Annotated in this window: 45 protein-coding genes (1 of these 45 running past the window's edge); 25 read left to right on the forward strand and 20 right to left on the reverse strand. The window is 72.7% G+C overall.

Annotated features, from left to right (window positions below; genetic code table 11):
• Positions 1-72: 72 nt before the first annotated feature.
• From Q8791_RS19645 to Q8791_RS19655, 3 genes are all read right to left on the reverse strand, one after another.
• Positions 73-5,106 (reverse strand): DNA repair ATPase, encoded by a 5,034-nt coding sequence (locus Q8791_RS19645; protein ID WP_330093212.1) that lies wholly within the window; start codon positions 5,104-5,106, stop codon positions 73-75.
• Positions 5,107-5,117: 11 nt separating this feature from the next.
• Positions 5,118-7,163, reverse strand: a complete 2,046-nt coding sequence (locus tag Q8791_RS19650) for a flotillin family protein (RefSeq protein ID WP_330093213.1) — start codon at positions 7,161-7,163, stop codon at positions 5,118-5,120.
• 364 nt (positions 7,164-7,527) lie between these two features.
• A complete protein-coding gene (locus Q8791_RS19655) occupies positions 7,528-8,169 on the reverse strand; it encodes a DUF1449 domain-containing protein (RefSeq protein ID WP_330093214.1) in 642 nt (213 codons plus the stop codon).
• A gap of 418 nt (positions 8,170-8,587) precedes the next feature.
• Between Q8791_RS19655 and Q8791_RS19660 the strand changes: the two genes are divergently transcribed.
• The 3 genes from Q8791_RS19660 (at position 8,588) to Q8791_RS19670 (ending at position 11,519) form a co-directional block, all read left to right on the forward strand.
• Positions 8,588-9,022 carry a YciI family protein gene (locus Q8791_RS19660; RefSeq protein ID WP_330093215.1) on the forward strand — a complete coding sequence of 145 codons (435 nt, stop codon included), beginning with the start codon at positions 8,588-8,590 and terminating at the stop codon, positions 9,020-9,022.
• Between the two features lie 55 nt (positions 9,023-9,077).
• Entirely contained in the window at positions 9,078-10,340 is a 1,263-nt protein-coding gene (locus Q8791_RS19665) for an RNA polymerase sigma factor (protein ID WP_330093216.1), read from the forward strand.
• A 192-nt stretch (positions 10,341-10,532) separates the two neighbouring features.
• A complete protein-coding gene (locus Q8791_RS19670) occupies positions 10,533-11,519 on the forward strand; it encodes an NAD-dependent epimerase/dehydratase family protein (RefSeq protein WP_330093217.1) in 987 nt (328 codons plus the stop codon).
• Between the two features lie 88 nt (positions 11,520-11,607).
• Here the strand turns inward: Q8791_RS19670 and Q8791_RS19675 are convergent, their stop codons facing one another.
• The 7 genes from Q8791_RS19675 to dnaK form a co-directional block, all read right to left on the reverse strand.
• Positions 11,608-13,056, reverse strand: a complete 1,449-nt coding sequence (locus Q8791_RS19675; RefSeq protein WP_330093218.1) for an AfsR/SARP family transcriptional regulator — start codon at positions 13,054-13,056, stop codon at positions 11,608-11,610.
• 243 nt (positions 13,057-13,299) lie between these two features.
• Entirely contained in the window at positions 13,300-13,716 is a 417-nt protein-coding gene (locus tag Q8791_RS19680) for a spore-associated protein A (RefSeq protein ID WP_330093219.1), read from the reverse strand.
• Positions 13,717-14,035: 319 nt separating this feature from the next.
• Complete coding sequence (gene clpB, locus Q8791_RS19685; protein ID WP_330093220.1) at positions 14,036-16,648, reverse strand: ATP-dependent chaperone ClpB; 2,613 nt, start codon at positions 16,646-16,648, stop codon at positions 14,036-14,038.
• An 84-nt stretch (positions 16,649-16,732) separates the two neighbouring features.
• Positions 16,733-17,365, reverse strand: coding sequence for a heat shock protein transcriptional repressor HspR (locus Q8791_RS19690; RefSeq protein WP_330093221.1), 633 nt, complete (start codon positions 17,363-17,365; stop codon positions 16,733-16,735).
• On the reverse strand, positions 17,362-18,534 hold the full coding sequence (gene dnaJ, locus Q8791_RS19695) for a molecular chaperone DnaJ (protein ID WP_330093222.1): 1,173 nt from the start codon (positions 18,532-18,534) through the stop codon (positions 17,362-17,364). Before dnaJ ends, Q8791_RS19690 begins: the two co-directional genes overlap by 4 nt.
• A 140-nt stretch (positions 18,535-18,674) precedes the next feature.
• Positions 18,675-19,454: a nucleotide exchange factor GrpE gene (gene grpE, locus Q8791_RS19700; RefSeq protein WP_330093223.1), complete on the reverse strand. Its 780-nt coding sequence runs from the start codon at positions 19,452-19,454 to the stop codon at positions 18,675-18,677.
• Positions 19,455-19,491: 37 nt separating this feature from the next.
• A complete protein-coding gene (dnaK, locus tag Q8791_RS19705; protein WP_330093224.1) occupies positions 19,492-21,342 on the reverse strand; it encodes a molecular chaperone DnaK in 1,851 nt (616 codons plus the stop codon).
• Positions 21,343-21,992: 650 nt separating this feature from the next.
• Here dnaK and Q8791_RS19710 point away from each other — a divergent pair.
• The 3 genes from Q8791_RS19710 to Q8791_RS19720 all read left to right on the forward strand — a co-directional run bounded on the left by Q8791_RS19710 (position 21,993) and on the right by Q8791_RS19720 (position 26,219).
• Positions 21,993-24,200, forward strand: a complete 2,208-nt coding sequence (locus tag Q8791_RS19710) for a (Fe-S)-binding protein (protein WP_330093225.1) — start codon at positions 21,993-21,995, stop codon at positions 24,198-24,200.
• A 211-nt stretch (positions 24,201-24,411) separates the two neighbouring features.
• On the forward strand, positions 24,412-25,311 hold the full coding sequence (locus Q8791_RS19715) for a LysR family transcriptional regulator (protein ID WP_330093226.1): 900 nt from the start codon (positions 24,412-24,414) through the stop codon (positions 25,309-25,311).
• Positions 25,308-26,219, forward strand: coding sequence for a serine hydrolase (locus Q8791_RS19720; protein WP_330093227.1), 912 nt, complete (start codon positions 25,308-25,310; stop codon positions 26,217-26,219). The genes Q8791_RS19715 and Q8791_RS19720 overlap by 4 nt, the downstream gene beginning before the upstream one ends.
• Positions 26,220-26,228: 9 nt before the next feature.
• On the opposite strand, the gene Q8791_RS19725 is transcribed toward Q8791_RS19720, so the two are convergent.
• Positions 26,229-26,858 carry a TetR/AcrR family transcriptional regulator gene (locus Q8791_RS19725; protein ID WP_330093228.1) on the reverse strand — a complete coding sequence of 210 codons (630 nt, stop codon included), beginning with the start codon at positions 26,856-26,858 and terminating at the stop codon, positions 26,229-26,231.
• 70 nt (positions 26,859-26,928) lie between these two features.
• On the opposite strand from Q8791_RS19725, the gene Q8791_RS19730 reads away from it, so the two are divergent.
• From Q8791_RS19730 to Q8791_RS19750, 5 genes are all read left to right on the forward strand, one after another.
• A complete protein-coding gene (locus tag Q8791_RS19730; RefSeq protein WP_330093229.1) occupies positions 26,929-27,801 on the forward strand; it encodes a ketopantoate reductase family protein in 873 nt (290 codons plus the stop codon).
• 1,067 nt (positions 27,802-28,868) lie between these two features.
• Complete coding sequence (locus Q8791_RS19735; protein WP_330093230.1) at positions 28,869-29,867, forward strand: ABC transporter ATP-binding protein; 999 nt, start codon at positions 28,869-28,871, stop codon at positions 29,865-29,867.
• A gap of 93 nt (positions 29,868-29,960) precedes the next feature.
• A complete protein-coding gene (locus Q8791_RS19740; protein WP_330093231.1) occupies positions 29,961-30,818 on the forward strand; it encodes an ABC transporter permease in 858 nt (285 codons plus the stop codon).
• 292 nt (positions 30,819-31,110) lie between these two features.
• Positions 31,111-32,379 (forward strand): sensor histidine kinase, encoded by a 1,269-nt coding sequence (locus tag Q8791_RS19745; RefSeq protein WP_330093232.1) that lies wholly within the window; start codon positions 31,111-31,113, stop codon positions 32,377-32,379.
• The gene (locus tag Q8791_RS19750) at positions 32,376-33,566 is read left to right on the forward strand and encodes a sensor histidine kinase (protein ID WP_330093233.1); all 1,191 of its coding nucleotides are present in this window, start codon (positions 32,376-32,378) and stop codon (positions 33,564-33,566) included. The genes Q8791_RS19745 and Q8791_RS19750 overlap by 4 nt, the downstream gene beginning before the upstream one ends.
• A gap of 142 nt (positions 33,567-33,708) precedes the next feature.
• On the opposite strand, the gene Q8791_RS19755 is transcribed toward Q8791_RS19750, so the two are convergent.
• The 3 genes from Q8791_RS19755 to Q8791_RS19765 all read right to left on the reverse strand — a co-directional run bounded on the left by Q8791_RS19755 (position 33,709) and on the right by Q8791_RS19765 (position 35,980).
• Positions 33,709-34,449 carry a hypothetical protein gene (locus Q8791_RS19755; RefSeq protein ID WP_330093234.1) on the reverse strand — a complete coding sequence of 247 codons (741 nt, stop codon included), beginning with the start codon at positions 34,447-34,449 and terminating at the stop codon, positions 33,709-33,711.
• A gap of 152 nt (positions 34,450-34,601) precedes the next feature.
• On the reverse strand, positions 34,602-35,141 hold the full coding sequence (locus Q8791_RS19760) for a hypothetical protein (protein WP_330093235.1): 540 nt from the start codon (positions 35,139-35,141) through the stop codon (positions 34,602-34,604).
• A 275-nt stretch (positions 35,142-35,416) separates the two neighbouring features.
• Positions 35,417-35,980, reverse strand: a complete 564-nt coding sequence (locus Q8791_RS19765) for a gamma carbonic anhydrase family protein (RefSeq protein WP_330093236.1) — start codon at positions 35,978-35,980, stop codon at positions 35,417-35,419.
• A 395-nt stretch (positions 35,981-36,375) separates the two neighbouring features.
• Between Q8791_RS19765 and Q8791_RS19770 the strand changes: the two genes are divergently transcribed.
• Together Q8791_RS19770 and Q8791_RS19775 are read left to right on the forward strand one after the other, a co-directional pair.
• Positions 36,376-37,644: an ATP synthase F0 subunit B gene (locus tag Q8791_RS19770; RefSeq protein ID WP_330093323.1), complete on the forward strand. Its 1,269-nt coding sequence runs from the start codon at positions 36,376-36,378 to the stop codon at positions 37,642-37,644.
• Between the two features lie 147 nt (positions 37,645-37,791).
• Positions 37,792-38,241, forward strand: coding sequence for a GNAT family N-acetyltransferase (locus Q8791_RS19775; RefSeq protein ID WP_330093237.1), 450 nt, complete (start codon positions 37,792-37,794; stop codon positions 38,239-38,241).
• A gap of 39 nt (positions 38,242-38,280) precedes the next feature.
• Here the strand turns inward: Q8791_RS19775 and Q8791_RS19780 are convergent, their stop codons facing one another.
• Positions 38,281-39,852 (reverse strand): MDR family MFS transporter, encoded by a 1,572-nt coding sequence (locus Q8791_RS19780; protein WP_330093324.1) that lies wholly within the window; start codon positions 39,850-39,852, stop codon positions 38,281-38,283.
• 404 nt (positions 39,853-40,256) lie between these two features.
• Here Q8791_RS19780 and Q8791_RS19785 point away from each other — a divergent pair, with 404 nt between their 5' ends.
• Together Q8791_RS19785 and Q8791_RS19790 are read left to right on the forward strand one after the other, a co-directional pair.
• Positions 40,257-40,856 carry a TetR/AcrR family transcriptional regulator gene (locus Q8791_RS19785; RefSeq protein ID WP_330093238.1) on the forward strand — a complete coding sequence of 200 codons (600 nt, stop codon included), beginning with the start codon at positions 40,257-40,259 and terminating at the stop codon, positions 40,854-40,856.
• A 310-nt stretch (positions 40,857-41,166) separates the two neighbouring features.
• Positions 41,167-41,844, forward strand: coding sequence for a class I SAM-dependent methyltransferase (locus Q8791_RS19790; RefSeq protein ID WP_330093239.1), 678 nt, complete (start codon positions 41,167-41,169; stop codon positions 41,842-41,844).
• Positions 41,845-41,902: 58 nt separating this feature from the next.
• On the opposite strand, the gene Q8791_RS19795 is transcribed toward Q8791_RS19790, so the two are convergent.
• Entirely contained in the window at positions 41,903-42,283 is a 381-nt protein-coding gene (locus tag Q8791_RS19795) for a RidA family protein (RefSeq protein WP_330093240.1), read from the reverse strand.
• A gap of 193 nt (positions 42,284-42,476) precedes the next feature.
• Here Q8791_RS19795 and Q8791_RS19800 point away from each other — a divergent pair, with 193 nt between their 5' ends.
• From Q8791_RS19800 to Q8791_RS19815, 4 genes are all read left to right on the forward strand, one after another.
• Entirely contained in the window at positions 42,477-44,075 is a 1,599-nt protein-coding gene (locus Q8791_RS19800; RefSeq protein ID WP_330093241.1) for an N-acyl-D-amino-acid deacylase family protein, read from the forward strand.
• Between the two features lie 85 nt (positions 44,076-44,160).
• Positions 44,161-45,105 carry a sugar kinase gene (locus tag Q8791_RS19805; protein WP_330093242.1) on the forward strand — a complete coding sequence of 315 codons (945 nt, stop codon included), beginning with the start codon at positions 44,161-44,163 and terminating at the stop codon, positions 45,103-45,105.
• Between the two features lie 311 nt (positions 45,106-45,416).
• Positions 45,417-45,914, forward strand: a complete 498-nt coding sequence (locus Q8791_RS19810; protein ID WP_330093243.1) for a DUF2975 domain-containing protein — start codon at positions 45,417-45,419, stop codon at positions 45,912-45,914.
• On the forward strand, positions 45,914-46,162 hold the full coding sequence (locus Q8791_RS19815) for a helix-turn-helix domain-containing protein (RefSeq protein WP_330093244.1): 249 nt from the start codon (positions 45,914-45,916) through the stop codon (positions 46,160-46,162). The genes Q8791_RS19810 and Q8791_RS19815 overlap by 1 nt, the downstream gene beginning before the upstream one ends.
• Positions 46,163-46,280: 118 nt before the next feature.
• Here the strand turns inward: Q8791_RS19815 and Q8791_RS19820 are convergent, their stop codons facing one another.
• A complete protein-coding gene (locus Q8791_RS19820) occupies positions 46,281-46,598 on the reverse strand; it encodes a hypothetical protein (RefSeq protein ID WP_330093245.1) in 318 nt (105 codons plus the stop codon).
• Between the two features lie 224 nt (positions 46,599-46,822).
• Here Q8791_RS19820 and Q8791_RS19825 point away from each other — a divergent pair, with 224 nt between their 5' ends.
• Positions 46,823-47,113, forward strand: a complete 291-nt coding sequence (locus tag Q8791_RS19825) for a DUF6412 domain-containing protein (protein WP_330093246.1) — start codon at positions 46,823-46,825, stop codon at positions 47,111-47,113.
• Positions 47,114-47,229: 116 nt separating this feature from the next.
• Positions 47,230-47,949 (forward strand): YidC/Oxa1 family membrane protein insertase, encoded by a 720-nt coding sequence (locus tag Q8791_RS19830; protein WP_330093247.1) that lies wholly within the window; start codon positions 47,230-47,232, stop codon positions 47,947-47,949.
• Between the two features lie 46 nt (positions 47,950-47,995).
• On the opposite strand, the gene Q8791_RS19835 is transcribed toward Q8791_RS19830, so the two are convergent.
• Complete coding sequence (locus tag Q8791_RS19835) at positions 47,996-48,613, reverse strand: superoxide dismutase family protein (RefSeq protein WP_330093248.1); 618 nt, start codon at positions 48,611-48,613, stop codon at positions 47,996-47,998.
• A 516-nt stretch (positions 48,614-49,129) separates the two neighbouring features.
• On the opposite strand from Q8791_RS19835, the gene Q8791_RS19840 reads away from it, so the two are divergent.
• From Q8791_RS19840 to Q8791_RS19855, 4 genes are all read left to right on the forward strand, one after another.
• Entirely contained in the window at positions 49,130-49,750 is a 621-nt protein-coding gene (locus Q8791_RS19840; RefSeq protein ID WP_330093249.1) for a YigZ family protein, read from the forward strand.
• A 116-nt stretch (positions 49,751-49,866) separates the two neighbouring features.
• Positions 49,867-51,405: a PQQ-binding-like beta-propeller repeat protein gene (locus Q8791_RS19845; RefSeq protein WP_330093250.1), complete on the forward strand. Its 1,539-nt coding sequence runs from the start codon at positions 49,867-49,869 to the stop codon at positions 51,403-51,405.
• A gap of 361 nt (positions 51,406-51,766) precedes the next feature.
• On the forward strand, positions 51,767-53,995 hold the full coding sequence (locus Q8791_RS19850) for a fibronectin type III domain-containing protein (protein WP_330093251.1): 2,229 nt from the start codon (positions 51,767-51,769) through the stop codon (positions 53,993-53,995).
• On the forward strand, positions 53,992-54,429 hold the full coding sequence (locus Q8791_RS19855) for a spore-associated protein (protein WP_330093252.1): 438 nt from the start codon (positions 53,992-53,994) through the stop codon (positions 54,427-54,429). The genes Q8791_RS19850 and Q8791_RS19855 overlap by 4 nt, the downstream gene beginning before the upstream one ends.
• 51 nt (positions 54,430-54,480) lie before the next feature.
• On the opposite strand, the gene Q8791_RS19860 is transcribed toward Q8791_RS19855, so the two are convergent.
• Together Q8791_RS19860 and Q8791_RS19865 are read right to left on the reverse strand one after the other, a co-directional pair.
• Positions 54,481-56,331, reverse strand: a complete 1,851-nt coding sequence (locus tag Q8791_RS19860; protein WP_330093253.1) for a protein kinase domain-containing protein — start codon at positions 56,329-56,331, stop codon at positions 54,481-54,483.
• A 48-nt stretch (positions 56,332-56,379) separates the two neighbouring features.
• On the reverse strand, positions 56,380-57,671 hold the 3' portion of the coding sequence (locus Q8791_RS19865) for a transglutaminase-like domain-containing protein (protein ID WP_330093254.1). It continues 973 nt past the right edge of the window; the window shows 1,292 of its 2,265 coding nt (coding positions 974-2,265); its start codon lies beyond the right edge, outside the window; it ends in the stop codon at positions 56,380-56,382.

The following is a 57,671-nucleotide window of genomic DNA, read 5'->3' on the forward strand; positions in this document are numbered from 1 at the left end:
GTCCCCGGGGGTCTCCCGGGAGCGGTGGCCCGTCCGCGCCGTGGGGCCGGTCGCCGGACCGGCCCCGCCGGCCTACCCCTCGCGGGTCCGGCCGATGGCGTCGCCGATCTCGCCGACCCGGTCGGCGAGCAGCCCCATCGCGCCGATCGCCCTGGTCAGCGGGTCGTCGTCCGCCCCGCCCAGAGCACGGCCCCGGCGGAACCCCTCCTTGACCTCGGCCCACCGCGCCTCCTGCTCGGGTGTCATCACCCCGCGCAGTTCCGCCAGCTTGAGCAGGTTGGCCTCCGCGCCCGACGTGAGCGTCTGCGCCTCGCCCAGGTAGTGGTCGTCGATGACGGCCTCCACCTCCGCGTCGTTCATGACGGGCACGATCTTCTCCGCCAGACGGTTCATGTTGCGGTACGACCCCTGCAACTGGAACGGCGGCTCGGTGCGCGCGTCCTCCGACTGCGCCGCGGACGCGATGTAGGCCCGGTTGTTGGCCATCACCACCTCCTGCACCCGCAGCAGCTTGCGCAGCACCGACACGATCCTGTCCACCTCGACGGCCGAGTAGGGGTGCGCGAGCTGGTCCGTGCCCACCGAGTCGTCCCCCTGCGCCATCCGCACGAACCGGTACACGTCCTCCCGTTCACGGGTGGACAGCGGAGCCAGGGTCGGGTTGGAGGTGAGCGCGTTCTCGATGTAGCTCAGCGAGAACAGCTCCTCCTTGCCCGACAGCACGTCGCCCAGGTTGTACACGTCGGCGCGGTTGGCCAGCATGTCCGGGATCCTGAACCGCTTGCCCTGCTCGGTGTACGGGTTTCCGGCCATGCAGACCGCGAACCGCTTCCCGCGCAGGTCGTAGGTCCGGGTCCGCCCGTTCCACACACCCTCCATGCGCCTCTGGCCGTCGCACAGCGAGATGAACTTCTGGAGCAGCTCCGGGTTGGTGTGCTGGATGTCGTCCAGGTAGAGCATGGTGTTGCCGCCCATCTCCAGGGCGAACGAGATCTTCTCGACCTCCTGCCGCGACGTGGCGTCCGGTGCCTCCTCGGGGTCGAGGGACGTCACCGCGTGCCCCAGGGCGGGCCCGTTGACCTTCACGAACACCAGTCCCAGACGGCTCGCCACGTACTCCATCAGCGTGGTCTTGCCGTAGCCGGGCGGGGAGATGAGCAGCAGCAGGCCGCTCTGGTCGGTGCGCTTGTCGTCACCGGCGGCACCCAGCTGTTTGGCCAGGTTGTCGCCGATGAGCGGCAGGTACGACTCGTCCAGCAGGCGGTTGCGGACGAACCCGCTCATGACCTTCGGGCGGTACTCCTCCAGGCGCAGGCGCTCCCGCTCCGCCGCCACCAGCTCGTTGCGGCGCCGCTGGAAGTCCCGGTACGCGGGCACCTCCTCCAGTCGGAACCGGCGGGTGCGCGGCAGGATCTCGTCCAACCGCACCTCCAGCGACCGGTCGCGCACGCGCGGATGGGACCCCAGCATCCCGCCGACCGTCTCCGCCACGGCTGCCGACGACTCGTACCGCTCCGCGGCGGCCCCGGTCATCTCGATCGCCGCCGCCTCCGGGAGGTCGCCCGGGTCCACCCCGTCCAGGGTGGCCGCGAACGCCTCCAGCCACGCCGACACCAGCTGGTGCCGGGCTGCCAGGTCCCCGTCGAGCTTGCGCAGGTCCTCGTCGAACGCCGCACGCGTGGTCTCCCGGGTACTGCCCAGAGCCCGGTGGAACCGGTCCAGCAGCGTCCGCGCGCCCGCACCCGACACGAACCCGCGCTCGGTGGGGGAGTCCGCCGCGAGCTCCTCGAACAGGTACTCGCCCACCAGTTCCAGATCGGCGTCCTGGTGCAGCCCGCTGTCGGTCAGGAAGGCGTCGACGGCCGCGGCCAGCTCCGTCCGCAGCCCGTCGATCGCCGCCGACCGCCGCGCCCCGAACACCGCGCGGGCGCGTGCCAGCGACGCGGCCCGGACCGCCCACGCCGACCGCTGGTCCTCCCCGGCGCCGAACGCCCAGAACAGCTGCGCCGCCGCACGCGTCCCGCCGGGGTAGCGGAGCAGCCCGGCGCCGGAGCGGAGCCGCAGCAGGGCAGCCAGCACCTTCGCGGCGTCGTGGTCGTGCACACCCCGCTCGTACCCCTCGTCGTACCGGGCCTCGGCGGCCTCGCGCACGACCCCGACCAGCGACGTCCCGCCGTCCGGGTCGAGCTCCGCCTCGTGCAGCCGCTCCGGTGTCAGCCCGTCCGCGCCCTCCTCGGCGGCGGCGAGGATCGACGTCGCCAGGAACTCGGCCCGGTACACGTCCGGGCTCTCGGACACCAGCAGCCGCTCCCACAGGTGCCGGGTCCGTCCGAACGCCTCGTCGGTGACCGGCGCACGGAAGTCCGTGCCCGTGATCGCCACCGACATCTCACCGCCGTGCGGGGTCAGCGTCAGGTCGATCGGCTGGGTGTTCACCGCGAAGCGGTGCCTGCCCAGACGGATCGTCTCCCCGCCCGCACCTCCCTCGAACAGGTCGGTGCGGTCCCGGAGGGCCCTCCCCGCCTCCTGCCGCGCGGCCGTGATCCGGCCGTCCAGCTCCTCCGCGCGCACGGTGTCGCCGAGCGCGCGCATCTCCTCGGAGGTGCGGCGCAGCCGCGCCACCATCGCGTCCGACGCGAAGTAGGTGTTGATGTCCTCCAGGGTGGTGAGCGCCGCGACCCGCCGGTGCACCCCCTCCAGCACGCGGGCGGCCGACGACGCCAGGCGGTCGGCCCGCCGGGACCGCTCGTCCACCAGCGACTGCTTGCGGGTGGAGAACGCCTCGTACACGTCCTCGCGCTTGTCCGACAGCTCCCCCAGGAAGTCGTCGAACTCGGAGAACCGCGACTCCAGGTTCTCCAGCTGGAGCATGATCCGCCCCAGCTGCTCGTCGCACCGCTCCGGGCTGTCGGCCGCCGCCAGCGCGCCCGTGATGGCCTGTCCCAGCAGGGCGAACTCGGCCGCGAACTCCGCCCGCCCCTCCAGGGCCAGCAGCTCCCTGCGCCGGGTCTCCAGGGTGGCGCGCGCCCGGTTGATCCCGGCCAGCACCTCGCTCACCCGCTCCAGGATGCGTGTGCGCACCTTGGCGTCGCCGATGTCCAGCGACCCGACGACCTCGGTGACGACCTGGAGGCCCTCGGTCTGCTCGGCGATGCGCTCGCCGACGGCCGTGGCCGCGCTGACCGCGTCGATGGTCTCGGCGTCCGCGACCAGCCGCTCCACCTCGGAGTGGTACCCGGCGAACGCGTCGTCCTGCTCCAGGAACGCCACCGTCCGGCGGCCGACCGCCGTGATCTCCTCGCCGAGCCTCCCGTCCAGGGCGTCCAGGCGGTCGGCGTCCACGTAGCGCGTCTCGCGCAGCGTGGCGGCCTGCCCCTGGGCGCGGCGCAGTTCGGTCAGTCGCGACACCCACCCCTCCGCCGACCTCGGGGCCTCGCCCCGGGCCGTGCGGATGAGGGAGGAGGCCCTGTCCTCGGCCTCCGCCAGGGAGTCGGCGGCCTGCCGGGTGAGCGCCTGGACGGTCTCGAACTCCTCCAGCACCCTCCCGGCGGTGGTCCGCACCTCCGACAGCGGCGACGCCAGGTCGCCCAGCTCCTCCTCGCCCAGCCAGTGGAACTGGTCGAGCGCCCGGCGGCACGCGGCGATGAGCGCCTCGAACACCTCCGTCGAGGGCCGCATGTCGGTGGTCATCCGCGCCACCGACAGGGCCTCGGACACGCCCCTCACCAGCTCGGCGTTGCCGATCCGCTCCAGCGGCCCGGTCCCCACCGGCTGAGCCGCGGCGAACACGTCGGACACGTACGGGGTCTGCCACACCTGCATCGGGTGCACCCGGGTCGGCTCGCCCGAGTCGCTGCGGAACACCGTCATGGTGCCGTCGTCGAACAGCGAGTACCCGTGGCAGACGAGGGGGTTGGCGACCTCCTTGCGGATCGTGTTGTACGGCAGCAGCAGGCTGCGGCCGTCCGCGCGGGAGTGGAAGACGTACAGCACGTCCTCGCCGTTGGGCGCGCGCACCACGCGCTCGAACTCCAGGTCGGTGACGTCGGTGTCGAACGTCCGCGCCACGCCGGTGCTCAGGTAGTAGCCGCCGGGGAAGATGAGCCCCTGGTCGTCGGGCAGCCGCTGGCAGGACTGGCCGATGCCGTCGAGGCGCTCGACCTCCTTGGTGCGGGTGTTGAAGACCAGGTGCCGCCACTCGGTCTCGTTGTACGGCAGCACGCGCAGGAGGATCAGCGCGCCGGCCCTGGCGTACGACACCGAGGCGTCGGCCAGGCTCTGGAGGGATTCGTCCACGGGTTCGCTGTAGACGCCCTCGCCGACCTCGGTGTTGTTCTCGACCTTGATGGTGAGGTCGCCGCCCACGGTCTCCACGAACAGCTCGTCGAGGATCGAGATGTGGGGGTGGCGGCCCTGCACGTGGTCCTCGCGGGTGGTCTCCACCCACGTGAAGTCGTGCGAGGGCGGGAACACGTGGTCCCGTTCGCCCCGGTCGTCGAGGTAGGCGATCTCGCCGGTCGGCTGCACCGACCACCGCAGCACGCGCACGTCCTCGGTGCGCGGGCCGGTCTGGAACACGGCCAGCAGCCGGTCCTCGATCCGGCGCAGCTGGAGCAGGTGGGCGTCACGGTAGTAGCGGTACAGCTTCGCGAAGTCCTGCTGGAACGCCTCGTCGGAGATCAGACCGGGCACGGCGTCCCCGCCGGCGTCGGCGAACGTGAACCCGTCACCGCCGTGCTCGTACCGGTGCAGCGAGAACACGTCGGGGACGTGCGTCTCCCGCTGCATGCCGATGAAGACGTTGTAGCCGAACAGGATCATGTCGTCGGCGCCCGAGCCGACGGAGCTGCCCACGCTGACGATGTCCCGGGGCACGCAGTTGTGCTCGGTGCGGATGCGCTCGGTGCCGAGCAGCGTCATCTCGGTGCCGCCGAACACCTCCAGCCGGCGGGCGTTGAGCTCCTCGGTCCGCCGGGCCAGCTCGCCGGACTGCTCGCGCAGCCGGGCGCGGAGCACCTCGTAGGTGCCCGCGTCCAGCGACTGCGCGTCAGCGGCGTCCGGCCCGGTGCCTGCGTTCTCCTGGGACTGGGACTGGGCCTCGGTCACGGAGGACTACCTCACTGCTTGGAGTTGGCGAGAGCGGCCGCGGGCAGGTGGTCCACTCCGAGGGAGCGGGCGGTGCCGAGCAGGCCGTTGAGCTTGTCGGCCTGCGGTCCCCCGGTGCCGATCAGCTTGAGCAGCAGGGCCGACACGGTGAGGTTCTTGACGTCCTCGGAGTCGACCGACGACAGCACCTTGCGGAGGTCCCCGCCGAAGTCGCCGTCGCCGTTCAACCACCCCGAGCCCAGCGCCTGGACGGTGCTGGAGTTGTTGACGAACCCGTCGACCGACTTGCCCAGGCCGATGGCCCCGACCATGCGGTCGAAGAACGCCCCGTCGCCGCCGACGATGTTGATGTCGGCGTTCTCCAGACCGGTGGCCAGGACGGTGGCCTGCGCCTCGGCGACCTCGCGCTGGACGTTGATCCCCGCCAGGCGCACCTCCTTCTCGGCCTCCAGGCGCAGACGGTACTCCTCGTGCTCGCGGCTGACCTGGTCCAGGGCGGCCATCGCCTCGGCCTTGTCGGTGAGGCCGGCGGCCTCGGCGCGCAGCTTCTGCTCGACGGCCTCGGCCTCGACCCTGGCCTTCTCGCGGGCCACGACGGCCTCGGCGCGGCCGACCTTCTCGATGGCCTCGGCGTCCTGGTGGCGGACCTGCACCTCGGCCAGGCCCGCGGCGGCGGGCTCGGCCTGCACGCCCTCGGCCAGACGGATCTTGGCGCGGGTGTCCAGCTCGGCGGCCTGCTGGCGGGCCTCGGCCAGGGTGAGCTCCTCGGCGGCGCGGTGCTTGGACGCGGCCTCCGCGGCCTCGGCGGCCTTGATGTCCTTGACCAGGTTCTCCTGGGCCTCGGCCTCGGCGTGGATGATGATGGCCTGGCGCTGGCGCTCCGCCTCCTCGACGGCGCGCAGGCGCTTGATGGCCTCCTCCTGCTCGGCCACGGTGCGGTCCACGGCGACCCGCTCGCGGACGACCTCGGCGACCTCGCGGCGCTCGGCCTCAACCTCCTTGTCCTTGGAGATGCGGCTCAGCTCGGTCTCGCGCTCGCGCCCGATGACCTCCAGCATGCGGTCCTTCTCGATGCGCTCGCTCTCGATGGCGATGACGCGCTCGCGGTTCTTCTCGGCGACCGCGATCTCACGCTGCTGGTTCTGGGTCTGGACGCCCAGCGCCTCGTAGGTGCGGATGTTCGCCGTCTCGGCCTTCAGGCGCTCCTCGGCCTGCACACGGGCGGTCTCGGCCTCCTCGCGGGCGCGGATGATCTCGATCTCGCGCTTGGCCTTGGCGGCGGCCTCCTCGCGACGCTTCTCCAGCTCGGCGAGGGTCTCGGCGGTCTCCGTGTTCTGCCGGTCGAGTTCCTTCTTGCGGTCGTTCTCGAACTCGTTGGTGCGCTTGTGCTCCTTGGCGGTGCGCTCCGTGATCTTCGAGATGCCCTGTGCGTCGAGGATGTTGTTGCTGTCGTGCTGGTGCAGCGGCGTCTGCTCCAGCTCGTCGATGGCGACGTCCTCCAGGCTGTAGCCGTTGAGGTCGGTGCCGATCAGGGAGACGATCGCGTGGCGGAACTGCTCGCGGTGGGTGAACAGCTCCTCGAAGTCGAACTGCTTGCCGACGGTCTTGAGGGCCTCGGAGAACTTGGAGTTGAACAGCTCCTGGAGCGTGTCCTGGTCGCTGGCGCGGGCGGTGCCGATCGACTTGGCGACCTTCTTGACGTCCTCGGCGGTCTCGTTGACGCGGACGTAGAAGTACACCTTGATGTCCGCGCGGATGTTGTCCTTGCAGGTGAGGCCTTCACGACCGCGCCTGTCGAGCGTCAGCGTCTTGAGGGAGATGTCCATGATCTCGGCCTTGTGCAGGACCGGGAGGACGATCGCTCCGGTGAAGGTGACGTGGACGTCGCGCACCTTGGAGATGATCAGGGCCTTGCCCTGTTCGACCTTGCGGAAGAGGCGCGTGACCATCAGCAGCAGGGCGAGGAGGACGACGAGGCCGACGGCCACGGCGACACCGACGGTGAGGAAGGCCGCGTTCGCCGCCTCCTGGCCGTTCGTGGTAGCACTCAGCAACACGTGGGGGTCTCTTTCCGCGAGTGGCGTACGGGGGAAGCGAGCGCTTCGGGGGGACGGTGCGGCTGCGGGTGGCCGACCCGGGAGAGGTGCTCGTCATGGTGGGACGCAGACCCACACCAAACGGTTCCCCCGTGCCCCAGGTCGATCAGGTGACGGCTCCGCTCCCACCGCCGTGTTCCGGCCTTCCCGGCCAGGTCGGGCGGCCCAGGGCCCACCGTCGCGGGGCACGGCGGGGACGGCCGGTGCGAGGGTCCCGGGGGCGTGCTGAGGCGGGCAGCGGATCGGGGCGTGGCCGTGCGCGGACGCGCGGTGTGCCGAGGACGGCGCTCGGCCCGGCGGAGCGGTTCCGGTCCCGGGACGGGGCTCAGGGCTGGCCGGGGTCCAGCGCCGCGTCGAAGTGGGTGACGAGGAAGACGTCGTTCTCGGAGCTGTGGTCGAAGATCAGGGCGGTGCTGCCCAGCGGCAGGACCTCGCCGCCGGTGGTGCGCACCGGGATGGAGATCGACGCGCCGCCCGCCGTGGTGATCTCGGCCCGGCCGAAGGACTCGCCCGCCTCACCGATGCGGATCACGCAGGTGCGTCCGACCAGCTCGTGCTTGGAGTCGCTGGTGCGCCGGGGGACGAACCGCTGGACCGACATCACCAGTCCGCTGGTGACCGCCCACGCGGCGACGAGCGCGATCATCAGGACCACGGCGCCGAGCGCCAGCAGGAGGGGGGTGGAGGTGGTGTTCAGGAGGTTGCTCATGATGCCTCCCATCATGCTCACGAACCAGGCGACGCAGACGAGCATGGTGAGCGCGACCGTGACCGGAACGCCCCCCAGGCCGGCCCTGCCCATGACGGCGCTGAGGCCCACGGCGTCGCCGTCGGCGTCCACGCCGTCGAGGAGGTCCAGGTCGGCGGCGCCGACCACGACGAACAGCCAGTAGCCCGCGACGACGATCAGCACCGGGGTGAGCAGCACCGTCGGAAACCCGAAGGCGGTGTCCAAGAACATGCCCACCGCACTACCTCCTCGATCCGCAGCCGCCGCTGCCCGGCGCGCCGACCGGCGCGACCGTGCCGGAACTCTACCGAACCGCCCAGCTCAGGCCGGAGGCGGCCACCGGGATGACCGCATGTGGCCATCCGCGGGAGGACGGCCGCCCCCGGGCGCGAGGCGACCGCCCACCCGCGGGGCCGGGGAGCCGCAGCGTGCGCACCGCGCACGCAGAGCCCCTGCCGTGACGCGATCGTCCCCGCCGTTCCGGGTAGTAAGCCCTGGTGAGGCGGATCGACGAGGCCGGGGTGGCGGCCCGGGCGGACCTCCCCGAAAAAGTCGGGAGGAAGTTCGGCCGCCGTGTCGATCCTCCGCCGTTCCGTTCGACGTGTAGACGAGAGCGGGGGAGAGCAGCTCCCCCGTCAGGCGGAAGGCGAACACCATGCGCTACATGATGTCGATCATGTCCGACCCGCAGGCCGAGGCGGACACCGAGATGACGCCGGAGATCTTCGAGGCGATGGCCGCCTACAACGAGGAGCTGGTCAAGGCCGGCGTCCTGCTCGCCGGAGACGGACTGGCCCCCTCCACGGAGGCGACCCGGGTCACGTTCTCCAACGGTCGCTCGACCGTCACGGACGGCCCCTTCGCCGAGGCCAAGGAGTTCATCGCCGGTTACTGGATCATCCAGGTGTCCTCGCCCGAGGAGGCCGTCGAGTGGGCCAAGCGCTGCCCGCACCCGTCGGAGGGCGACACCGGGGAGATGAGCCTGGTGCTGCGGCGCATCATGGGGACCGACGACTTCGGCGACGAGATGCCCGAGGAGCTCAAGGAGCGCGAGCGCGAGATGCGCGCGCACAACGAGCACGAGGCCTGAACGCCCGGCTCGTCCGAACTTGCGGTGGTGTGGCTCGCGGTGCTGTCATTGTCCCGTGAGCCACACCGATGCAACCCGCGCGGTGGAGGCGGTCTGGCGCATCGAGTCGGCCCGCCTCGTCGCCGCGCTCACCCGCATGGTCGGCGACGTCGGCCTCGCCGAGGAGTTCGCCCAGGACGCCCTGGTCACCGCACTCGAGAAGTGGCCGGACGAGGGGGTGCCCGACAACCCCGGCGCCTGGTTGACCACCGTGGCCAAACGGCGGATGCTCGACCGCTGGCGGCGGGACGAGCGCTTCCAGAAGCGGATGGCCGACCTGGGCCGCGACATCGCCGAGCGTGACGGGCAGGCCGAGTTCGCCGCCGTCCTGGAGGAGGACTACGGCGACGACCTGCTCAAACTGATGTTCGTGTGCTGCCACCCGGTGCTGTCCACCGAGGCGCGCGTCGCGCTCACCCTCCGGTTGCTCGGCGGGCTCACCACGGAGGAGGTCGCCCGCGCCTTCCTGGTGTCGGAGTCCACCGTGGCCCAGCGCGTCGTGCGCGCCAAGCGCACCCTCGCCGACAGGCAGGTGCCCTTCGAAGTGCCGGTCGGCGAGGACCGCGACGCCCGCCTCGCCTCCGTCCTGGAGGTCGTCTACCTGGTGTTCAACGAGGGCTACGCCGCCACCTCCGGGGGCGACTGGATACGCCCCGAGCTGTGCGACGAGGCCATGCGCCTGGGAAGGGTGCTCGCCGCGCTGCTGCCCCGGGAACGCGAGGTGCACGGCCTGGTCGCGCTGATGGAGCTGCACGCCTCCCGGTTCCGGGCGCGGGTCGGCCCGGACGGCGAGCCCGTCCCCCTGGCCGAGCAGGACCGCACCCGCTGGGACCGAAGGCTCGTGACCCGGGGGTTCCGGGCACTGCGGCACGCCCTGCCGTCCGACCCGTCGGAGCCGCGCGGCCCCTACGCGCTCCAGGCGGCCATCGCCGCCAAGCACGCCCAGGCCGCGAAGGCGGAGGACACCGACTGGGCGGGGATCGCGGGGCTGTACCTGGCGCTCGCCCTGGCCACCCGGTCACCGGTCGTCGAGCTCAACCGGGCCGTGGCGGTGTCGATGGCCGACGGGCCGGAACCGGCGCTGGACATCGTGGACTCCCTGCGCGACGCCGGGGTCCTGGACGGGTACCACCTGCTGCCCGCCGTGCGCGGTGACCTGCTGCTGCGCCTGGACCGCCCGGACGAGGCGCGCGAGGAGTTCGAGCGCGCCGCCGGCCTCACCCTCAACGAGCGCGAACGCGACCACCTGCGGGTGCGCGCCGGTTCCTGCGGGGCCTGACCACCGCGGCGGCACCCGCGCGCCGCGCCCCCCGGGCCCCGGCCGACGGGGCCGGGCGCCGGAGCGACCGCGCGGCCCCGCCGGCGAGGGCCGATCCGCGCCGCGGGCACCGGGGGAGCCTGCCACAGGGGCGGTTCTGCCCAGAGCAGTCCGCTCTGGCGCCCCCGGGCGCGAGGCGCGAGACTCCTCCCCATGAGACTTCTCGTGCTGGGCGGTACCGAGTTCGTGGGACGGGCCGTCGTGGAGGACGCGCTGGTGCGCGGGTGGGACACCACCGTGTTCCACCGGGGGACCCGGCCCGCGCCGGAGGGCGCGACCGTGCTGCACGGCGACCGGCTGGCCGAGGGCGGGCTCGCCGCCCTGGAGGCGGGTGAGTGGGACGCCGTCGTCGACACCTGGTCGGCGGCCCCGCGCGCGGTCGCCGCCGCCGCGAACCTCCTCGCCGGCCGGGCCGGCCACTACGCCTACGTCTCCAGCTGCTCCGTCTACGCCTACCCCTCCCCCGCGGGCTCCGACGAGGACTGGCCGGTGGTGGAGGGGGACCCGGACGCCGACGCCACCGAGTACGCGAACGACAAGCGGGGCGGCGAACTGGCGGCCGAGCGGGTTTTCGGCGCCCGGGCCCTGTCCGTGCGGGCGGGGCTCATCCTCGGCCCGTACGAGAACATCGGCCGTCTGCCCTGGTGGCTGAACCGGATCGCCCGGGGCGGCCCGGTCCTGGCACCCGGCCCGCGCGACCTGCCTTTGCAGTACGTGGACGCGCGCGACCTCGCCGCGTGGACCCTGGACGCGGTCGCCGAGGGTCTCGGCGGCCCCTACAACCTGGTGAGCCCCGCGGGCCACACGACGATGGAGGGACTCCTGGACGCCTGTGCCGCCGCCACCGGCTCCGACGCGGAGTTCCGGTGGACCGACCCCGGGACGGTCGCGGACGCGGGCATCCGGCCGTGGACGGACCTGCCGGTCTGGCTGCCGCCGGGCGAGATGCACGAGTCGTTGCACGGCGCCGGCGTCGCCAGGGCGGTCGCGCACGGTCTGCGCTGCCGCCCGGTGGGCGAGACCGTCGCCGACACCTGGGAGTGGCTGCTGTCCGTCGGAGGGGAGGCGCCCCGGCGCCCGGACCGCCCGAGGGTGGGGCTGGACCCCGAGGTGGAGGCACGGGTGCTCGCCGCCGGGTGACCCCCGGCGGCCCTGAGCCCGGGGCGGGGCCGCCGGGAGCCGCCCCGCCCGGCGCCGTCCGCCCCCGCCGGCTCCGCGGACACACAGGTCAGCCGGACTGCGCCGGACTGGGAAGGCCCATCGTGGCGGCGGCCATCCGCAGCGCCAGGGGCAGCCCGCCGCAGTCGTCCGCGAGCGCCGGCTCCGCGGAGGGCCCGGCGTCCGGCGCACCGTCACCGGCCACGAACCGGAACAGCTCCGCCGAGGACTCCTCCGACAGCACGTCGAGGCGGACCCGGACCGCGCCGAACAGCGCCACCAGTTCGGGCAGGTCGCGGCGGCCGGTCACCAGGACCGTGCTGTCCGGTCCGCCGGGGAGGAGCGGGGCGACCTGCTCCGCCGAGGCCGCGTCGTCCAGCAGGATCAGCAGCCGCCGGTCGGCGGTCATCGAACGGAACAGCTTGGCGAGACCGGGGGAGTCGCCCGGCAGGTCGCGGGTGTCGGCCCCGAGACTGCGCAGCAACTGGCGGAGGGCGTCGTCGGGTTCCGTCGGGGCCTCGCTCCCGCAGGATCCCCGCAGGTCCAGGTACAGCTGTCCGTCGGGGAACCCCCCACGCGCCATGTGGCCCCAGTGCAGGGCCAGCGCGGTCTTGCCGACGCCGGGCACCCCGGTGAGGAGGAAGAGGGACGCCCGCCCGTCCCGCCCCGCGTCGAGCACGGCCAGCTCCCGGTCCCGTGCCACGAACCCGCGTACGGCGTGGGGGAGCTCCGCCGGGCGCACCGGCGGTTGTCGGCGGGGCCGCTCCTCCTCCTGCCCCTGGGACAGGAGCCGCAGGTGGAGCCGCTGGAGCGGTGCGCTGGGATCGATGCCCAGCTCCCGCGCGAACAGGTCGCGCAGCGCCGCGTACGCCTCCACGGCCTCGCCCGTGCGCCCGCACGAGTCCAGGGCCGACATGAGGAGGGCGACGAAGCTCTCCCGGGTGGGGTGTTCGGAGCAGAGCGTGCGCAGCTCGGAGACGGCGGAGGAGCCCCGACCGCGTTCGACCTCCACCCCGTACAGCTCCTCCAGGGCGCACAGCCGCGACTCCTCCAGGGCGGGACGCGCCTTCTCCTCCAGGGACGCGGTGACCCCTCCGAGGGCGGGGCCGGTCCACAGCGCCATCGCCGAGCGCAGGGTCCCGGCGGCCTCGTCGCGGCGCCTCGCGGCACGATCGGTCCGGGCCCGGACGACGAGCCGGCGGAACTGTTCGGCGTCGGTCTCCCCGGGGTCCGCGACGAGCTCGTAGCCGTAGCTGTGGCGGACGATCGTGCCGGTGCCCAGACGCTTGCGCAGCTCGTGGATGTGCACCTGGAGTTGGGGCCGTGCGCTGCGCGGCGGGTCGTCCCCCCAGACGAGGTCGATGAGCCGGTCGTCGGCGACCACGGTGTTGGGCCGTAGGAGGAGGGCGGCGAGGACGGTTCTGCGCTTGGGGCCGCCGAGCGGGACGCGCCGGCCCCCTCGGTGAACCTCGACAGATCCGAGCAGCCGGTACCGAATCGCTGACAGTATGCTCTGCACCCCGCGCCCCTTCGCTCCACGGCGACACCTGCGCCGCTCGGCCGTGGCGGAGCCTATGACACGCGGCGCGGTCCAGTCCACAGGTCGGCGCGTCCACGCGGAGCGGGACGGAACACGCCAGATGTTGACCTGCACGGTTGTGTTTCGGCTGGAAGAGGGCAGTGTTCCCCACCGGAGTGAAACCGGTACTGGGGTGGCCTGCGGGACTCGGGCGGCCCGGTTCCCCGGACCGCCCGCACCGGGTCAGCCGCAGTTGGTGCCGCGCTTGCCGCCCTCGGCCCCGCTGATACGACCCATCCAGTCCACGCACCGTCCGGCCGCGTTCAGGTAGATCGGACCCGCGTAGCTGGTGAAGTAGTCGCCCTCGTACACGTCCCAGTGGTTGCCCGCCGGGCTGACCGACAGCCCCGCCTCGATGAGGACGGCCGACCCCACGCTGTTGCGCTTGGTGACCACGCAGTTGCGGCCGTTGGAGTTGTTGTAGGTCAGGAACACGGTGCCCGTGCTCCCGACGGAGTCCGAGTTGACCACGGAGTAGCCGCTGCCGCACTCGCCCCCGTAGGTGGCCGCGGCGGCGGGCGCGGCGGTGGCGAGCAGGCCGGTCGCCACGAGGCTCGCGGCGGCGGCGACGGAGGCGGTCCTGCGGAGGAGCTTCCTCATGTTCGTGTCCAATCGTGGGTCCGGGCGCGGAACGCTGGACGGCCCCGGCCGGTCCCGCCACCGGGGCGCCCCGCGTGAGGCGGATGCGGGAAGAGGCTGGCAGAGGCCGCTTCACGTCGGCTTCGCCCCGGCTTGCGTCCCTCGCCGGAGGGAGGGGCGCGCCGCCCGCCCCCGCCGCCCGCCCCGCCCTCCGGCGCCGCCCGCCCGCGCCGGACGGCACACCCCGGACACACGGGCGGGGGCCGCCCCGGGTACGGCCCCCACCGTCGTCACGCCGCGCACGCCCGAGCCGCCGCGGCGGCTCCGGGTACGCCCCCGGTCAGGCCGCGGGCACGCCGGCCCGCCTCACGGTCACCCGCAGCTTGTCGGACTCGTCGTCCACGTCCACGACCGCCGTGTCACCCTCCGCCAGCGCGCCCGACAACAGCTGCCGCGCCAACGGGTCGCCGATGGTGGACTGCACCAGGCGGCGCAGCGGACGCGCGCCGTAGTTCGGGTCGTAGCCCGTCAGCGCGAGCCACTCCCGCGCCCCCGGCGTGACGTCCAGGCCGAACCGGCGGTCGGCCAGGCGTCCGGCCAGCTTGTCCACCTGGAGGTCCACGATCCGCGTCAGGTCCGCGGTGGACAGGGCGTCGAACATGATCACGTCGTCCAACCGGTTCAGGAACTCCGGCTTGAACGTCGACCGCACCACGTCCATGACGCGGTCACGGCGCACCGACTCCTCCAGCGACTGGTCCACCAGGAACGGCGACCCCAGGTTGGAGGTGAGGATCAGGATCGTGTTGCGGAAGTCGACCTGGCGGCCCTGCCCGTCCGTCAGACGGCCGTCGTCCAGCACCTGGAGCAGGGTGTCGAACACCTCCGGGTGCCCCTTCTCCACCTCGTCCAGCAGCACCACCGTGTACGGGCGCCGGCGCACCGCCTCGGTCAGCTGGCCGCCCTCCTCGTACCCGACGTACCCGGGGGGCGCACCCACCAGGCGCGACACGGAGTGCTTCTCGGAGTACTCGCTCATGTCGATGCGCACGATCGCGCGCTCGTCGTCGAACAGGAACTCCGCCAGCGCCTTGGCCAGCTCGGTCTTGCCGACACCGGTCGGGCCGAGGAACAGGAACGAACCCGTCGGCCGGTCCGGGTCGGAGATCCCCGCCCGCGCCCGGCGCACCGCGTCCGACACCGCCACGACGGCGTCCCTCTGGCCGATGATCCGCGAACCCAGCTCCTCCTCCATGCGCAGCAGCTTGGAGGTCTCGCCCTCCATCAGCCGCCCCACCGGGATGCCGGTCCACGCGGACACCACGTCCGCGACCTCGTCGGCCCCGACCTCGTCCTTGACCATGGTGTCGCCGCTCTGCGGGGCTGCGCTCTCCTCGGCCTTGGACGCCTCCTCGACCTGCTTCTCCAGCTCGGGGATGTCCCCGTACATGAGCCGGGACGCCTCGCCGAAGTCGCCCTCGCGCTGCGCCAGCTCGGCCCGTGTGCGCAGGTCGTCCAGCTGGCCCTTGAGCTCGCCGACCCGGTTCAGGCCGGCCTTCTCCTGCTCCCACCGGGCCACGAGTCCGGTGAGCTGCTCCTGGGCGTCGGCCAGGTCGGCGCGGAGCCGTTCCAGCCGCTGGACGCTGGCCGGGTCGGACTCCTTCTGCAGCGCCATCTCCTCCATCTTGAGGCGGTCGACGGTGCGCTTGAGCTCGTCGATCTCCACAGGACTGGAGTCGATCTCCATGCGCAGCCGGGACGCCGCCTCGTCGATGAGGTCGATGGCCTTGTCGGGCAGGAACCGGGCGGTGATGTAGCGGTCGGACAGGGTCGCGGCGGCCACCAGCGCCGCGTCGGCGATCTGGACCTTGTGGTGCGCCTCGTAGCGGCCCTTGAGCCCGCGCAGGATGGCGATCGTGTCCGCCGCCGAGGGCTCACCCACCATGACCTGCTGGAACCGCCGTTCGAGGGCGGGGTCCTTCTCGATCTTCTCCCGGTACTCGTCCAGGGTGGTCGCACCGACCATGCGCAGCTCGCCGCGCGCCAGCATGGGCTTGAGCATGTTGCCCGCGTCCATGGCGCCCTCGGCGGCGCCCGCGCCCACCATGGTGTGCAGCTCGTCGATGAAGGTGATGACCTGGCCCTCGGACGACTTGATCTCGGAGAGCACCGACTTGAGCCGCTCCTCGAACTCGCCCCGGTACTTGGCGCCCGCCACCATCGCGGACAGGTCCAGGCTGACCAGGCGCTTGCCGACCAGCGACTGCGGCACGTCACCCGCCACGATGCGCTGGGCGAGCCCCTCGACGACGGCGGTCTTTCCCACGCCGGGCTCGCCGATGAGCACGGGGTTGTTCTTGGTCCGGCGGCTGAGCACCTGGATGACCCGGCGGATCTCCCCGTCGCGGCCGATGACCGGGTCGACCTTGCCCTCACGAGCGCGCTCGGTGAGGTCGACGCCGAACTTCTCCAGGGCCTTGTAGGTGTCCTCGGGGTTCTCGGTGGTGATCTTCCCCGTCCCGCGCACCCGCTCGAACGCCTCCAGGAGGGCGTCGGGTGTCGCCCCGGCCTCGGTGAGCAGGCGGGCGGCCTCGCCGCCGTCGGTGGCCAGACCCACCAGCAGGTGCTCGGTCGAGACGTACTCGTCCTCCATCTGCTGGGCGCGCTGCGCCGCGGTGTTGATGGAGACGATCAGCTGCCGCGACGAGCTGGGCGAGCTGACCGTGGACCCCGCTGCCTTGGGCAGGGCGCCGACGGCCGCCTCGACCTTGTCCTTGAGGGTGTCGGGGTTGGCGCCGACCTCCTTGAGCAGCGGCCGGGTGATCCCCTCGGGCTGGTCCAGCAGGGCCGCCAGCAGGTGTGTGGGCTCCGTCTGCGGGCTGCCGTCCGTGGTGGCACGGCGGATGGCCACCGACAGAGCCTCCTGGCTCTTCTGGGTGAGCTTGTAGTTCATGTTTGGTGACTCCTAGCAAAACTAATGTCACACAGTGTGATGTTCTCTGGCCGACCTCTGCCCGTGACACCGGAGTGGAGGTCCTCAGCGCTGCCCGTCCTCCGGACGGCCCCTCTCCGGACCGTCGGCCCCCGTCCCGCGCTGCGGGCCCTCCTGGCCGGAGCCGCCCTGCCCCGGCGGGCCGCCCTGCCCGGGAATCCCCGGGCCGGACCCGCCCTGGCCCGGCTTCCCCTGCTGGCCGGGAGAGTTGGGACCGGTGTCCCGGGGCTCCTCGTCGCTTCCCGCGGGGCCGAAGGGCTCGGCGGTGTTGAAGATGGTCACACGTGTACGGCGCACCAGCTCGCCGCGGACCGCGGGCCCCGCCTCGGGGCGGGCCGGCCTGCCCCGCCTGGACACCGCCCGCCGGGCCGCCTCCAGCTCGTTCGCCACGTGGAAGATCTGCTCCCGCAGCTGCTCGACCTCGTGCTGCAACTCCAGGATCCGCTTGATCCCGGCGAGGTTGATGCCCTCCTCCTGGGACAGCCGCTGCACCTCGCGCAGCGTCTGCACGTCGCGCATGGAGTAGCGGCGCCCCCGGCCCGACGCCCGACCGGGGGAGACGATCCCCAGCCGGTCGTACTGCCTCAGGGTCTGCGGGTGCATCCCCGCGAGTTCGGCGGCCACCGAGATCACGTAGACCGGGGCGTCAGCGCCGAAGGAGTCGTTCACGTCGTTCACGCACCCTTCGCCCGCGCCTCGAGTCCGTCACGCGGGTCGTAGTCGGACGTCGCCGCGCGGAACTTCTCCAGGGCCTCCCGCGCGTCACCGCTGAGCGTCTTGGGCACCATGACCTCGACCGTGACGAGCATGTCGCCGGCGGTGCCGTCCTTGCGCGTCGCGCCCTTGCCGCGCACCCGCAGCTTGTGACCGTTCTGCGTGCCCGGCGGAATCTTCACGGTCACCGGGAAGCCGTTGAGCGTCGGGATGCGGACCTCCGCGCCGAGCACCGCCTCGGGGAAGCTCACCGGCACGGTGATCGTCACGTTGTCGCCGCTCCTGCCGAACACCGGGTGCTCCTTCACGTGGACGACGACGTAGAGGTCACCCGCCGGACCGCCGTTCTCACCCGGCGCGCCCTTGCCCTTGATCCTGATCCGCTGGCCGTCGGACACCCCGCCGGGGATGCGGGTCTGGATGGTGCGTGTGCTCTTGCCGCGCCCGCTGCCGTGGCAGGTGGTGCAGGGGTCGTCCACGACCAGGCCGCGGCCCTTGCACTCGCTGCACGGCTCGGACAGCGAGAAGCCGCCCAGGTTGGTGTTCTCGTGCCCGGTGCCGGAGCACTTCGGGCACATCCGCGGGGCCGTGCCGAGCTTGGCGCCCGTGCCCTTGCAGGTGGGGCACGGCTCCTCGCTGGTCAGCTGGAAGGAGCGCGTGACGCCGTCGGCGGCCTCGCGGAAGCTCAGGTTGGTCTCGGTCTCGACGTCGGCGCCGCGCCGGCTGCGGGTCCCCCCGCCGCCCCGGCCGCGGTTGCCGAACAGCCCGCCGAAGAGGTCGCTCAGGCGCTCGCCGCCCGCGCCGCCCCCGCCCCCGCCCCCGGGGGTGCCCTGGCCGAACAGGTCGCCCATGTCGAACCCGCCGGGCCCGGTGCCGCCGCCCGGGCGGTATGACCCGCCGAACAGCGAACGCGCCTCGTCGTACTCCTTGCGGCGCTTGTCGTCCGACAGGACGTTGTACGCCTCGGAGACCTCCTTGAAGCGGTCCTCGGCCTTGGGGTCGTCGGTGTTCGCGTCGGGGTGGCTCTCACGGGCCAGCTTGCGGTAGGACTGCTTGATCTCGTCCTTCGAGGCGGTCTTTGAGACTCCCAGGACCTTGTAGTAGTCCTTCTCCAGGTAGTCCTTGGTGCTCATCGACTGGTGCCTTCTCCCCGCTGGTGCCGGTTGCGTCCGATGGTTCCACGTGACCCCGGCCCGCCACGGGCCGGGGTCCGACTCCGGCCGTGACCGCCGCTCACGCGGAGGTCACGGCCGGAGCGTCACGGGCGTGCCCGCTACTTGCCGTTCTCCTCGCCACCGGGCTCGGTCGCGGCGTCGGCCCCGTCCGTTCCGGCGGCCCCGTTGCTCTCGGCGGACTCGGCGGACTCGGCCGGAGCCTCGCCACCGCCGTCGACCGGGTCCCCGACGACCACGCGGGCCGGACGGAGGATCCTCTCACCGATGCGGTACCCGGGCTGGAACACCTCGATCACCGACTGTACGGAGATGTTGGGGACCGGCACCAGGGTGAGCGCCTCGTGGATGTTCGGGTCGAACTCGTCGCCCTGGTCCGCGTAGCGCTCCAGGCCCAGCTTGGTGACGGAGGCCTCCAGGGCCTCGCCCACCGCCTTGAACCCGCCGTTGAGCTCGTCGTGGTCCCGGGCGCGGCCGATGTCGTCCAGGATCGGCAGGAGTTCACCGAGGACCTGGGCGGTGGCCACCTCGCGGACCGCCACGCGGTCGCGCTCGACGCGCTTGCGGTAGTTGGCGTACTCCGCCTGCACGCGCTTGATGTCGTTGGTCAGCTCGATGACCCGCTCGTCCGCGTTGATCGCGTCCGTGACCACGGATTCCGGCGTGTCCGGAATCTCGGGGAAGTCCTCCAGCTCGGCCTCGACGACCTCCTCCTCGGAGTCGTCCGGCTCGGCGGCCGCCTCCTCGGAGGCGGTGGCCCCCCGGGGCTCCCGGACCTCACCGGTCTCGGGATCGATCCGGCGGTTGTCGCGGATCACCGGCCCCTGCTTCTCTTCACCGTCACCGGTGTCGTGATTGTTCGTGTTGTCCGACGGCGCCATCTCCGACGTGCCCTCCTTCCTCGACTCGACCTGGGACTCAGGACTGCTGGGTGCCCTTGCCGTTGTCCTCGTCGACGATCTCGGCGTCCACGACGTCGGTGTCGTCGGGGGTGTCCGAGGCGGTCGGGCCGGCCTCGCCGTCGCCGCCCTGCTGGCCCTGGCTGTAGATCGCGGAACCGATCTTCTGGCTGGCCAGCGCGACCTTCTCGCTCGCGGAGCGGATGGTCTCGACGTCGGAGCCCTCAAGGGCGGTCTTGAGCTCGGCCACCGCGGCCTCGGTCTCGGACCGCACGTCCGCCGGGATCTTGTCCTCGTTGTCCTTGATGACCTTCTCGGTCTGGTAGACGAGGGACTCGGCGTTGTTGCGGACCTCGGCCTCCTCGCGGCGCTTGCGGTCCTCCTCGGCGTACTGCTCGGCGTCGCGGACCATCTTGTCGATGTCGTCCTTGGACATCGCGGAGCCGCCGGAGATGGTGACGGACTGCTCGCGGCCGGTGCCGAGGTCCTTCGCGGTGACGCTGACGATGCCGTTGGCGTCGATGTCGAAGGCGACCTCGATCTGCGGGACGCCGCGCGGCGCCGGGGGCAGACCGGTCAGGTCGAAGACGCCCAGCTTCTTGTTGTACTGGGCGATGTCGCGCTCGCCCTGGTACACCTGGATCTGCACGGACGGCTGGTTGTCGTCGGCCGTCGTGAAGATCTCGGAGCGCTTGGTCGGGATGGTCGTGTTCCGCTCGATGAGCTTGGTGAACACGCCGCCCTTGGTCTCGATGCCCAGCGACAGCGGGGTGACGTCCAGGAGCAGGACGTCCTTGACCTCGCCCTTGAGCACACCGGCCTGGAGCGCGGCGCCGATGGCCACGACCTCGTCCGGGTTGACGCCCTTGTTGGGCTCCTTGCCGCCGGTCATCTCCTTGACCAGGCCGGCGATGGCGGGCATACGGGTCGAGCCGCCGACCAGGACCACGTGGTCGATCTGGTCGACGCTGATGCCGGCGTCCTTGATGACCTGCTGGAACGGGGTCTTGGTCCGCTCGACCAGGTCGGAGGTCAGGCGCTGGAACTCGGCGCGGGAGAGCTTCTCGTCCAGGTGCAGCGGGCCCTCGGCCGAGGCCGTGATGTAGGGCAGGTTGATGCCCGACTCGCTGGAGCTGGACAGCTCGATCTTGGCCTTCTCCGCGGCCTCGCGCAGGCGCTGGAGCGCCATCTTGTCCTTGGACAGGTCCACGCCGTTGGAGTTCTTGAAGCGCTCGACCAGCCAGTTGACGATCGCCTGGTCCCAGTCGTCGCCGCCGAGGTGGTTGTCGCCGTTGGTCGCCTTGACCTCCACGACGCCGTCACCGACCTCCAGGAGGGAGACGTCGAAGGTGCCGCCGCCGAGGTCGTACACCAGGATGGTCGCCTCCTCCTCCTTCTCCAGGTGGTAGGCGAGGGCGGCCGAGGTCGGCTCGTTGATGATGCGCAGGACGTTGAGGCCCGCGATCGTGCCGGCCTCCTTGGTGGCCTGGCGCTGGGAGTCGCTGAAGTAGGCGGGGACGGTGATGACCGCGTCGGTCACGTCCTCGCCCAGGTAGGCCTCGGCGTCGCGCTTGAGCTTCTGGAGCACGAAGGCGCTGATCTGCTGGGGGTTGAAGGTCTTGTCGTCGATCTTCACCGTCCAGTCGGTGCCGATGTGGCGCTTCACCGAGCGGATGGTGCGGTCGACGTTGGTGACGGCCTGGCGCTTGGCCACCTCACCGACGAGAACCTCACCGTTCTTCGCGAAGGCGACGACGGACGGGGTGGTGCGGGAGCCCTCGGCGTTGGCGATGACCGTCGGCTCGCCGCCCTCCAGGACCGCGACACACGAGTTCGTCGTACCGAGGTCGATTCCGACCGCACGAGCCATGGTTGCTTCCTCCGTCAAAGTTGAGTCGTTCAGGCGTAAGTTTGCTTCGTCGAGTGGGGGCTGTCAAGTCAGTTGAGTCGACTCGACTCAAGTTACTTCCTACGCCCTGACAACGGCCGACCAGGCCGGGATGTTCCCGACCTGGGCACTCTTCACGAGGGAAATGGGCGAACCCCGGGACAACTCGGGGACTTCCTTGACCCGAAGACCAGGGGAGGTCAGGGTTCTCCGAGGGGGCCCCGGGGGTGGCCCGCGCCGGTTTTCCACAGCCCCCGGGTCCCGGTTGCCCCCGCCTCCCCATTGCCCCAACCTGGGATCGGGGTCGATCTCTGGTGGTCCCACCGATGCCCCGAGGCGCCTTCCGGTGCTCGCGGTCCGCTACATATAGGGGGACGTGCGGTGTGTCCGGGGTCGATCCGGGTGTGCTCGCGTGGTTCTGTTGCGCTGACGCCCGCCGGCGTCGGCGCGCGTGCGGAGGCCGGGTCCCGCGGCCCGCTCCGCCCGCGGCGGGGGCGGGGCGCCCGCCGGGGCCCCGCCCGGTGGTGGGGTGATCCGGTGGCGGCTGCGCGATTACCCGCTAGTAACATAAGTTCCGACCGCCGGTGTGTGGCGCACCGGCCGACGAGAAGCAGGATGGGAGGCCACGGACGATGCATCCTCTGTACTTGACGCTGGGCATCATCACCTCGGTCTTCGCCGTGGTCGCGTTCACCTTGTTCGGTCTGGCCATCCGCCAGATCGTGCGAACCGTGGGTGTGGGCCGTGCGGTGGAGCCGGAGCGCAAGGGGCCGTTCGGACAACGGTTCACCATGGCGGTCATCGAGATCCTCGGACACGGGCGCATGCTCAAGCGGCCGTGGATCGGTGTCGCGCACTGGTTCGTGATGGTCTCGTTCCCGCTGCTCGCCTTCACGGTCGTGGAGGCGCAGGGCGAGGTCTTCGACCCGCACTTCACGCTGCCGATCATCTCCGACTGGACGATCTACGGCCTGGCGATCGAGTTCATCGCCGGAACCAGCCTCGTCGGCATCCTGGGCCTGACCGCCTACCGGTTCGTCAACCGACCCTCGCGGATCGGCCGCGAGTCCCGCTTCATGTACTCCAAGCAGTGGACCGGCTACTACGTCGAGGCGTACATCATCGGTCTGCTCTTCGCGATCTTCGTGATCCGCGGGTTCAAGGTCGCCTCCGACACGTTCCCCTTCCCGGTCTGGGCCACCCCGATCTCCCACGCCGTCGGCGCGATCCTGCCCGGCGACCTCGCGGTCGCCGACCCGGGCATCGCCCTGGTCGCCGCGTTCAAGCTGGTCATCAGCTACGCGTTCTTCGTCGTGCTGGCCCTCAAGCTCACCATGGGCGTGGGCTGGCACCGCTTCATCGCCCCCGTCAACATCTACTTCAAGCGCAACGCCGACGGATCCCCGACCCTCGGCGCGGCCAAGCAGATGATGGACAAGTCCGGCACCAAGCCCCTCGACTTCGAGGAGGCCGACCCGGACGAGGACCCGTTCGGCGCGGGCAAGATCGAGGACTTCACCTGGAAGGGCCTCCTCGACTTCACCAGCTGCACCGAGTGCGGCCGCTGCCAGTCGCAGTGCCCCGCGTGGAACACCGGCAAGCCCCTCTCGCCCAAGAAGGTCATCCTCGACCTCCAGCGGCACGCCTACGAGAAGGCCCCGTACCTCCTCCAGGGCATCACCGAGGAGACCCTCGCCGAGAAGCCCGACGAGAGCCACGCCGGCGTGGACGTCCTCGCACTCCTCAACAAGCCGCTCGTCGGCACCGAGGAGGAGGGCGGCGTCATCCACCCCGACGAGCTGTGGGCCTGCACCAACTGCGGCGCCTGCGTCGAGCAGTGCCCGGTCGACATCGAGCACATCGACCACATCCTCGACATGCGCCGCTACCAGGTCATGGTCGAGTCCAACTTCCCGTCCGAGGCCAACACGCTCCTCAAGAACCTGGAGAACAAGGGCAACCCCTGGGGCATGGCCGAGGACCGGCGCATGGACTGGATCGCCGAGCTGGCCTCCCAGGAGAACCCGGTCGAGGTCCAGGTCGTCGACGACAAGCTGCCCGAGGACACCGAGTACCTGTTCTGGGTCGGCTGCGCCGGAGCGCTGGAGGACCGGGCGAAGAAGACCACCAAGGCCATCGCCGAACTGCTGGACATCGCGGGCGTCAAGTTCGCCGTCCTGGGCGGCATGGAGGCCTGCACCGGTGACCCCGCCCGCCGCCTGGGCATGGAGTACGTCTTCCAGATGCTCGCGCAGCAGAACGTGGAGACGCTCAACGAGGCCGGCGTCACCAAGATCGTGGCCAGCTGCCCGCACTGCTTCAACACCCTCGCCAACGAGTACCCGCAGCTCGGCGGGGCCTACGAGGTCATCCACCACAGCCAGCTCCTGGCCAAGCTGGTGGAGGAGGGGCAGCTCACCCCGGTCAACTCCGTGGACGAGAACATCACCTACCACGACCCCTGCTTCCTGGGACGCCACAACAAGGTGTACACGCCGCCGCGCGACATCATGGCGCAGGTTCCCGGGGTCAAGACCCAGGAGATGCACCGCCACAAGGAGCGCGGCTTCTGCTGCGGCGCCGGCGGCGCCCGCATGTGGATGGAGGAGCGGATCGGCAAGCGCATCAACACCGAGCGGGTGGACGAGGCGCTGACCACCAACCCCGACACCGTCTCCACCGCCTGCCCGTTCTGCCAGGTCATGCTCGGCGACGCGATCAACGAGAAGAAGTCGCAGGGCGAGGCCAAGGAGTCGCTGGAGGTCGTGGACGTCTCCCAGCTGCTGCTGCGTTCGGTCCGGGGCGAGGCCCCGAAGGCGGCCGAGGCCGCGGACGCCTGACCGCTGGCGCACGCGCGCCGACGCAGGGGAGGGGCCGGTCACCCGACGCGAGAACTCTCGCGACCGGTGACCGGCCCCTCCCGCGTCCGCCCGGAGTACGGGCGGGCCCGCGCCCTCCCCGGGACGGAGCACGGGAGGACGGCGTCCGCGCACCATGCACTCCTCGGCGGGAGGTCCGCCTTCCATGCCGGAGAGGCATAGGGTGACCGGCATGGATCTCGTCGGCGCCTGCAAGGCGTTCGTGAACGTGAGCGAGAGGGGCAGCTTCACCCTCGGGGCCGCCGCCGCCCGCATCCCCCAACCGGTCGCCAGCAGGCGCATCGCGGCGCTGGAGGGCCACCTGGGCGCCCGCCTGTTCGACCGCTCCACCCGCAGGGCCACCCTCACCCAGTTCGGGCGCGACATGCTGCCGTCCGCCCGCCGCCTGGTCCGGTTGGCGGAGGAGATGGAGCACGACGCCGAGCGCGCCGTCCTGCGGCCCCTCCGCCTCGCCGTGCCCGACACCTGTGCCACCCGCGACCTCGCCGAGCTCGGCGCGGAGGCCCGCAGGAAGGGCCTGAACCTGGACTTCCGCCCCGCCCCGCCCGCGGCCCGGACCGAACTCCTGGGCGCACGGGAGGTCCGCGCCGCCCTCGCGGGCACCCCGTCCGGCGAGGGCGCCTGGACGGTGCCCCTCGGGCTGGCAAGCGCCGCGGAGCCACGGGTCGGCGCCGTCCACGTGGAGACCCTCCGCGTGGACCGCGACAGGTCGGCCTCGCGGGGCCGCCGGGTCTGGATCCAGCCCGAGGACGACGTCCCGCACGTACGCGATCCCCTGAACCGTCTGCGGGACGCCGCCGGCCTGCGACCCGCCCAGGTCGCCGTGGCCGCCTCCCTGGCCTCCGCCGTCGTGGAGGTGCTGGGTTCGGACGACCTCCTGCTGTGCTCCCGCCGCCAGGCCGGCGAACTGGGGCTGCACTGGCGTCCGACCGGCGGGATCAGCCTCGCCCGCGGCTACGAGGTGGTCGCCGACACCGGTGAGGACGCCGAGCGCCTGCGCACGCTCCTGGGCCGGGAGATCGCCCGCTGTCTGGGCGCACCCGACGGAGGGGAAGAGGGGGAGACCGCGTGAGCGCCACCGGACTGGTCCGTGACCTGCGCCGCGAACTCGACGACGCGGGTCTGCGGGGGTCGTTCCTCGTCCGCGACCTCGACACGGGGGAGGAGTTGGGCATCGAACCCGAGCTGGAGTTCTCGACGGCCTCGCTCGTCAAGGTCCCGCTGGCCGTCGCCACGCTCGAACGCATCCGGGTCGGGGAGATCGACGGCTCCGAGCAGCTCCTCGTGCAGCCGGGGAGGAGCGACCTCCCGATGCACACGGGGATGAGCAGGTTCCGCCACCCCGCGAAGGTCAGCATCGAGGATCTGCTCTACCTCAGCACCTGTCTGAGCGACAACACCGCCGCCGACACCCTGTTCGAGGTGACACCGCCCGGCCGGGTCGACGCCTGGCTCCGATCCGCGGGCCTGCGCGGCATCACCGTCCGGCACAAGCTCCGCGACCTCAATCGGACGCCTGCGGACCTGCTCGGCCCCGACCACGCGCACATGGCCCACTCGCTGGCCATCGGTGAGGGCACGGCGGGTCGCGGACACCGCATCCCCCAGCTCGACGTGACCCGGGCCAGTTCCGGGTCGGCGCGGGCGTTCACCGACCTGCTGGAGGCTCTGTGGCGGCCCTCGGTGATCGACCCGGGGATCGCCGCGCGGGTGCGGGAGCTGATGCGCGGCAACGTCCTGCGCCACCGCCTGGCCCCGGACTTCACCTCCGACGTCTCCACCTGGTCGTCCAAGACCGGCACCCTGCTCAACCTGCGCCACGAGTTCGGGGTGGTCGAGCACGCCGACGGCCAGGTGTTCGCGGTGTCGGTGCTCACCGAGTCGCGGGTTCCGGCCGTCCACCAGCCGGGAGCCGAGGCGCTCATGGCCCGGGTGGCGCGTTCCCTGCGCGACCACCTCCGCGCGCACCAGGCGCGCTGACCTGGGTCGTCAGGTCCGGGTCGGTGGCGCGCTCATCGCTGCCGTGAGGAACGTGAGCGCCCATCGCCGGGCCGCTTCGCCCGCTACCGGGTACATGCAGCCGGGGGAGGGCTGCTGGTGGACCTCGAGGCGGTCGACGGCCGTCACGGCGAGGATCCCCCGCACCCGGAACCTCAGCTCCTCCGGGGAGAGGTCGGGCAGCACGCGCGTGAAGGCTGCGAGGTAGCGCTCGCGGACCGAGTCCTCGGCCGGGCCGGTCCAGCCGCGTGCCTCCTCCGCCGGGTCGCTGAGGATCGTCACGATCAGCCGGGACGTGCGGGCGCCGCCCTCGTCGCCGGCCGGCATCTCGTCGAACAGCGGCCCCGCGAACGCCTCCACCAGTTCGCCGACCGGTGGGTCGGGGGTCCGGGCGAGCAGTGCGTCGAGTCCGGCGCACTGGGCGGCGTTGATGGGCTCGATCACGCGGCGGGCGACTGCGGCCATCAGCTTCGCCTTCGAACCGAAGTGGTAGCCGACGGCGGCCAGGTTCGCTCCGGCGAGTGTGGTGATCGCGCGGACCGAGGTGCCGCGGTATCCGTGCTCGGCGAAGAGGTGCTCGGCCGCGTCGAGGATCTGGGTACTGGTGTCTGGTGTCGCCACACGAGGGACTCTACATATGTTTGAATCAAACGAACGTATGATTCAAACGAACGTGTGAAAGTGAGCTCTCATGAAGCTGCTCGTGTACGGCGCCGGAGTGTGCGGCAGCCTGTTCGCCGCCCACATGCATGAGGCCGGCCACGACGTCTCGCTCCTCGCCCGGGGCGAGCGTCTGAACGCCCTGCGCCGGCACGGAGTGCGGCTCGCCGCGGAAGACAGCCCAGCTGTCAGACGGGTGCCGGTACCGGTGGTCGAGCGCCCGGACGGCGGGTACGACCTGATCACCGTCTTCGTCCGCACCCACCAGGTGGACGCGGTGCTGGAGTCACTCTCCGGTGTCGAAGGTGACGTGCTGTTCCTGCTCAACTGGGCGGCCGGTCCGGAGGCGCTGAGCGCGGGGATCGGCCGCGAGCGGTTGCTGCTCGGCTTCCCCACGACCGGCGGCACGATGGACGGCGACGTGGTCCGCTACCGCAAGAGCACTGTCATCACCCGCCGGGTCGCGATGCCGATCGGCGAGCCCGACGGCCGTACCACCCCGCGACTGGCACGGATCGTGGAGACGTTCCGCACCGCGGGAATCAACGCCAAGGCCGAGCCGCGGATGGAGGCCTGGCTCAGGACGCACGCCGCGTTCGAGGTCCCGCTCGGGCAGGCCGTACACGCGGCGGGCGGCCCGGTGGCGCTGGCCGACGACCCGGACGCGATCCGCGGCATGCTCCACCTCATGCGGCAGAACCTCGCCGTGATGGGGACGCCGCCGGTACCTCGCGCGTTCGCCGCGTTGCGGGCTCTGCCACAAGGGCTCCTCGTGCCCGTGTTCCGGCGGTTCCTGAGGAGCCCGACGGCCGTGCACAGCGGACTCGACGACCACTCGCCTGCCGCGGCGGCCGAACTCGAGCGGCTGACCGAACAGCTCCGTGCCTCTGCGGGCGCCCGCTGAGCGACCCGGGACGGCGACGACCTCACCACGCACACCCCGTCGGCCCCCCAGTCCTCGAACCCGCCGGCTCCGCGGACGGCAACCGCCGACCTCATGACCGTGTCGGCAGCAGTGGAACGTCCGGCCTTCGCGGTCCGTGCGGGAGCCCTCCCGCTCATCCCCCGGCGTGGAGAACGCGCTGCGCACCGGCCGCCCTTCCGGGGGAAAAGGAGAGGGTGACGGGAAGGCGCCGTAAACGCCTGTGTGCCACGGTTCGGCCCCCCGGACAGAACGAAGTTATTTCGCCACATCGCCATCCTCGGGGCGGCTCCGGTGAATCCGGAACGGACGCCCAGTGGGGCCCAAAGCCGCGTTACCGTCCACCGTTTCGGCCGAGCGGTCCGAGGGTGTGCGGCCGCTGCGGCGGAGGCGGTGCAAGGGCCCTGCGGGTCCTGCGACGTCGTACCCGGTTGGGGATTCGGACTGTCCGGCCGCTCCGGAGGCCGCCGACGTGCGGTATTCACGGCGTTTCCCCGGTGGGCGTGAGGACGACCGTCTTCGGGGGAGAGTTCGTCCGGGATGCTGCTTCCCGCGAAACGAACTCCCGGGGTGCGGATTGGCGAAATGAAACTTCTTCATGAATGCGGTTCTCCCTACACGGAAGCCGGTGTTCGTGTAGAACTCTTATCGACACCACGCGCAGGTGTCGGTCCGATTCACGTGTGCGGGATCGGGCAAAACCGCCCTCGGGCGGACACGGCCGGATATGGGTCGGGAGCCTGGTCGGGGGGCCGCTCCCACAGGTCCGGCCGGACCGTCCGACGGGGAAGGGGGCCGGCCGGCGCACCGGCCGGCCCCCCACGGTCAGCGAGGACGCCCGACGCAAGTGATGAGGGGGCCGGGCGTGCTCGCTGCCACCGCGGGCCTCCCGCACGCGATCCTGGGGGAAGGGGCGTGTGCGGGCGGCCCCGTCCGACCGGGTCCGGAACGGATGACATTTGTCAGTGCGGGCGCCGGGAGATTCCACACCGGCAGCCGGTGACAACGGAGTCTGTGCCGGGGACCCGGCTCCGCGGGAACCTGGACGCATGACGACCACTGCGAACACCGCCCAGGCACACGACACCCTCCCGGACACCCCCGGGCCCGCGGTGGTCGTCCGGGACCTGCGCCAGCGCTACGGCTCCTTCGAGGCGGTCCGGGGCGTGTCCTTCGAGATCCACCCCGGAGAGCTCTTTGCCCTCCTCGGCACCAACGGTGCGGGCAAGACCACCACCATCGAGACGCTGGAGGGCTTTCGCAAGCCCAGCGCCGGCACGGTCCGGGTCTTCGGATCCGACCCCTACGGCCAGCCGTCCGGCGTCCGGGAGCGCACCAACGCGGTCCTCCAGGGCAGCGGCCTGCTGGAGGACCTGACCGTCGGCGAGACCGTCTCCCTCGCGCACGACCTCGCCGCCGACCCGCGCGACGCCGACGAGATCCTGGGCCTGGTGAACCTCCTGGACCGGCGCGGGGTCGCGGTCCGCCAGCTGTCCGGAGGCCAGAAGCGCCGGCTCGACCTCGGGCTCGCCCTCGTCACCCGGCCCGAGGTCCTGTACCTGGACGAGCCGACCACCGGCATGGACCCCGAGGCGCGCCAGGAGACCTGGCGGATCATCAGCGACCTGAAGAGGGACGGCGTCGCGATCCTCCTCACCACCCACTACCTGGAGGAGGCCGAGCGCCTCGCCGACCGTCTCGCGATCATGCACCGGGGCGAGGTGCGGATCGAGGGGACCCTGGCCGGGGTCCTCGCGGGCTGGGGCGACCGGGTGAGCTTCGTGCTCCCCGAGGACGTGCGCACCGGGGACCTGCCCCGGCTGGCCGACGCCGAGGTCGCCGTGGAGACGCGCGACCACTCCCTGTGGGCCACGTACACCGTCCTGGGCGGCGACGTCGCGGACCGGGCCCACCACGCCGTCGCCGCGCTCGTCGGGTGGGCCGCCGACAACGGGACCACGCTCAAGAACCTCCAGGTACGCGGCGCCTCCCTGGAGGACGTGTTCCTCCGGGTCGCGGACGGCGCGGCGGACCTCGTCTCGGACTGAGACCCCCGGGGGACCGGCCGACGCGCCCACCGGCCGCGCGCCGCGCACCCCCGCATCCGACATCTCCCCCCACAGACCTCTGAGGAGCACACCATGACCACACCCACCGCGGCCGCGGAGGCCACAGCGGCCCCGGGACGGCCCCGGCCCACCATCGGCTGGTTCCGGCAGGCCGTGCGCCTGACCCGGACCGAGTTCACGCTGTTCGTGCGGTACAAGACCGCGTGGATGTTCCTCGCCCTGCCGATGTTCCTGCTCGTGGTCTCCCTGGGAATGGAGTCCTACGAGGTCTTCCCCGGGGTGGACAGCACCGCGATGTCGATGGCGGGGACGCTCGGCAGCATCGGCCTGATCGTCGGCCTGGGCCACGCCTCCAACGTGTTCACGGCACGCCGTGAGGCGCTGGTGCTGAAGCGGCTCCGGGTGAGCGGAGTGCCGCAGGCGGCGATCTTCGGCGCCATCATCGGCGTGGTGGCGCTCTTCTCGCTGCTGGTCGGGGTGCTGATCACCGCCGTGACCGCCGCGTTCACGGGCTCGATGCCGCAGGACCCGTTGATGCTGATGGTGGCGGTGGTGCTGAGCACCGTGCCGATGACCCTGCTCGGCCTCCTGATCACCCCGATGGTGCGCAACGCCGAGGCCGCCCAGATGGCGGCGATGGTCCCGATGATGATCCTGCTGTTCCTGGGAGGGCTGTTCGTCCCGCTGAGCATGCTGCCGGACCCCTTGCGCGAGGTGATGATGCTGCTGCCGGTCGCACCGGTCACCCTGACGGCCCAGGCCGCCTTCACCGGCTACGACGTGTTCGGCGGATTCGAGGCCGCGACGCAGCCCGGATACCTGGGCCTGTGGGCGGCGGCGCTGCCGTCGATCGGCGTGGTGCTCGCGTGGACCGTGGTTCTCGCCCTGCTGGTGCGCAAGTTCTTCAAGTGGGACCCCCGCCAGCCGTGACCGGTGGCGGGAGCCGGGGGCCGGGGCAGCCGTGGACGGACGGCCGCCCCGGCCCCCGCGTCGGTGGGCGGGACGCTCCGGGGACGGCGCGGACGGCCCGGATGTGTGGGCGTGCGGGAGCGCGGGGCGGGGGTCCCCCCGTCCCGGAATCTCATCCGACTTCCCATTGCGAGGCTTTTTCCACCACCCTGACAGGGTGGGGTGGGTCGTACCAGGGCGTTCCCGGACCTGTGGACAACGGGGCGGGTACCTGGAGGGGCGTCGGGTCGTACAGGCGGAGGGGACCGTGGGCATGGGGGAGAGGGCCGTCGATCCGGACGGGCTGAGCGCGAGGAACGCGACCCGGCTGCGGACCTCCCGGAGGATCACCGCCTGGTCGATGTACCCGTTGGCGCTGATCCAGATCTGCTGGACCGGCGTCGACGCCACCTACCTGGCGGACGCCGGCCTCCCGCTGTGGATGGCCGCGGTGTCGTCCGCCGCCGCGCTCGGCTCCGGTGTCCTGCTCCTCCTCATGATCCGGGGGCGCATCGACGGCCGACGCGCCGCCGACGGCCGGCTGGTGGTCTGGTCGCTCGCCCTGAGCCTCCTCGCCTTCGCCATGGTCCAGAACCTGCTCAACTCCGTCCTGGTCCTGGCTGCCTGGTGGGGGGTGGTCGCGAACGCCACACCCTCCCGGACGAGCCGGAACCTCGGCCTGGCGGTCGCGGCTCTGAGCTGGCTCAAGGCGCTCACCCTCCCCCTGGCCCTCGGGATGTCGCCGTTCGCCTTCACCTTCGCCTGGTCGGTCGGCATCGGGTTCGCACTGCTGCTGCGGGTCCTGTTCGCCTCGACCTTCTGGCTGTGGGACATCACCAACGACGCGATCCGCGGGCAGGCGGCGCGCGCCCGGCTGGCCGTCAGCGAGGAGCGCCTGCGCTTCGCCCGGGACATGCACGACCTGCTCGGCCACAGCCTGTCGGCGCTGGCGGTCAAGGCCGAACTGGCGAGCAGGCTCGCCACACGCGCGCCGGAACGGGCCAAGTCGGAGATGTCGGAGGTGCAGGACCTGGCCCGCTCGGCGTTGCAGCAGGTGCGGGGAGCCGTGAACGGTTACCGGGACGTGGACCTGGCGGGGGAGGTCGCGTCCGTGAGCGGCGTCCTCGAGGCGAACGGGACCAGGACGACCGTCACCGGCCTGGACGGTCTCGACCTCCCCCCGAACACCGCGGCCCTGGCCGCGTGGGTGGTGCGGGAGGGCGGCACCAACGTGCTCCGGCACAGCGAGGCCGACCGGTGCGCGGTGACGTTCACCCGGCTGCCGGGCCGTACCGCCCGACGGTCGACACTGGTGGTCGAGGTGTTCAACGACAGGGCGCGGGGCGCCGGTGACCGGGCTGCTTCCTCGGGCAACGGTCTGGCGGGCCTGTCGGAGCGCGTCTCCATGGGCGGCGGCACCCTGTCCGCGGCCAGGACCAAGGACGGCGGCTTCCTGCTGCGGGCGGTTCTCCCTCTACAAGGTGACGCCGGAGCGCGGACCCGATCGAGCAGTGCCCCCGGAGACCACGAGGAGAGCCGTTGAGGTACCACGGAGCCGACCCCGCCGGGAGTCGGCAGACCGAGCGCAAGCTCCGCGTGGCCCGGCGCATCATCCTCGGCTCGATGGTGTTCGTCCTCCTCGCCATGGTCGTCCTGCCGATCCTGGAGTTGGTGGCCGGAACCGAATCGGTGGTGCTGTGGAGAATCGTCCTGGCGGAGGCCGTCGCCGTCCCCCTCGGCGTGATCCTGCTGGTCATGCTCCGGGACCGGCTCGACGGGCGGCGCGACCCCAGCCCCGGGCTCTACTGGGGCTCGATCGCGATGGCCGTCGTCGCCTCCGCCGCCCTCCAGGTGCCCGTCAGCGGTATGTTCTTCCTCGGCGCGTGGTGGGGCGTCGCGGTGTTCGTGGCCTCCCGGGCGCGTGGCGCCCTCGTCAGCGTGTTCCTGCTGGTGCTGCCCTGGCTGCTGATCCCGTTGAGCCCCCTGGACATCCGGTTCGTCCCCTTCTTCCTGGCGTGGATCGTCTCGATCGTCTGGGCTCTCTTCCTCGCCGCGGGATCCCTCGCCTCCATCTGGCTGTGGGACGTCACCAACGACGCGGTGAAGGGCCAGAGGGCCAGGGCCCGGCTGGCGGTGACCGAGGAGCGGCTCCGCTTCGCCCGGGACATGCACGACCTGCTCGGCCACAGCCTGTCGGCGCTGGCGGTCAAGGCCGAACTGGCGAACAGGCTGGTCGATCGCGCGCCCGAGCGGGCCTCCGCGGAGATGGACGAGGTGCACGAACTCGCCCGCAAGGCGTTGCAGCAGGTGCGCAGCGCGGTGAGCGGCTACCGGGAGGTCGACCTCGCGGGGGAGGTGGCCTCGGTCGGTGCGGTCCTGTCGGCCAACGGGACGGTCGTGTCCGTCTCCGGCCTGGACGACCTGGCCCTGCCCCCGGAACAGGAGGCGCTGGCCGCGTGGGTGGTGCGGGAGGGCGGCACCAACGTGCTCCGGCACAGCGACGCCACCGCGTGCCAGATCGCCTTCACCTCGGCGAAGGACACCACCGTGGGCCGGGCCCTGGTGGTGGAGGTGTCCAACGACGGGGCGCGCGCCGGCGGCGCGCCCGAGGAGGCCTCCGGCAACGGTCTGGCGGGTCTGTCCGAGCGTGTCTCCATGGGCGGCGGCACCCTGTCCGCCGCCCGCACGAAGAACGGCGGTTTCCTGCTCCGGGCCGTCCTCCCGCTCTGAGACGGCCCCGGACGGCCCCGACCGTGTCGTGTGGCCCGGCCGCTGTCGGGCCCCGTCCCCGCGCCGCCGTCCCCGAGACCGGGGGCCGTCCGGGGCGGGAGCGCGGGGACCGGGGAGTTCCAGGAGACCGGGGACACCGGGGTCAGAGGACGCCCACCGACGCGAACGCCTCGTCGATGGCGGCGGACGCGTCGTCCCCGCCGGCCGTGTTGATACCGAGCATGAACGCGCCGTTCCGGTCGCCCGTCCGCACCAGGAGGAAGCGGCCGTAGGACGCCTCGTCCCCGCCGCCGTCCACCGCCACACCGAACGCGGGCGACCCGCCCACGTCGGTCTCGCCGGAGGGTTCGACCTCGAGTGAGGCGACGTCGGTGACCAGGCCGCCCAGCGACTCGACCGCGAGGCGTACCCCCGCCACGGACATCGGCTCCGCCGCGTGGAGCTGCTCGCTGCCGGTGACGATGATCGCGTCCGGGTCGTCCGCCGAACCGTACACGGCGTACGAGTAGTACTCCGGGGGGACCTCGTCGTCGCCGAGCCGCTGCCAGTCCTCTCCCGGGAGCTGGTAGGTCAGACCCGAACGCGGGTCCTCGACCGTGCCCTCGGGCGAGGGGGAGTCCCCTCCGGAGGCGTCGCCGTCCGCCTCGTCGTCCGAGGGCGAACCCTCGTCGGACGCGGCGGTGCCGCCGCCCGAGAAGGGGCCGCCGTCGGACAGGAACCAGCCGAGCCCGGCGGCGGTCACCAGCAGGAACACGAAGGTCACCGCGAGCGCGACGGCGAGTGTCACCTTGCGCGCCGGCTCGTCCTCCCCACCGGTCCTGCGACTGGAACGCTCGTTCGCACCGCCCCGGGGCTCATGGCGGTCCGGTTCGTCTGGGTACATCTGCGGCTCCTGGAAGGGTGTGCGCCTCGAGGGGACAGAAGGGGTCCTGAGAGGCCAATACCCCGTGAGGGCCGTGGCGGAGCGGCGGGAAGTGGCCGGATCAGGCCGATTTCGGGCGAACGGGAGGGGAGGCCGGACAACCGCTGAGCCGGTCAGTACGACCAGGGCGTGAGGGGCAGGCGGGGCAGCGCCCGCATCGTGAACGGCGTGGGGCGCGGGAGCTGGGACGGGCCGGCGTACGGCCGCTGCCGGGGGAGGAACCGGGGGCCGGTGAGCGGCGCCTCGGGCGGGCGGCTCTGCTCGGGAACCCGGCCGCGGTGCGACGGCCTGCCCGGTCTGGGCGGAGCATCGCCGGGCCTGGGAGACAGGTGGGAGCCCGGTGTGTGCCGTGTGGGGGGCGCGTCCTCCGGGGTGCCGCCGCCCTTCACCGGCCGCGTGTGCGGGGCCGGGGACGCGGGGGAGGGGACGGGATCCGCCCCGTCCGGCGCCTCGCCCTGTGCCCCGTCCGGCGGGTCGTCCCCGGCGGGCCGGGGGGAGAGGCCGAGGACGCGGTCGATCTCCGCGGCGCTGAGCGGCCGGTCGGCGACGGCCACGGCGATGAGGACCTCGGAGTAGAGGTCGATCTCGTCGAGGGCGACGTGGTCGTGGAGGGAGGGGCGCACGAGCGGACGCAGGTGTGTGTCGTCTTCCACGCGCGCCCACCTCCCGGAACGGTGTCGCGAGCGTGTGCCGGTGGCCTCCGGACCGGGCCTTCGTGGTTGCGGGCGCGACCAACCCGGCCCCACGGGCGTGAGGATTTCAGGCTACGCGGGGGCGTATCGGTCGCGCATGACTCGTGAGGACCAGTGGGGGCCCCACCCGGGTTAGCCATAAGTCCCGAATCGCCCATCCGTCCGGTGGTCCGGTGGTGGGGGAGGGGCGGACACGGCGGGTGTGCCGCCGCGTCCGCGTGGTCCGGGCCCGTGGATCAGGCCCAGACCACCTCCTGGTGCTGCACGGCGAGCGCCGCGTAGTGGGCGGGGGTGTGCGCGAGGACGAGCCGGTCGTTGTCGTTCAGTTCGCGGACCACCTTGCCGGGGACGCCCGCCCACAGGGTGCCGGGCGGGACCACCTTGCCGGGCGGGACGAGGGAGCCCGCCGCGACCAGCGCGCCCCGTCCCACGCGGGCGCCGCCGAGCACGATCGCGCCGATGCCGATGAGCGCCCCCTCCTCCACGACCGCCCCGTGCACCATGGCCTTGTGGCCGAGGCTCACGTCGTCGTGCAGGATCGCGGGCTGGCCCGGGTCGGAGTGCATGCCGCACTGGTCCTGGATGTTGACCCTGTCCCCGACCACGATGTCCTCGCCGTCGGCGCGCAGTACCGACCCGTACCAGACGCTGCTCTCGGCGCCCAGCCGAACGCGGCCGACCACGGTGGCGCCGGGGGCGATCCACGCGGTCGGGTGGATCTCGGGCCTCCCGAAGGGGGCGCCGCCGATGCGCGGGCCGAGGGGCCCGTCCTCCGTCTGGCCGTCCGTCGCACTACCCATGTCCTGGCCCTTCATACGTCGTCGCGGTGTGGCGGTCGTCCCCGTGCACGGTGAGACCGGCGGGAAGTTGACCGCTCTGCCCCCGTACGGGGATGATCGCGCATACCTTAGTAAGAACGTGACCGGGGTCCGCGCGGCGATCCACCCGTCGGGACTCTTGACGCGGCGGCGCCGCGCGTGTCTACCTTGGTCGTTTGGACGGTGTCCGCGACGTCACGCTCTGCTCGCGGCCGGTGCCCCTCATGCGGCCGAATCAGGGCAAACGGGACAAAATCGAGTGGATGTCGTTTCTAGGACTCGATGGGTCTTCCCAGGACAATGGGGTACGGGGCAACTCCCACGTTGGTACGACGTGCAGTCAAACGGTGTAAGGACATGAAGGGCACATGAGCGATATGTTGCCGGGCGGCGGACTCCAACAGGACCGGTTTCCGACGGTGCGCAAGGGCGGATACGACAAGGCGCACGTCGACGACTACTACGTACGGATGGACAACCAGTTCAAGAGCATCCGCGAGCGTTTGCAGCGGATGGACGACGAGCTGGAGCAGTACAAGCGCGACCTCGCCATCGCCCGCGAGAAGGCGCAGGTCAAGCCTGAGCACGAGCAGATCAGCGCGCGCATGGCGGAGATCCTCAGGATCGCCGAGGAGGAGGCCAAGGAGCGTCGCTCCAAGGTCGAGACCGAGGTGAAGGAGATCGAGAAGGGCGCTCAGGAGGAGATCGCCAAGCACCGCAAGGACGCGGAGTCGCACGCCGAGCGCATCGTCTCCTCGGCGCGCGCGGAGGCCCATGAGATGGTCTCCGCCGCCAAGCAGGAGTCCGACCAGGTGCGCGAGCAGGCCAAGCAGGAGGGCGACCGCCGTCTGGGCGAGGCCGAGGCCCGCGCGAAGAAGATCCACGACACGGCGGACCGTCGACTGGCCACTCTGACCGCCACGCACGCCGAGGCGCTGCGGCGCCTCAAGGACATGCACTCGACCCTGGCCGACCTGGTCGAGGCCGAGGACAAGGCGGGCGCGCTGGAGACCGGCCTGTCGAGGGAGGACGCCGTCACCCCGGCCGCGGAGCACAAGCCCGCGCAGGCCGGGCCGGCGGCCGCGGCCAAGCCCGCGCCCAAGGCCGCGGGTCCCGAGGCGGAGAAGCCCCGTCCGGAGCAGGTCCGGTCCGAGGCGTCCCAGGCGGTCAAGCCCGACGCGGGTGCCAAGCCCGAGTCCGGCCCCAAGGCCGAGTCGGGGCCCAAGCCTGCCCCGGAGCAGAAGGACGAGGCCACCACCAAGCTGCCTCCGCTCCAGCAGGGGCCGGACCAGGCCACGGTGCGCATCAAGCCCGTGGTCAGGCCGGACCAGCAGGTCAGGCAGGACGCGCCGAAGCCTGTCGGCGCGTCGCAGGAGGAGGGGGCGAAGGACGGTGGCGACGCCGGATCGGCTCCCCGTCCGCCTCAGGGAGCCCGGTTCACCGGGCCCGCGCCGGAGGGCCCGCAGGAGCGGCAGCAGGCCCAGCCCGCCCCGCAGGCCCAGCTCGGCCAGCAGGCCCCGGCCGCACCGCCCGCGGGCGACGCGGGCGGCGACCCCGGGATCACCGGCCTCTACCGGCGTCCGGAGTCCGGACCGAACCAGCCGCCCACGGGGGACGACGGAGTCCGGGTCATCCGGAAGCCGTAGCCGTCGGGCACTCCGCGGTCGGTACGCCGACCTTCGCGGAACAGGCGATCCAGGGGTGGGGACTCAGTCCCCACCCCTCGGTGATTTGTGGCCGGTTGTAGGGGGACGTCCGCCTTGTCGCAGGCTGTCGGCTACGATTCCGGAGCCATGATTATCCGCGCGGCCATCCGGTCCGACCTCGGTGCGATTCTGCGTCTCCTGCGTGAACTCGGCGACACGACCCACACGCAGAGCGCGAACGTTCGCATGTCCTCAGCGGCCGTGCGGGCCTGGACCCGGATGGAGACCGACCCTGACCGTACCGTCCTGGTCGCGGAGCAGCGGGGCCAGATCATCGGCACCCTCGACCTGCTGGTCGTCGCCAACCTCACACACGACGCCCAGCCCTGGGCCGTGGTGGACAACCTGGTGGTCGATCCGCTGACCCGGGGCCGGGGCATCGGCCGGGCGCTCATGGAGGACGCACTGGACCGCGCCACGCGGGCCGGGTGCTACAAGGTCGAGCTGCTGTCACACGAGAGCAGGCACGGCGCGCACCGGTTCTACGCGGCCCTGGGCTTCGACAACTCCGCCGAGGGCTTCCGCCGCTACCTCTGAGGCCGGGCCGGACAGCGCACTCCCGACCCGGCCCGGACGTCACCTCCGCGTCCGCCGCGCCTTCCGGGCCGCCTTCGGCGCCTTCGCCTGGGCGCCGCCGCGCAGCGGCACGCCCCTCATGAACGCCACGGCCACCAGCCCCAGCAGCGCGATCGGCACACCGGCGGTGAACACGCCCTGCATCGCGTGGTCGAAGGCGCTGACGATCACGTCGCGCACCGGTTCGGGGAGCGCGTGCACCAGGTCGGGCGACCCCTGCGCCGCCTCGGCGGCGTCGGCGAGCCCGACCGACAGCTCGGCGGCCCCCGACTCCACCCCGGCCTCGGCGTCCGCCGCGCCCTGGGCCCGCGCCGCGGCCGCGGCCTGTGCCAGCTCGGTGTTGAGCCGCCCCACCATCACCGCGCCGAACGCGGCGACGCCGGTGGCGCCGCCCAGGTTGCGGAAGAACACGACGGAGGCCGTGCCCGACGCCATGTCCGCGACGGGCAGGGAGCTCTGGGTGGCCAGCAGGAGGAGCTGCATGTTCAGGCCGAAGCCGAGGCCGACCAGGGCCTGGCCGACGACGACCGTGGTCAGCCCCGGGTCGAGGTGGGCCTGGCCGAGGGCGACGAACCCGACGACGCACAGCAGCATGCCGACGACCGGGTAGGCCTTCCACCGGCCGCTCCCGCTCACCGCGTAGCCGGAGCCGATCGACGTGAGCAGGAACGACGCCACCAGCGGGAGCGTCATCATGCCGGACACCGTCGGTGACATCCCGTGGACCATCTGGAGGTACTGCGGCATGTAGATGATGAGGCCGAACATCATCATGCCGACGCACACCGAGCCGAGCGAGGCCAGCACGAACGTGCGGTCGCGGAACAGGCGCGCGGGGATGATCGGCTCCTTGGCGCGGCGCTCCACGAACACGGCCGCCAGGGTGAGCAGGACGGCGGCCGCGCCCAGGGCGTACGCCAGGGGCGAGTTCCACGCGATCTGGGTGCCGCCCAGGCTGAGCAGGACGATCACGGTGCTCGCGGAGCTGAAGATCAGTCCGGCCCCCGCCCAGTCCACGGGCGCGTCGCGGCGGGGCACGAACGGCATGTTGAACAGGAACTGGATGACGACGAACGCGACCACGGCCAGCGGCACGGTGATGAGGAAGCACCAGCGCCAACCGAGCGGGCTGTCCACCAGGAACCCGCCGACCAGCGGGCCGAGGACGGTGGACACACCGAAGACCATGCCGATGAGTCCGCTGTAGCGACCGCGCTCCCGCGGTGAGACGACGTCGCCGAGGATGATGTTGGGCAGCGTGGCCAGACCGCCGACGCCCAGCCCCTGGAGGGCGCGGGCGGCGATCAGCCAGTTGATGTCCTGGGCCAGGCCCGCGGCGACCGACGCGACGATGAAGATGCCCAGTGCCACCTGGAAGAGGAGCTTGCGGCCCCAGATGTCGGAGAGCTTGCCCCACACGGGGGTGGACGCGGTCATGGTCAGGAGGGCGGAGGTGGCGACCCAGGCCAGCCGGTCCTGGCCGCCCAGTTCGCCCATGATCGTGGGCAGGGCCGTGCCGACGATGGAGTTGGTGAGCATCGAGGTGAGCATGGCCAGGACGAGGCCGACCATGATGCGGTGCACGACGCGGCGCGGAGGCAGCGCGGGGCCGTCGTCCACGGGGGAGTCCGGCGCCGCAGGAGGGGGCGGGGCGGTGCGGACGGTGGAGGAGCCGGGAGTTCCGGTGGTGGGATGGTCGGAGGAATCAGTGCCCACTGTGTGGGCCGTCAATGTCTTCTGGGGGATGCTCCGGGATTCTCCTTCGTCACGCAACGGCTCTTCCACAGGTCCCCCGATCGTGGACGCACGAAAGCCCCGCGGCTCAGTGCCGGGGGCGACGTCCTCCCTCTGGTATAGGTAAACGGTGTTGACCTGTCAAATCGGTATCTCTGCTCCCGTTTCGGTATGCACGGGGTGTTCGGAGGTGCCAACCTGGAATCCTGAATGCCAGATCACGGCCGCCGAGGGGTATGCAGATGGACCGTCCGGACGAAACCGGAAGCGGTACCGGGCCGACACGCGGCCGGGAAGTGACGAGGGCCCGTATTCTCGCCAGCGCCCGCGAACTGTTCACCGATGAGGGGTATGGTTCCGTCTCCTCACGGATGATCGCCTCCCACGCGGGCGTCAACGTCGCGCTGATCAACCGCTACTTCGGGGCCAAGCGCGGCCTCCTGACCGAGATCCTGCGCGAGGACGGCGTCTTCCCGGGGCTGATCGAGGGGGACCACGACACCCTCACACGGAGACTCGCCGAGCACGCGGTCAGCCGACTCCACGGCGAGGGGACCGCGCTCCAGCGAGCCCTCGACGACTCGGCGGGCGACCCCGACCTCCAGGCGGTCTACCAGGGGCGGATCACCACCGCGATGATCGACCCGCTGGCCGCCTACCTGGGCGGGGACGGGGCACGGGCGCACGGATCGCTGGTGGCGGCGGTCATGCTGGGGCTGAGCCGCGTGCGGCTGGTCGAGGGGGCGACGGCTCTGAGGGCGCTCGACCGCGAACGGCTCACAGCCCGGATCCAGGCCCTGCTCGACCTGTGCCTGGAGGACTTCACCGAACCCGCCGTCTAGGCGGAGCCGGGAGGCGCCGCGCCCGTTGCCCCGGAGGGCGGTGGGCGCCCGGTCGGGAGGGCACGCGTGCCCCGTCCCGTCCTCCGCGCCCGTTCTACTGTGGTCGAAAGCACTTTTCCGACCGTGCCATCCGTTTTCTGTTCTCCGGGTGTTCTGCGCCGTTCTCCGGCCGGTTTCCGCGTTTTCGCGGACCGCGCTTTCCGGCGCGGAGATGTTTCGTCCCGGATCCGTCGGCACGCTTTGCCGTATCGGCAAAGAATGCGGGGTTCGGTGCGCCGCTCGTGAAGAGTGGGACGCGGAGGTGGTCCACATGGCCCACGAGCACACGGGACACGGTCACGGTCACGGCACGGAGACGCCCGGCATTCCTGTGACGGAGCAGGACTGGGACGAGCGCTACGCCTCGGCCCCCGCGATCTGGAGCGGCAACCCCAACCGCCACCTGGTCGCCGAGGCGGAGGGGCTGGCGGCCGGAAGGGCGCTTGACGTCGGCAGCGGGGAGGGCTCGGACGCGGTGTGGCTGGCCGGACACGGGTGGGAGGTGACCGCCGTCGACATCTCGAACGTGGCGCTGGAGCGTGCCGCCGCCCACGCGGCGGAACACGGCGCGGAGGTCGCCGGACGGATCACCTGGCGGCAGGCCGACATCACCGCGTGGTCGCCGCCCGCCGACGCGTTCGACCTGGTGTCGGCGCAGTACATGCACCTGCCCCCGGAGGCGAGGTCGCGCCTGGTCGGCGGGCTCGCGGAGGCGGTCGTGCCGGGGGGAGAGCTCCTGATCGTCGCGCACCACCCGCGCGACCTCGCGGACGGCGTCCCGCGTCCGCCCATCGAGGAGATGTTCTACACGGGTGACGAGCTGGTCGCGGCGCTCCCCGAGAACGGGTGGACCGTGCTGGTCGACGAGGCCCGCCGGGGGGAGCAGACCCTCGACGGCGTGACCTACACGACCCACGACCTGGTGTTCCGCGCCCGCCGGGACTCCTGACCCGGCCGCCGGGCCGTGCCGCCCGTCGGGGCGGGCGGCACGGCGGGTACGGGACGCGTCAGTCGCGGAGCTTGGCGACGACGTCGATCTCGACGAGGATGTTCGCCAGGTCGGAGCCCACGGTCGTGCGCACGGGGTAGGGGGCGGAGAAGTGCTCCTCGTAGACGGCGTTGAACTCGGGGAAGTCCGCCCTGAGGTTCTCCAGGTGGACGGTCGCCTTGACGACGTCGTCCAGGGTCAGGCCCTGCTCGGCGAGCACGGCGGACACGTTGGCCAGCACCTGGGCGGTCTGCTCGCCCACGGTCGGCGCCACCTGGCCGGTCTCGGGGTCCTGGGGGCCGAAGCCCGCCGTGTACAGGAACCCGCCCGCGACGACTCCCTGGCTGTACGCGCCGGCGGGGGCGGGGGCCTTGTCGGTACGGATCGCCTTCTTGGACATCGGGGAACTCCTCTGGTCGGGTGTCACGTGCGCATGCGCGCGCCGGTGCTCGTACAGAATCGCAGCCGGCCGGAAGCACATTTATTGGCAACAAAGTTACCAATTATCCTCGGGGCAGCGTATCTTGGGTCACACCGACCACCGCCCGGCGGCACGCCGGGACAGGCGGACCGGGGCCCCGAACGGAGGAACAGTGCAGCCTGAGACGGTACTCACCGGCGGACGGGTCATCGACGGTACCGGGGGGCCGTCCCGGAGTGCGGACCTCGTGCTGCGCGGAGGGCGCATCAGCGAGGTGGTCCGGCCGGGAGGCGCCCGCGGCGCCGGGAACACGGTGGACGTGACCGGGCTCGCCGTCGCCCCGGGGTTCATCGACATGCACTCCCACTCGGACCTGGCCGTCCTCGCCGACCCCGCGCACGAGGCCAAGACCCTCCAGGGCGTCACCCTGGAGGTCCTCGGACAGGACGGCCTCGGCTACGCCCCCGTCACCGACGACACCGCCGGCGAGCTCCGCGCCCAGCTCGCCGGGTGGAACGGCACCCCCGACCTCGACCACTCCTGGCGCACCGTCGGCGAGTACCTCGACCGCGTCGACGCCGGGGCGCCCGTCAACGCCGCCTACCTCGTCCCCCAGGGCAACGTGCGCATGGCCGTGCTCGGCGGCGACGACCGCCCGCCCACCCCCGCCGAACTCGACCGCATGCGCGCGATCGTCGCCCAGGGCATGGCGGACGGCGCGCACGGCCTCTCCAGCGGGCTCACGTACACCCCCGGCATGTACGCCACCGACGACGAGATCGTCTCCCTGCTCGCCCCCGTCCGGGCGGCGGGCGGCTACTACTGCCCCCACCACCGCAACTACGGTTCGAGGGTCGTGGAGTCCTACCAGGAGTGCCTCGACGTCGCCCGCCGCGCGCACGTCGCCCTCCACCTCGCGCACTGCCACGTCAACTTCCCGCTGAACCGGGGCCGCGCCCCCGAGGTCCTCGACGCCATCGACGAGGCCACCGTCCGGCACGGGGTCGACGTCACCCTGGACAGCTACCCCTACCAGGCCAGCGCCACCTACCTCGGCGCCCCTCTGCCCAGCTGGGCGCAGACCGGCGGCACCGCCGCCACCCTGGACCGCCTGCGCGACCGGCCGACCCGCGCGCGCGTCCTGCGCGAGATCGAGGTGGAGGGCACCGACGGAAACCACGGCGTCCCCATGGACTGGGACGCCATCGTCATCACCGGCGTCGCCGAGCCCTCCCTGGCATGGGCCGTCGGCTCGTCCGTCGCCGACCTCGCGGCGAAGCGCGGCGAGCGCCCCGGCGACCTCTACATGGACCTGCTCGTCGCCGACGAGCTGCGGAGCGGCTGCCTGCTCCGGGTCGGCAACGAGGAGAACATCCGCACCATCATGCGCCACAGCGCCCACACCGCCGGGAGTGACGGCATTCTCGTCGGAGCCAAGCCGCACCCGCGCGGCTGGGGGACGTTCCCCCGGTACCTCGGCCACTACGCCCGCGAACTCGGGGTCCTCACCCTGGAGGAGTGCGTCCAGCACCTCACCTCGCGGCCCGCCCGCAGGCTCGGGCTCAGCGATCGGGGGGTCGTCCGGCCGGGCGCCGTCGCCGACCTGGTGGTGTTCGACCCCGACACCGTGGCCGCGCGCGCCACCTACGAGGAGCCCCGCCGGTCACCGGAGGGCATCCACCACGTCCTGGTGGCCGGGGAGTTCACGGTGAGGGACGGGCGCCGCACCGACCGCCTTCCGGGCAGGTCCGTGCGGAGGAACCGGAGCTGAGCGCGCACACTGGAGGGGTGCGGCCGGGCATGCCGCCGACCGGACGGCCGGCGACGCGGCCCACGGGACGGAAGGGGACTCGGTAGTGACGACGAGCGGGATCGACGCGGTCTGCGTCGGCGAGACCATGGCCGTGCTCACCTCGCCCGAGGCGCTCGCGGCCGGAACCCGGCTCCAGGTGGGCACCGGGGGCGCCGAGTCCAACGTGGCCGTCGCCCTGTCCCGGCTCGGGCACGCGTCGGCCTGGGTGAGCAGGGTCGGCGACGACCCCTTCGGCCGGATCGTCACCGACGCCGTGGCCAGGTGGGGCGTGGACGTGCGCGGCGTCGTCGTGGACCCCGAACGCCCCACCGGCCTGTACGTCAAGGACACCGCGCCCGGCGGGGCGGGGGTCCTCTACTACCGTGCGGGGTCGGCGGCGTCCGAGCTGTCGGCCGCCGACGCCGACCGGGTGTGGTCGCGGGGGGCGCGGATCGTGCACCTGTCCGGCATCACCCCGGCGCTGTCCGCCCGTGCGTCGGCCCTGGTCGAGCACCTGCTGGACCGGCGGACCGGCAACGGGGCGCTGCGCTCCTTCGACGTCAACCACCGGCCCGCGCTGTGGGCGCCGAGGGTCGCCGCGCCGGTGCTGCTCGACCTCGCCCGGCGCGCCGACGTGGTGTTCGTGGGGCGGGACGAGGCCGAGAGGCTGTGGGGCACGCCGACCGCCGAGGACGTCCGCGCCGTGCTGCCGGAGGTCCGGGTGCTGGTCGTCAAGGACGCGGAGCACGGCGCGACGTGCTTCGAGGGCGACGTGGAGGTGTTCGCCCCGTCCCCGGAGGTCGAGGTGGTGGAGGCGGTCGGCGCGGGCGACGCGTTCGCCGCGGGGTTCCTGTCGGGGATGCTCGACGGGCTCCCCGCCGAGCGGCGGCTGCGGCTCGGCCACGCGGTCGCGGGCGCGGTCCTGCGTTCGCCCGGGGACACGCTGGACGTGCTGCCCGACGGCGTCGCCGAGATCCGCGGGACGGGCGCCGGGGAGGCGGGGGAGTAGGGGCGTTCCCACGGCGTCCGGGCCTCACGCGGGTCCGGGGGCATCGGCGGGAACCGGCCCGTCGCGGTACGCCGACCGGAGGGCGGCCCCTGCCCGGTGCGCCGGCGGATACGCGACCGCCCGCCGGAGGACGCGTCCCGGCGTCGTGCCCGCGGTGCCGTCCCGTGCGGAGGAACCGGCCCGAGCCGTGCGCCCGGGCATGCGGCCCGCCCCCTCCGGCTGTGCGGCTCCCACCCGAGGGCTCCGCTCCGGCCTCACCGCCCCACCGTGCACCTATTGACTTTCGATAGGAAACGATCGATTATCGATGCATGCACAGGTACTTCACCCCCCTCCTCCGTGCCGCCATCGCCATGGCCGTCCTGGTCGGGCTCTTCGGTCAGTTCGTGGTCATCCCGGGGGTGGCGGCCGACGAGGTCGACCTCTTCCCGCCCTACGCGCCGCTCCAGGTGCCCTACGTGACGGCGGCGGTCCTCGGGGTCGCCTGCGTCCAGGTCGCCCTCATCGCGGTGTGGATGCTGCTGGCCATGGTCCGGCGCGACGCGATCTTCACCGAGAGGGCCTTTCTCTGGGTGGACGTCGTCATCGGGGCCACCGTCGTGGCGACGCTGATCACGGCCGGTGTCACCGCGCACCTGCTCGTGGCCGACATCCCGTCGCCGGACGACGGCATGGACATGCTCGCGGCGCTGGGGGCGTCGTTGGTGACCACCTGCGTGGGCGCGTTCTTCGCGATGCTGCTCGTCCTCATGCGCGGTCTCCTGCGCAAGGCGACCGACCTGCAGACCGAGATCTCCGAGGTGGTCTGATGGCGATCATCGTCGACCTGGACCTCCTGCTCGTCCGGCGCGACATGTCGGTCGGGGAGTTCGCCGAGGCCGTCGGGATCACACCCGCCAACATCGCCGTCCTCAAGAACGGCCGCGCCAAGGCGGTGCGCTTCACCACCCTCGACGCGATCTGCCGCACGTTGGACTGCCAGCCCGGCGACGTCCTGCACTGGGTGCCCGACGACGAGGTGCCCGACGACGAGGGGCCGGACGCCGACCAGGGGTAGCCGGTCCTCCTCCGCCCCGGGCACCCGCCCCGACGGGTCTGCACGGGGGCCCGCACGGGGGCGTGCACGGGGCCCGGCCTCCGTGGGCGGGCCGCCGTGCGACGGGCTCGGTGCGGACTCAGCCGATGACGATCGCCCCGGCCAGGACCGGGTCGCCGAAACTCACCGTGCCGTGCCCCGAGGCCAGGGCGCGGCTGCCCTGGCAGCTCGTGCCCGAGAAGAGCGCGAACTTGACCTTGGCCTCCGTCGAGATCTCGGTGACGCCGCCCTGCCCGGTCTTGAGGGCGCGGCAGCCGCCGTTCTCCACGGTCTGCTGGTAGCCGGACTCGAAGGTGACCCGCACGGGGGACGCCTGGTCCTCTCTGCTCGACAGCCCGGCGATCGCTCCGGCGATGGTGGCGGACATGGTGGCGAGGTTCGCAGGGCGGATCGGCACGGGACTCCCCTTTTCGACCGGGTTCGCTCGGGCACGACGGCGCCTGGCGAGTGCGGAGGTGGTTACTCTGTGTCATTTAGCTACAGGGTCCCGCGAAAGGTGAGGAGCCCCGGCGGAGTGTCGGAGGATTTCTCCGTGCCGCAACGGGCGTTGTCGGACCGAAACACCACGGATAGGATGCGTGTCGACCCGCCAGCACGGAGAGAGCCAGGGAGGAGAGCGGCATGGGACTCCTTCTCGCGCTCTTCGAGTTCCTCATGCTGGGCTTCGTACCCTCCGAGCTCCTGCCCGCGCCCGGGTCCCTGGCACTGCTGGTCGCCGCCGTCGGCGCGGCCATCGCCCTTCTCGTCCTCCACGGCGCCGCCCTGTGGCCCGTCGGTGACACCGCCACGGGCGCCGCGCACGCGATGCGCCGCAGGTCGGCGCGCCTGCCCGTGCTCACGCTCCGAGACCCCGACGCGGCCGGGCGGCCCCGTCCGAGGGCTCCCGGGGCGGCCCTTCCGGCCGCTCGCTGACCGTCACGGCACACCCGTACGACGACCGTTCCACGCGTGTGCCCGCGCCCCTCGCGGGGGCGCGGTCCGAGCGGCCCGACGTCTGTCTCCCACTCCGGACGAAGGGCCGACCCACCTTGTACAGCCTCGGGCCGATCGCGGCCGCCATGACCCTGCTCTCGGCGATCCTCGCCACGTTCACGACCCTGCTCACGCCGCTCACCGGCGGCCTCGCCACCGGGCTCGCGGTGGTCGCACTGACCGTCGTCGTCCGACTCCTGCTCGTCCCGCTGGGGGTGATGCAGGTCCGCGCGGAGAAGACGCGGGCGCGTATCGCGCCGCGCCTGGCGGAGATCACCGCGAAGCACCGGAACAACCCCGAGAAGCTCGTCGCCGAGCAGCGCAGGGTGTACAGCGAGGAGGGCACCTCGCCGTTCGCGGGCTGTCTGCCCGCCCTCGCCCAGATGCCCGTGGTCGTCGCCCTCTACGGGGTGTTCATCGGGGCCGGGGGGACGGACGACCCGATGCTGGCGCACACGTTCGGCGGCGTCGAACTGAGCGCGACCATGACGGCGAGTGCCGACGGTTTCCTGGTGGCCCCGGTGTTCGCGGCGCTGATCGGCCTGATCGCGCTCGTGGCGTGGGCGAACCGCCGCTACCTGATGCTCCCCGTGATGCGCGCGAACGCGGCGGCCAATCCCGGCATGCCGCAGATGGCCGGTCCGCTGACCTACATGCAGTACATGACCGTCGTGATCGCCGCGTTCGTGCCGCTCGCCGCGGTCCTCTACCTGCTGACCTCCACGGCGTGGGCGCTGGGCGAGCGCCTTCTGCTGCGCCGCCTGCTCCCGGACTGACCGTCCGCCCGCGCGCCCCGTGGGCCGTGCTCCGCATCGGGGCGGCTCAGAACTCGACCGTGACGCAGGCGAGGCGGTCCCCGGCGGTGCCCGCCTCGCCGTGCCCCGTCATGGTGTGCTGCTCGTGCAGCACCAGGGACCGGGCCTCGCCCTCGCGGAACTCCCAGTCGACGGTGGCCGAGGACTGGGCGTTGCCGCTCCCGTCCGTGGTGAAGTCGAGCCAGACCTCGTTCTCGGGGTTGGCGTACGCGGGGTCGGACGAGGGCTCGTCCGCGGTCGCGGCCGGGTCGGGGTCGTTCTGGTAGTGGGGGCCCGCGTCCTCCGGCCTCTCCCCGCAGGGCTGGGTGTGCACGTGGGCGCCGAAATCGCGGTCGGCCTCCAGGCTGGTCCCGGTGAACTGCACGTACGTCTCCCCGTCCTGGACGCGGACCTGCACGTCGGACGTCGCCCCCTCGGGCACGGCGGTCTCGTCGTAGGTGACGGCCCCCACGCCCTCGGCCGGCAGCATGAAGATGGACGCGGTCACGCTGGGGGAGGCGGTCGGCTGGGAGACGGGCGGGGCCGAGGACGCCGAACCGTCGCTGGTCTCCTGATCGGACTGCGCACACCCGGTGGCGAGGAACGCGGTCAGGGCCAGGCCGACGGTGAGCGGTGACGTGCGCATGACGGAACTCCCGGTGTGTTCTCGACGGTCGTCCGCAACATTACCCAAGGTGACAAGCGGATAACTGGATGTACGGAACGCTGTACGTCGGTGAGGGGAAGGCCGTCCTGAGTGTGAAGGGCCTCGGGGGAGGGGCCGTGCGCAACAGGTCGGGACGCCTTCCGGCCTCCTCGACAGTGGGGATCGTACCGCCGGTACACCGCCGACAGGCCGTCAACGCCTCGTGCAGTGTGCGTGTTCGTGCGGTCCGACGCCCGATCCCGGCGGAAAGCGGAGGCATCGCGCAGGCCCGTGGGCGTCCGGACCCTCGTCCGACCTGTGCGGCGGCCGCGAGCGCGCCCGCGGCCGGGGCCCGCTCCGCCCCGGGCGGACGGGTTGAGGCCGTCGTCACATCGGGAGTCGGTCCCGGCGGACCCGGGTCCCTCCGCCCTTCCTGGGGGGCCGGGTGCCGGGAGGGCGTGCCCGTCTCGGGATGGGACACTGGTCTGCGACCACGACCCCTGCCGAACAGGCGACATGCGAACGATCAGACGCGGCGGCGAGCACGAGCTGGAGATCAAGAGGTCCAGGTTCGTCTGCGCCCTGGCCCGGGTGGACGGCGAGGACGCCGCCCGCGCCTTCATCGCCGAGCGGCGCAAGGAGCACTGGAACGCCTCCCACAACTGCACCGCGTACGTGCTCGGGGACGACGGCGGCGTCCAGCGGTCCAGCGACGACGGCGAACCCGCGGGAACCGCGGGCGTGCCCATGCTGGAGGTGCTCCGTCACCGGAGGCTCACCGACACCGTCGCCGTGGTCACCCGCTACTTCGGCGGGACCAAGCTCGGCGCCGGGGGGCTGATCCGCGCCTACGGCAACGCCGTCTCCGCCGCCGTGGACGAGGTGGGTGTCCTGGAACGGCGGCGCCTCCTCGTCGTGGACGTGTTCGCCGACTACGTGCTCGGCGGACGGCTGGAGAGCGACCTGCGCGACTCGTCGCTGACCGTGCGCGGTGTCGCCTACGAGGACCGGGTCCGCATCGAGGTCGCACTTCCCGAGGCGGACCTGGACGACTTCGGTCTCCGCCTGGCCGAGCTCACCGGAGGAAGGGCGGAGTTCGAGGTGAGGGGCGTCACCATCGTCGAGGTCGCGCCCTGATCCCACCGGCCGCCACGTTCACGTGGCTGTAACGGTGGCGGTCCACGTGTATCCGGGGACCACGGCGCGGCTTAGGATTTGCCGTAAACGTCATCGTTCGTGGGGAGAAAACGTCCATGCGCAGCTCACGGGTGCCCCAGGCCCTCACCTGTGGCCTCGCGGCGCTGCTGGTCGCCGGGTGCACCGGCGATCCGGAGCCTCCCGCGCCCCCTCCGGAGACGGAGCCCGCCCCGGTCCCGACCGCGTTCGGGGGCGAGGCGCCGCCCGGTGTCGAAGGCGAGGTCCTGCGGTACCTCCACGGTGACTCCGCCGACACCCACGACATCCTCGACGACCCCCTCGGCGTGCGGATCAGCCCGGTCGGCGACGCCTTCCTCGTCAGCTCCGGCGGCGAGGACCGCCACCTGCTGCACGACGCGGCGACCGGCGACACCCTCTGGGAGGGCGAGGCGCGCTTCCGCGGCTTCGACGCCGGCCTCGACGGCGCCCGGGTCCTGTCGATGGCGGACGCCGACGGCGCCCCGTTCGTCCTGGACTCCCGCGGCGAGCCGGTGTGGGAGCCCGAGGAGGAGGGCGACGCCTACCTCGACGGGCTGGCGGTGCGCCGTCCCGGCGGATGGAGCGCGGAGGAGCCCCACGGGGAGTTCACGCTGCTCGACGCCGACGGCGGGGAGCTGTGGTCCTACGACTTCGCCGAGCCCGAGGAGGCCGGCGGGTCCGAGGACCCCGACGACCCCTCCGGGGACGGCGACGACGCGGACTCCGACGCCGGGGAGCCCGCGCTGGGCGTGCCCGTGGCGGCCCGGGGCGACCTGGTCCTGCTCGCGTCCGGCGGCCCCTCCCTGCACGCGCGCTCCGTCGCGGACGACACCGCGGGCGACGAGCTGTGGACGGTCGACGGCGAGGACGGGGAACTGGGCCTGGACACCTCGGGTCTCGTCCTCCCGCCCCAGGTGCTGGGCTTCTACCCGCTGCCCTCCGCGGAGGAGGACGGCGAGGGGGAGGGGGGCGACGCCACGGACGGTGGGACGGACGGGGACGACGCGACGGACGAGGACGCCGGCGGCGGCGACGGGGCTGACGACGCGGTCATGCTGCTGCGCTGGGCCCAGCCCGAGGCGCCCTCCACGCTCTCCGCCCACGACCCCGTGACCGGCGACCTGCTGTGGACCCTGGAGGAACCGGGCACCAACCCGTCCGCAGGCGCGTTCGACCCCGCCGGAACCGTCGGCAACCTGTACGACACCGCCACCGGCACCCTCCTGCTGCCCCAGGCGAGCGGGGAGGCCACCACGGTCGCCGTCGACCTCACCGAGGGAGAGGTGCTCTGGGGACTGGAGCAGGAGGACGGGTCGATCTCCCCCGCCTTCGCGTTCGACGGACTCGTCTACGGCGACTCGCGCGGCAACACCGGGACGGACGAACAGCTGGTGCTCGACGCCGTCACCATGGACGTGGTCGGCGACGACCTGTCGGCGTACGTGGAGGGGATCACCGAGGGCGGGTACGCCATGCTCGTCCACGACCGGCAGCGCTTCGTGTACGGTCCGCCGCCGGAGGACGCGTCGGAGGACGACCCCTCCGCGACGCCGACGGACGGCCCCGAGGGGGAGCCGGGCGCCGACCCGTCCGAGTCCCCCGGCGACGGGGGCTGACCGGGCGGGGTCGTGTTCCCCCCGCCTCTTCCCCCGCGTCGGCCGGGCTTCCGCGCACCGCACCCGCGCGCCCGTGGAGCACAGCCGGGCCGGGCGTCGCGGGAGATCGCCCGCACGGCCGTTCACCGGCCCGAAAGCCTTCCGGGGCCGCCCCCGGGGCCGCGCGTCCGGAAGGGGACTCCGATCCCGGTGACCGTACAAACCACCACAAAACAACATTGACTGGGCTATCAGTGCCCTGGTAGACATTCTGTGCCTTCCTCCTCTCCCGGCCCCTGATCCGCGCCGAATCCCCCGTCGACTCACGTCCGGCGTCCGCCGACCGACGGGATGGTGAGCCACTCGCAAACGGGAGCCAAGCATGGTGGACCCCTCCTCCGATTCCGCGGCACGAGCGCCGTCGGCTCCTCGACCCGCCCCCCTGCGGCGCTGGGCGCGGGCGGTCGGTGAGCGCACCCGCTCCCACGCCTCGGGCATCACCGTCTCGCTCCTCGCGGCGGCCGTCGTCAGCTCCGTCCTCGGGACCGGGGCCGTCGGGCGCGCCGACGAGATGTCCGACGGCACCGTCTGGCTGTGGACCAGCCCCGTGGGCGAGGCCGTCCGGGTCAACGGGAACAACGCCGCGGTCGACCTCGTGGCCTCCCTGCCCGAAGCCGCCGGCGTGGACGTCCAGGTCGTCCAGAACGACGAGTACCTGCTGCTCTACGACCCCGCCACCGGCAAGGTGACCTCGGTCGACCTCCGACGCATGGGGTTCTCCGGTGTGCTGGAGCTCGGGGGCGGCGGCGACTTCGGCCTCGTCCTGGGGGAGGACACCGCGGCGGTGATCGACCGCGCCACGGGTGAGATCAAGGCGGTCGACCCCGCCACCCTCCAACCCACCGGGGCCACGCTCAACGTCCCGGCGCCCCTGACCGGCGGCGCGTTCGACGAGTCCGACACCCTCTGGCTCGGCGTGCCCACGCAGGGCACGGCCGTCGGGGTGCGGATCCAGGACGAGGACGCCGCCATCACGGAGACACTGGCCGTGGCGGAGCCCGGAGCCGACATCGCCATGACGGTCCTGGACGACGGCGCCCTCGTGACCGACCCCGAGGGCGACCGCGTGGTGGCCGTGCGCGCGGACGGGGACCCCGTGGTAACCGACGCGCCCGTGGAGCTGGAGGGCGCCCGGATGCCCACCCGCACCCACGGCGACGTCGTCGCCGTGACGCTCCCCGAGTCCGGTGAGGTCCTCACCGTCACCGACCCGGCCGGATCCGCCGACATCGGGCACTTCGACGTGGGCGAGGGCGGGGGTACGGCGACCGCCTACGAGGGCCGTGTCTACGTGCCGTTCCCCGACGAGGGGCGGGTCCGCGTCTTCGACGCGCAGGGCGCCGAGCTCAACCCCGTCTCCCTGCCCGGGGCCGAGGGCCCCCTGGAGCTGGAGGTACGGGAGGGACGCCTGTACATCAACTCCCCCCACACCGGCGTGGCCGCGATCATCGACCCGGACGGCAAGGCCACCGTCGTCGACAAGGCCGACCCGCCTCCCGGTCCCGGTGACGCGGACGGCGGCGCTCCCGCGCCCCAGCCGCTGCCCGGCGGGAACGTCGAGGAGCAGCCGGAGACCGAGGGCGCCGTTCCCGACCCGGGCGCCGAGGCCCCGGAGCCCGGGGCCGACGCGGGCCCGCCCGAGGAGCCGGCCGCGCCCGCCTCGGACCCCACCCCCGCGGGGGCGGGCGAGCAGGACGACGAACCCGACGCGGGCGAGGCGCCCGGCGCCCCCACGCCCGTCTCCGTCACCGCCGGGGACGGCTCCGCGTTCCTGAGCTGGCCCGAGGCCTACTCCCCGGACGCGCCCGTGGACGAGTACCAGGTCACCTGGGAGGGCGGCAGGGTCACCGTCGGCGGCGACGAGCTGGACACCGAGGTCACCGGCCTCACCAACGGCTCCACCTACCGGTTCATGGTCCGCGCGGTGAACTCCCACGGCACCGGCCCGGCCGCGCAGACCGCCGAGATCGTGCCCGGCCCGCAGGCCCCGGACGCCCCCGCCGAGGTGACGGCGACGGCGTCGGGCAGCGGCACGGCCACCGTCTCCTGGAGCGCGGTCGAGGGCGCCAACGACTACCTGGTCGCCACCAGGGCCCACTCCGGCGACAACCCCAGCGACCGCACGTCGGGGCAGACGTCCGTGGACGTCGCGGGCCTGTCGCCCGGCGCGACCTACACCTTCACCGTCACCGCCCGCACGGAGGGCATGGTGAGCGGTGAGTCCACCGACAGCGCCCCGCTCACGATGCCCGAGGTGCAGCTGGCCGCCCCGTCGAGCGTCTCGCACGCGGTCTCCGGTGAGAACGTGACCGTGACCTGGGCCCAGGTCGAGGGCGCGGCGGAGTACACGATCACGCCGCGCGGCGACGGGGGGCTCGGCGCCGTGACGGTGACCGGTTCCTCCGCCGGGGGCGGGCAGCTCTCCCACACCATCGCGCGCGGGGCGACGGGGCGCTGCTACTCCTTCACCGTGGTCGCCGTGGGAGCGGACGGGACCGCCGCCGATTCCAGTACCAGCAGCCAGTCCAGGTGCGAACAGGAGTTCAGATGAGCCTCCGCCGGAAGCGGGCCCGCGGGACCTGGGCGGGCGCGGCGGTCGTGGCCGCCGCGGTCCTGGTGATGTCCTCGGCCACCGCCGCCCAGGGCGCCGAACCCAGGGCGCTGTGCAACGCGGCCGTCCCTGACGGCGCGCTGAAGTACACCCAGGACGCTGAGGGATGGCCCAAGCCGCTCCCGAACGGGCAGGGCAGCGTCTATCTCTACTACGAGGGCCAGACCGGCTACAACTGCGCCGTGACCGTCAGCAACGCCGGCTACGCGGACGTCGGCATCCGCCGCACGGACGGCGCGGGCGCCCCGAGGTGGAGCAACGGCTCCGGGACCTCCGGAGCCGTCTTCATCCAGGCCAAGGACGCCTGCATCGACGTGTCGGGGGCGGCCGGCGACCGGTCGGCCGCCTGGTTCGGCACCAACTGCGGAGCCTGACCGGGCCCCGCCCGGGGCCGCCGGACGGCACACCCGCCCCGGGCGGTCCCGTCACCCCGTGCCGCGCTCCGTGCACGCCTCCTCGGAGGGCGCGACCTCGTCCGCGCTCAGGACGGCGATGACGACGAAGCAGTAATCCCCTGCGGCGTCGAGCCCGGTCACCCGCGCCTCCGCGGTGCCGGGCTCCACCTCGGTGAGCGCGGCGTAGGCGTCGCCCGCCGGGCCGCCCACCACGTGGTGCGGTGTGCCCTCCCCGGCGTTGTCCGTCCACGTGAGGACCACCGTGTCCCCGGAGTCCTCCATCCCGACACCCGTGGGGGCCGCCTCCCGGGAGATGGCGGCGTGCGGGGCCGAGGAGGGGTCGGCCGGGTCGGGAACGGCGCCGCCCGGGTCCTCCGCGGGCTCCACGAGTCCGACCGACGCCAGGAGCGCGGCGACCGGGCCCGGGTACACGAAGGCCACCAGACCCAGGGCGATGACGACGATCGCCGTCGCGGACACGACCACCTGCACGAGGCGGAGCCGCCGCGACCGCAGTTCCTCGGCGTCGCGGGCCCCCGGCGCCGGCGCGAGCCCGCCGCCGGGGACCGGCCCGCCGGAGACGGGCCGGTGCGGGGCGTGATCGGCGGAGCCGGGCCGGTGAGGCGCCTGCGCGGCGGGGGCCGCGTACGGCGTGCCCGCCCCGAACACCGGAGCGGGCGGTGGCGTGGGATCGGCCAGGGGCGGTTCCCACTCCACCAGCCCCCGCCAGGGGTCCGGGTCGCCGTGGCCGGGAGCCGGGGCGGGCGCGGTGCGCGGAGCCGTTCCGGGCTCCGTTCCGGGGGAGTACGGGGCGGCGGAAGCCACGGAGCCGGGATGCGGGTCTCCGGGGCGCGGGGACGGGGTGTGCTCCCGGGCCGCCGGAGCCGCACCGTTCTCCCGGAGGGCGTCCGGTGACCCGGGCGCGTGCACCGGCGGAACCGGGTCAGGACCGGGCGCCTCCTGCGTCCGGGCTTCCGCCGACGCAGCCCCCGAGGTCCGATCCGGGCCGGGCGCCTCCCGCGCCGTCGGGGGAGTGTGCGCCGACCGGACACCGGTCCCCGTGGACGCCCCGCGGGCGTCCGCTGCCAGAGCCGCGGCGAAGCCCTCCGCGTCGGCGAAGCGGTTCCCCGGATCCCCGTCGAGCGCCCGCGCGAGCGCCGCGACCAGAGGTGCGGGCAGGTCGGGACGCGGCGGCCCCGGCGGACCGCCGCCGAGCACGCGCTCCCGGTAGCCGAAGGGGTCGGCTGAGGCCTCCGCCCCGTCACCGAACGGGGGACGCCCCGCCAGCAGTTCCCACAGGGTGGCGGCCAGACGGTAGACGTCGGAGGCGGCGGTCGGCGGTTCGCCCCGGACCGCCTCCGGCGGGGCGTGGAGCAGCGCGCCGGTACGCGGTCCGATCGGCGGCGGGAGCGCACCCCCGGGCAGCACCGAGCCCGTACCCGCGAGGACCGCGCCCTCCTTCCCCGCCAGCACGTGGGACGGCTCCACGGCGTGGTGGAGCAGGCCGAGCGCGTGCACGCCCGCCAGCGCGCCGGCCACGTCCAGGCCCACGCGTACGACCTCCTCCACCGGCAGCGGGTGGTGCTCCCCCAGGATCCGCCCGTAGTCCCCGCCCCCGTGGTGCTCCATGGCCACGAACGGACGCCCTGAGGTGGTCGCACCGTGGCCGACGACCCGCACCACCCCCGGCACGCCGGACACCCGGCGCAGGCGCTCGGACTCGGCGTCGCCGTCCGGGCCGCGCAGGACCCTGACGGCGACCGGGTCGCCGCCCGTGTCCGGGACGGCCCGGTAGACCGTCGAGGCGGCGCCGCGGTGCAGCACCTCCAGGGAGTGGAACCCCGGGACGAGGCTGCCGCCGCCGGACCCCGTGCTACTCATGGAACGCCCCTTCCCCGCCGTGCGGCGGGCGACGATCGGAGGCGGGCGTCACGGCGCCCGCCAGAACAGGGGACGGGGATCGAACCACCAGGCCAGCCTTCTGCCGCGGCCGGGTGTGCGCCGCAGCGCGCGGCACTGGCGGCGGACCCCGTCGGTGATGTGCGCGGCCTCCGTGTCGGAGATCCCGGCGCCCGGGGCGAAACCGACCCGGTTGACCGCCCCGCCGAGGCGCCGCAGGTCGACCCGCGCCCACTCCCGCCCCTCCTCGGGGAGGAGGTCCTGGACGAGCGCCACGGTGTCGCCGACCGTGTGACCCGGCTGCGGCGCGCTCGCGCACTGGCGCAGGTGGTCGCGCAGTTCCCGCCACGCGCCCAGCACGCGCCGCTCGGGGACGCCGGGCCTCAGCCGCCACCGGCTCCGCGCCAGCCGCAGTGTCGGCACAGCGCCCACGGCGGCGAGCAGCACGCCACCCGCGGTCAGGAAGGGCCACAGCGGCGTCGACTCGCGTTCCCTCCCCGGCGGGGAGCCGGGGTCGGCGTCGTCCTCCAGGCTGTGCGCGTCGTTCGCCTCCTCGGGGGTCTGCGCCTCGGCGGCGCCGGAGGAGGACTCCTCGTCCTCGTCCTGTCCCTCCTCCCCGGGGGTGACGGAGAACGGCACCCACCCGACGCCGTTGAAGTACACCTCGCCCCACGCCAGCGCGTCGCCGGTCCGCACCGTGCGCACGCCGTCCCCCTCGTCGGAGCCGGAGCCGAACCCCACGACGACGCGGCTGGGCAGCCCCGCCGCGCGGGCGAGCATGGCGAAGGCGCTCGCGAACTGCTCGGAGGTCCCTCCGCCGCCCTCCTGCCCCGGAGGGGCCAGCATGCCCGCCACGTTCGCGTAGCCGTGCCCGCCGGGGGTCTCCGCGGAGAAGTAGTGGGACTCCCGCAGGTACTCCGAGAGGAGGACGGCGCGCTCGTACGGCGACCCCTGCCCGGCCACGGCGGCAGCCACGTCGTTCAGGACCGGCGGCGCCCCCGGAGGCAGTTCGCGGTAGCGGTCGAAGACCGAGTCGGCCGGAACGGACGCGCCCGCGAGCTCGGCCGCCCTCCAGTCCGCCACGTCCCCGGTGACCTCGTAGTGCGCCCCCGCGATGTCCCCGTCCGCGCTCACCACGGTCCCCGAGACCGCGTCGTAGCCCAGGGGCTGGAGCCCGACCCGCCGCGGGACCCCGACGACCGGAGCCCAGCCGCCCGGCAGGTCGTCGCCGACGGAGATCTCCGCCCGGACGCCGGTGGCGTGCGGCGGTGGCGGCACGGGGTCGGGAAGCACCTCCCCGGCGGCGCGGTAGCCGCCCTCGG

The organism is Nocardiopsis codii, from assembly GCF_036327455.1.
In the GTDB taxonomy this organism is placed as follows: domain Bacteria; phylum Actinomycetota; class Actinomycetes; order Streptosporangiales; family Streptosporangiaceae; genus Nocardiopsis; species Nocardiopsis codii.

Bases quoted from the DNA above. Each gene is read 5' to 3' on its own strand.
- Q8791_RS19660 (WP_330093215.1), top strand. From the start codon at position 8,588: ATGCGCTACATGATGTCGATCATGTCCGACCCGCAGGCCGAGGCGGAC.
- Q8791_RS19670 (WP_330093217.1), top strand. From the start codon at position 10,533: ATGAGACTTCTCGTGCTGGGCGGTACCGAGTTCGTGGGACGGGCCGTC.
- Q8791_RS19680 (WP_330093219.1), bottom strand. From the start codon at position 13,716: ATGAGGAAGCTCCTCCGCAGGACCGCCTCCGTCGCCGCCGCCGCGAGC.
- clpB (WP_330093220.1), bottom strand. From the start codon at position 16,648: ATGAACTACAAGCTCACCCAGAAGAGCCAGGAGGCTCTGTCGGTGGCC.
- dnaJ (WP_330093222.1), bottom strand. From the start codon at position 18,534: ATGAGCACCAAGGACTACCTGGAGAAGGACTACTACAAGGTCCTGGGA.
- grpE (WP_330093223.1), bottom strand. From the start codon at position 19,454: ATGGCGCCGTCGGACAACACGAACAATCACGACACCGGTGACGGTGAA.
- dnaK (WP_330093224.1), bottom strand. From the start codon at position 21,342: ATGGCTCGTGCGGTCGGAATCGACCTCGGTACGACGAACTCGTGTGTC.
- Q8791_RS19710 (WP_330093225.1), top strand. From the start codon at position 21,993: ATGCATCCTCTGTACTTGACGCTGGGCATCATCACCTCGGTCTTCGCC.
- Q8791_RS19715 (WP_330093226.1), top strand. From the start codon at position 24,412: ATGGATCTCGTCGGCGCCTGCAAGGCGTTCGTGAACGTGAGCGAGAGG.
- Q8791_RS19730 (WP_330093229.1), top strand. From the start codon at position 26,929: ATGAAGCTGCTCGTGTACGGCGCCGGAGTGTGCGGCAGCCTGTTCGCC.
- Q8791_RS19735 (WP_330093230.1), top strand. From the start codon at position 28,869: ATGACGACCACTGCGAACACCGCCCAGGCACACGACACCCTCCCGGAC.
- Q8791_RS19740 (WP_330093231.1), top strand. From the start codon at position 29,961: ATGACCACACCCACCGCGGCCGCGGAGGCCACAGCGGCCCCGGGACGG.
- Q8791_RS19745 (WP_330093232.1), top strand. From the start codon at position 31,111: ATGGGGGAGAGGGCCGTCGATCCGGACGGGCTGAGCGCGAGGAACGCG.
- Q8791_RS19755 (WP_330093234.1), bottom strand. From the start codon at position 34,449: ATGTACCCAGACGAACCGGACCGCCATGAGCCCCGGGGCGGTGCGAAC.
- Q8791_RS19765 (WP_330093236.1), bottom strand. From the start codon at position 35,980: ATGGGTAGTGCGACGGACGGCCAGACGGAGGACGGGCCCCTCGGCCCG.
- Q8791_RS19770 (WP_330093323.1), top strand. From the start codon at position 36,376: ATGTTGCCGGGCGGCGGACTCCAACAGGACCGGTTTCCGACGGTGCGC.
- Q8791_RS19775 (WP_330093237.1), top strand. From the start codon at position 37,792: ATGATTATCCGCGCGGCCATCCGGTCCGACCTCGGTGCGATTCTGCGT.
- Q8791_RS19780 (WP_330093324.1), bottom strand. From the start codon at position 39,852: ATGGTCGGCCTCGTCCTGGCCATGCTCACCTCGATGCTCACCAACTCC.
- Q8791_RS19785 (WP_330093238.1), top strand. From the start codon at position 40,257: ATGGACCGTCCGGACGAAACCGGAAGCGGTACCGGGCCGACACGCGGC.
- Q8791_RS19790 (WP_330093239.1), top strand. From the start codon at position 41,167: ATGGCCCACGAGCACACGGGACACGGTCACGGTCACGGCACGGAGACG.
- Q8791_RS19795 (WP_330093240.1), bottom strand. From the start codon at position 42,283: ATGTCCAAGAAGGCGATCCGTACCGACAAGGCCCCCGCCCCCGCCGGC.
- Q8791_RS19810 (WP_330093243.1), top strand. From the start codon at position 45,417: ATGCACAGGTACTTCACCCCCCTCCTCCGTGCCGCCATCGCCATGGCC.
- Q8791_RS19815 (WP_330093244.1), top strand. From the start codon at position 45,914: ATGGCGATCATCGTCGACCTGGACCTCCTGCTCGTCCGGCGCGACATG.
- Q8791_RS19825 (WP_330093246.1), top strand. From the start codon at position 46,823: ATGGGACTCCTTCTCGCGCTCTTCGAGTTCCTCATGCTGGGCTTCGTA.
- Q8791_RS19835 (WP_330093248.1), bottom strand. From the start codon at position 48,613: ATGCGCACGTCACCGCTCACCGTCGGCCTGGCCCTGACCGCGTTCCTC.
- Q8791_RS19840 (WP_330093249.1), top strand. From the start codon at position 49,130: ATGCGAACGATCAGACGCGGCGGCGAGCACGAGCTGGAGATCAAGAGG.
- Q8791_RS19845 (WP_330093250.1), top strand. From the start codon at position 49,867: ATGCGCAGCTCACGGGTGCCCCAGGCCCTCACCTGTGGCCTCGCGGCG.
- Q8791_RS19850 (WP_330093251.1), top strand. From the start codon at position 51,767: ATGGTGGACCCCTCCTCCGATTCCGCGGCACGAGCGCCGTCGGCTCCT.
- Q8791_RS19855 (WP_330093252.1), top strand. From the start codon at position 53,992: ATGAGCCTCCGCCGGAAGCGGGCCCGCGGGACCTGGGCGGGCGCGGCG.
- Q8791_RS19860 (WP_330093253.1), bottom strand. From the start codon at position 56,331: ATGAGTAGCACGGGGTCCGGCGGCGGCAGCCTCGTCCCGGGGTTCCAC.